The following is a 55,803-nucleotide window of genomic DNA, read 5'->3' on the forward strand; positions in this document are numbered from 1 at the left end:
GAGCTGCTCTTCGAGAAGATCGAACCGCTTGGCCGGGAACGGGATGCCGTAGGCCTCGTGTTCGCGCTCGAACCAGCCCGTTCCGAGTCCGAGCTCTGCGCGTCCGCCCGACATCGCGTCGACCTGCGCGACCTGGATCGCGAGGATCCCCGGAACGCGGTACGTCACGGAGGAGACGAGGGTGCCGAGCCGGATACGCGAGGTCTCGCGCGCGAGGCCGGCCAGGGTCGTCCACGCGTCCGTCGGCCCGGGGCGCGGGTCGCCCTCACCCATGCGCAGGTAGTGGTCCGAGCGGAAGAACCCATCGAGGCCGTGCGTCTCGGCGGAGCGCGCGAACGCGAGCTGGTCGTCGTACGAGAAGCCCTGCTGGGGTTCGGTGAACAGGCAGTATTCCACGGTGGCCTTTCGGGCGGGAGGCGGGCTGGCGGTCGACGCGAGGCGGCTCGCGGGACGGGAGCGAGGGAGACGCGCGGACGCCTCAGTCGGCGGAGCGCAGGATGATCGCCTCGGTCGGGGGCGCGGGGTCCGCCGGGCGACCGACGTAGCCGATGTGCGTCAGCAGAGCCCGGCGGAACGCCGCGGGGCGCTCGAGGTGCGCGGCGTGACCGGCTCCCTCGACCGGCACCTCGGTCACCTCGCCGCCCGCCGCGGCGTAGGCCGACAGCACGTCGCGGGTCTGCGACACCATCGGCTGAGCGGGAGCGACCTCCTCGCCGGGCCAGTCCGGGATCACGCCGAGGGCGCCGAGGTGGTTGAGGTCGTAGAACGACGCGTCCGAGACGATGGCGTCCGCCGTCCCGTAGATCCACAGGATCGGGGGCTTGTCGGCGAGATCGACGATCCCCGAGACGTTGAAGTACTTCGGCGCCATGGTGTTGAGGACGCCGCTCGTTCCCGGGGCGAATCCCGGCCAGTTCGGGCTCGCGACCGCGTCGCCGGGGTAGTTTCCGCCCGCGGTCGAGGTCGACAGCATGGACTGGACCCAGACGTCCTCGTTCTCGCTCGTGTAGCCCGCGGCGACGTAGCCCGACCGGAAGACCGATCGCGGCGAGGTGGGCGCGTCGGCGGTGGTGTCGCGATCGGTCAGCCGCTGGACGAAGTCGGGGTTGGCCCCGCCCGCCCCGGTGCCGGCGTCGTCGTCGGTGAGCCGCGAGCCGTCGCGCCGCGTGCCCCCGAAGCCGAACGGCGAGACGGGGGACTGCAGCGTGAGCGAGAGCACGGGGTGGTCGAGGGCGTACTGCAGCACGACGCCGCCGCCCATCGACCATCCGACGAGGTGGGCGGAGGGGATGCCGAGGACCTCGAGGGTCGCGTGGATGTCGTCGCTGAAGTCGCGCACGCCGCGCGCGGCGTCCACGGGCATGTGCTCGGTGCCGCCGAAGCCGCGGAGGTCGATCGCGAGGACCCGCAGATCGCTCGGCAGATCCTGCATGATCTCCTGCCAGAACAGCGACGACGACACGTTCCCGTGCACGAAGACCACCGTGTGCTCGGGCGCGGTGGCCGGGTCGTCGCCGACTCGTTCGAGCACGTTCACGCTGAGGCGATCGGTGTCGACGAGACGCGCGGTGATGCCGTCGAAGAGAGTCATGAGAGGGTCCTCCGTGTCGCTCGCGGGTGCCCCGGTACGCCCGCGATCCGACTCTAACGCGCGCCCCTTTCGGTCGCACTCAGGGTTGCCCCGAACACGATCGGTGCGCTTCGTAGACTGTCGGACATGACGGATGCCACGACCTCGCTGCCCCCGATCGCCATCCTCGGCGCCGGCTCCATGGGAGGAGCGATCCTCCACGGACTCGTCGCGGCCGGGCTCACCGGCGGCGGTGTCACCGCGACCAACCGCTCGATCGCGAAGGCCGCCGAGCTCGCCGACCTCGAGGGGGTCACGAGCGTCGCCCTGGAAGCGGCTCCCGACGGCAACACCGCCGCAGTGGCATACGCCGACATCGTCCTCATCGGCGTGAAGCCGGCCATGGTGCCCGACCTCCTCGACGAGATCGCGCCGCACCTGCGCCCGGGGGCGGTGGTGGTGAGCCTCGCGGCGGGCGTCACGCTGGACACCTTCGCGAGGCACCTCGGCGATCGGGTCGCCACGCTGCGTTCGATGCCCAACACCCCCTCGCTCGTGGGGAAGGGCGTCACGGGGCTGGCCGCCGGGCCGGCGGCGTCCGCGGACGACGTCGCCGTCGTGCGCGCGCTGTTCGAGACGGTCGGCGTGGTGCTGGAGGTTCCGGAGGCGCAGATCGACGCGCTGTCGACGATCTCCGGATCGGGGCCCGCCTACGTCTTCCTGCTCGTCGAGGAGTTCACGAAGGCCGCCGTGCGGATGGGCTTCGACGACGCCCAGGCCCGCCTGCTCGCGGAGGAGACCTTCACGGGGGCGACCGCACTGATGTCCGCCTCGGACGTGGATCCGGCCGAACTCCGCCGTCGGGTGACGAGCCCCAAGGGCACCACGGAGCGGGCCGTCGCGGTGCTGCAGGACGCGCACCTCGACGACACCTTCACGACTGCGGCCGAAGCCGCTCTCGCTCGCGCGAAGGAGCTCGCCGCGGGGAGCTGAGGCGAGCTGATCCTCAGCGGTCGAGGGCGGCGAAGCGCTCGATGTCGGAGTTCGTGCCCGAGACGATCACGAGGTCGTGGTTGGTGACGACCGTGTCGGCCTCCGCGTAGCGGAACGGTCGGCCCGGGCTCTTCACGCCCACGACCGTGACGTTGTACTTCGTGCGCACGCCCGACTGGTTGAGGCCCACGCCGCGGATGAGCTTGGGCGGGTACATCTTCGCGAGGACGAAGTCGTCGTCGAACCGGATGAAGTCGAGCATGCGCCCGCTCACCAGGTGCGCGACGCGCTCTCCGGCCTCGGCCTCGGGGTAGATGACGTGGTTCGCGCCGACGCGGGCGAGGATCTTGCCGTGCGACTGCGAGACGGCCTTCGCCCAGATCTGCGGCACCTTGAGGTCGACGAGGTTCGCGGTGATGAGGACGGATGCCTCGATGAGGGAGCCGACGGCCACGACGGCCACCTGGAAGTCCTGCGCCCCGATCTGACGCAGCGCGTCGATGTTGCGCGCGTCGGCCTGGACGGCGTGGGTCACGCGCTCCGACCACTTCTGCACGAGCTCGAGGTTGCCGTCGACGGCGAGGACCTCGCGGTCGAGTCGGTCGAGTTCTCCGGCGCACGCGGCACCGAAGCGCCCGAGGCCGATCACCAGGACGGGGGCGTCACTGCGGATGCGTTCAACCAACGATGGGCCTTTCGACGGGCAGCGCGTACAGCTGCGATCGAGACGAGGCCGCGACCGCGGCGGCGAGTGTCACAGTACCAATGCGTCCCATGAACATGGTCGCGGCGAGGACGTAGACAGCGGGGTCGGGCAGCTCCGCCGTGAGGCCGGTGGACAGCCCCACGGTCGCGAAGCCCGAGATGACGTCGAAGAGGACGTGCTCGATCGGCGCGTCGGTGATCCGGCTGATGGTCACCGTCGAGATCGCGACGATCGTCGCGCCCCACGCCACGACGGAGAGGGCGACCCGCTGCACGTCGCTGGGGATGCGCCGACCGAACGCCTGCACCGACGGCCGCCCCTTCGCCTCCGAGAACACGGCGAGGGCGAGGACGGCGAGCGTCGTGACCTTGATGCCTCCGGCGGTGGATGCCGAGCCGCCGCCGACGAACATGAGCATCGACCCGACGATCAGGGTCGCCCCGTTCAGGTCGCCGATGTCGATGACCGAGAATCCGCCGGAGCGCGTCATGGCGGACAGGAAGAACGCCTGGAACGTCGTGTCCCAGGCATCCATGCTGCCGAAGGTCAGCGGGTTGTCGTATTCCAGCAGCAGAATGACGCCGGCCCCGGCGAAGAAGAGGATGACGGTCGTGATGATCGTGAGCTTCGCGTGCAGCGACCACTGGCGGAAGCGCCAGTAGTGCCGCCACAGCGTGAAGATCACGGGGAAGCCGATCGAGCCCAGGAAGACGCCCATCATCAGGACCGTCAACAGGAAGTAGTCCTGCGCGAACGGCGTCAGGCCGTCGGCGTTCGGCACGAACCCCGTGTTCGTGAAGGCCATCGCCGCGTAGTACGGCGCTTCCCACAGGGCGACCAGCGGGTCGATGCCGCCGATCACCAGCGAGGGGTAGATGAGGACGGTGAGACCGGCCTCGATCACCAGGGTCGACAGGGCGACGGTGCGCAGGAGCTGGCCGACCTCGCCGAGACGCACGGTCTGGCCCTCGTTGACGGGGCCGCCGTGGGCGCGCAGGGGATTGCTGTCGCCCGCGGCGATCAGCTTCGCCCGCAGCCCGAGGCGCTTCGAGATCACCAGGCCCAGGATCGACGCGAGCGTCAGGACGCCGAGCGCTCCCACGTTGACGCCCACGTAGGTGATGACGTGTCCGAGCGGCGACCAGTGCGTGTACATGTTCACGGTCGACAGCCCGGTGACGCAGATGGTCGAGACGGCGGTGAAGAGGGCGTCCGCGAACGGCGTACGTTGACCCGTCGCCGAAGCCTGCGGAAGGGAGAAGAGCGCGGTGAAGAGCAGGATGAGCGTGACGAACACGAGGACCGCGAATCGAGCGGGGGATGCCGTCGTCAGATTCCGCAGCCGGTCCCATGCCTCCGCCGCCATGCGTCGCGCGCGCACGGAGAGCCGCACCTCGCTCGGCGTCGCTGCCATGCGCCGCTCCCTTCGGTGCCCGAACCCGAATCATGGTACTCGGGCGAGGGCGCGGCTAACCTAATGCCATGGCGGACATCTTCGACGTGATCGCTGACGGAACGCGTCGCGACATCCTTCAGCTGCTCCTGGACCGGGCGACGGGAGGCGAGCGCGGGACGAGCGTGTCGCAGATCGTGTCGGCGCTGGGTGTGAGTCAGCCGACCGTCTCGAAGCACCTCAAGGTGCTGCGCGAGGCGCAGCTCGTCACAGTCCGAGAGGAGGGACAGCACCGGTACTACAGCCTGGCCGTCGCTCCCCTCGACGAGGTCGACGACTGGCTGGTGCCGTTCTTCTCGGTGGATGCCGAGAACGAGCCCGCTCTCCCCGAATCGGCGATGCACTACGCCGAGGTCGTCGGCCGCGCGGCCGCGTCGGTCAAGCACTCGGTCACCACGGCGTTCCGCAAGCTTCCGGGTCGCTGAGCCCTCGCACGGGCCGGTTCCGGACATATTCGAGTCACAGTGGCCACATAGGTTTACAGCCGTCGCACCCAGACCCTAGAGTGTGCAGCACCGAAGGGTGAGTCCACCCGGAACGAAGGGTGAACGATGGCAGAGCTTCCCGACATGCGCTTCCTCACGGTCGCGGAGGTCGCGGAGCTCATGCGCGTCTCGAAGATGACGGTCTACCGTCTCGTGCACGCCGGAGAACTTCCCGCCGTGCGCTTCGGACGCAGCTATCGCGTGCCCGAATCCGCGGTCGCCGAGGCTGTGCAACGCCCGGTGTCCGACGTCGGCTAGACTGATCCGAGGCTTTTTTCCAACGCCTGCTGTTCCCGGGGGCCGAAATCGGCACCCAGACCCCGACTTAGTGAGGTTTTCCGTGGGTTCTGTCATCAAGAAGCGCCGTAAGCGCATGGCGAAGAAGAAGCACCGCAAGCTGCTTCGTAAGACTCGTCACCAGCGCCGCAACAAGAAGTAACGCGGCCACCACACCGAGCGCCTGTCCTGTTGCGACGGGCGCTTCGTGTATCCCGTCGCGCCGTTCGCCTTTCGGAGGAAGCATGCAGTCCATCACCATCGCCGACCTGCGCGCCGGACGGGACCGTCCGCTCATCGACGTGCGCGAGGAGCACGAGTTCGCCGCGGGCCACGTCCCGGGCGCCGTGAACATCCCCATGTCGACCCTGGGCGAGCACCTGGACGAGATCCCGGCCGAGCCGTTCGACGTCATCTGCCAGGCGGGTGGCCGTTCTGCTCGCGTGGTCGAAGCCCTCTCGGCGCGCGGCCACGACGCCACCAACGTCGAGGGCGGGACGGGCGAGTGGATCGCGGCGGGTTACGACGTCGAGGTCTGACCTTCTGCTTCGTCCTCATAGGATGAACACGTGACGACCCTCACGCTGATCGGTAAGCCCGACTGTCATCTCTGCGAGGTCGCCGAGCAGATCGTCGAGACGGTCGTCTCCGAGCTTCCCGCCGAGGTGGCGGATCGCGTCACCATCGACCACGCCTCCATCGCGGAAGATGCGGCGCTGTACGAAAAATGGTGGGAGAAGATCCCCGTCATCCTCGTCGACGGCGAACTGCACGCGCATTGGCGCGTGTCGGCCGATCGACTGCGCGCCACCCTGCTGGCTGCCGACACCGAAGGAGCCTCTGCGTGAGCATCCGACACATCGTCCTCTGGAAGCTGGCCGCCGACGACGCCGACACCCGCGCGTTGCACGCCGAGCAGATCGAGGAGCGCCTGCTGGCGCTGCGCGGAGTCATCGACGAGATCGAGCACCTCGAGATCGGCCGCAACGTCGCGTACCCGCAGGCCAACTGGGACGTGGCGCTCGTCAGCCAGTTCGCGGATGCCGAGGCCCTCGAGCGCTATCAGGTGCACCCCGCGCACCAGGAGGTCGTGGGCTTCGTCCGCTCGGTCGTGGCCGAGCGCGCCTGCGTCGACTACCCCGCCTGAGCCCGAGCGCGCGCTGCCTCTCGGGAGCGGGTGTCGTGAGCGGCCCGATTAGCTGATCGGGCGGATGGTCGCGGGAACGACCGCGAGGGCCACCCGCACGCGGTCCCGGAGACCGAGACGCTGCTCGGACGGGTGCTCGACGACGACTCGGACGTCGTCGGCGGTGCGAACCGTGGACCGACGCGCGCTCCCGAGGAACGTGGTCGCCTCGACCACGGCATCCGTCCCGGGTTCTTCGGCCCCGACGATCATCACGCTCTCGGGACGGACGACGACCTCGCAGTGGCCGTCCGCCGCGGGGCGGGCGAGGGGGAGCTCCTGCCCCCAGACCTCGACGATCGTGCCCTCCACGATCCCGGGAAGCGCGTTCACCGGGCCGAGCACTTCGGCGACCACCGCGTCGTCGACGCGGGAGTAGAGCTCGTCGGGAGACCCCTCGGCCACCACGCGCCCATGGTCCATGACGACGAGCCGATCCGCGACGGCTGCGGCCTCCGCCGTGTCGCGCGTGAACCACAGGGTCGTCACGCGACGGGCGCGGAGCTCCCGCACCACGCGGTCCCGCGTCTCGGCCCGCGCCACCGTCGGGAGAGCGGCGAGCGGGTCGTCGAGGACCAGGGCCCCCGGTTGCGACGCGAGAGCACGGGCGAGAGCCCATCGTTGTCGGTCGCCGTGCGCGAGTCGGTGGACGAGCCTCTCCTTCGCGCCGAGACCCACGACCTGCGTCAGACGACGCGCTTCGCGGTCGGCATCCGGTCGTCCGGCGCGTCGCGCGGCGGCGGCGACGGATGTGAGGACGCGTCCGAACCGCGCCACCGGGGTCCGATCGCGCACCTCCGGGACACGGGGGGACGCGATCCCGGAGCGGCCGTCGACCGTGACGACGCCGGTGTCCGGACGCTCGGCTCCCGTCACCGCGCGGAGGAGCGTCGATGCCCCGCAGCCGGGCGGACCGACGAAGGCGACGATGCGACCCGGATCGATCTCGAGATCGATGTCGCACAGGACCGGCGAGCCCGCGCGAGTCCGGTTCACGCCGCGGAGTGAGATCGCCCAGCCCGCGTGCGCGGGGTCGCCGATCGAGGGCGACGGGTCCACGTTGCGCACGGCGATCATGCGCTCACGATAGGGAGGGGCCATGACGCGACGACGCCCGGGGAGTGAACCCCGGGCGTCGGTCGCTCGAACCCTGAACGATGACGCCGCGGGGAGTGAACCCCGGGCGTCGGTCGCTCGGACCCTGAACGATGACGCCGCGGGGAGTGAACCCCGGGCGTCGGTCGCTCGAACCCTGAACGATGACGCCGCGGGGTGTGAACCGCGGGCGTCGGTCGCTCGAACCTTAGGGAGCGAGGCGGGTGGGGCCGCGGAAGAGGTAGGTGACCTCGCGGATCGACGATTCGCCGAGCAGGAGCATCAGCACGCGGGCGAGGCCCATGCCGAAACCGCCGTGCGGCGGGGCGCCGAAGCGGAAGAAGTCGAGGTAGAAGTCCAGGTGCTCGGGGTCGAGGCCCTTCTCTTTCGCCTGCTCGATCAGCACCTCGACGCGGTGCTCGCGCTGAGCGCCGGTCGTGATCTCGACGCCGTTGAAGAGCAGGTCGTACGACTTGGTCAGACCGGTCTCCTCGTTGCGCATGTGGTAGAACGCGCGGATCTCGGGGTGGTAGTCGGTGATGAACACGAACTGGTGGCCGTACGTCTCGGCCACGTGCGCGGCGATCTGACGCTCGCCCTCGGGGTCGAGGTCGCCGTCGGTGCGCGGGATCTCGTAACCGCGGGCGGCGACGATCTCGCGGGCCTCGGCGAGCGGGATACGCGGGAACGGCAGGGTCGGCACCTGCACCTCGACACCGAACAGTTCCTGGATCTCGGCGCCGTGCTTGTCGGCGACGGCCTGGAACGCCGTGTGCAGGAGCTCCTCCTGCATGCGCGCGACCTCCTCGTGCGAGTCGATCCAGCTGATCTCGGCGTCGATCGAGGTGAACTCGGTCGCGTGACGGCTGGTGAAGGACGGGTCGGCACGGAAGGCGGGCGCGATCTCGAAGATCTTCCCGAAGCCGGCGACCTGGGCCATCTGCTTGAAGAACTGCGGGCTCTGCGCGAGGTAGGCCGTCTTGTCTTCGAAGTAGGGCACCTCGAACAGCTCGGCGTTCGACTCGGAGGGGGATGCCATGAGCTTGGGGGAGTGGATCTCGATGTAGTCGCGCTCGACCCAGTACGTGCGCATGGCGTGCTCGAGAGTCGTCTGCACGCGGAAGATGAGGTTGTTGCGGCGCTGGCGCAGGTCGATGAACCGGTAGTCCATGCGCTTGTCGGGGCTGCTGTCCGCCGCGATCGGGGTCTCCGGGTTCGCCGCGGCCGCGACGACGAGCTCGCCGACCTTGATCTCGACGCCGCCGAGCTTCACGCGCTCGTCGTGCTTGAGCTCACCGCGAACGGTGAGGAACGTGCCCGTCGCGAGCGCGCCGATCGTCTCGGTGAGCGCGAGGGCGGCGGCATCCTGATCCGTGGCGTCCTCAGACGGGCGGGTCGCGGGGTTGACCAGCTGCACGGCGCCGGTCTCGTCGCGGAGGACGACGAACTGCACCTTCTTCTGATCGCGCACGGTTTCGACCCATCCCGACACCTCGACGGGGCCGGCGGGGAGGGATTTCAGCTGGTTGACCAGGACGCGTTCGCTCACGATCGACCAGTCTACGTGCGGGATCCGGGCCGTCGTGCGGTCATCGGCCGGCGCCGGCCGAGAGGCCCGCCTTCACGTGCCGCTGCGCGGCGAGGATGACGACGAGCGCCGGGACGCTCGCGATGAGGGAGGCGGCCATGGTCGCCGCCCACGTGTTCAGGTTGGAGCTGCTGAGGGCGTAGATCAGCACCGAGACGGGGTACATCTCGTTGCGGTTGACGAGGGTCAGCCCGAAGAGGAGGTCACCCCAGCTGAAGAGGAAGGCGAACACCCCGGCGGTCACGATCGCATTGCGTGAGAGCGGGATGACGATGCGCCAGAGCGTGCCGATCGGCCCGAGCCCGTCGACGGTGGACGCCTCGATGACCTCGGTGTCGAGGCGGAGCATGAACGCCCGCATCACGATGATCGCGAACGGGACACCGGCGGTGGAGTTGGCGAGGATCAGGCCGAGGAAGGTGTTCAGCAGCCCCCACGAGTTGAACATCGCGTAGAACGAGGTCGCGAGCACGACGCTCGGGACCATCTGCGCGAGCAGGAGGAGGATGAGCGCGAGGCTCACCGCGCGCGAGCGCAGGCGGCTGAGTGCGTACGCGGCGGGGATGGCGACGACCAGGGTCACCAGCACAGACCCCAGCGACACGAGCACCGACACCCGCAGCCCGCCGAGACCGGCGTCGTTCAGGGCGGTCTCGTAGCCGCCGAGCCCCGGCGAGGTCGGGAACCAGGCGGTGTCGGCGGAGTTCGCCGAGGGCTGGAAGGACGCCGAGACCATCCAGTAGACCGGGAAGAGGTAGACCGCCAGCACGATCACCGTGAGGAGGGTCCACACCCAGCCGCGGCGACGACGGCGGGGGCGGGGTTCCGAGACCGGGGCGGCGGAGACCGAAGCCGGGGAGACGGGGGTGGACTGCAGAGTGGTCATCGTTCGGCACGCTCCCTGCGCATCGACAGGATGGTGTAGACGATCGCGAACACGATGCTGATGCCGAGCAGCAGCATGCCGTACGCCCCGCCGAGGCCGAACTCGAACTGCTGGAACGCCTGTCGGTAGGACAGGAGCCCGAGGGTCACGGTGCTGTTGGCGGGTCCGCCGGCGGTGAGCACGAGGACGAGATCGACGATCAGCAGCGTGTAGACGACGCTCATCACGACGAGGACCGAGACGACGGGCCAGATCGTCGGCAGGACGATCGCCGTGAGCCGACGCCACGCTCCCGCCCCGTCGAGTTGGGCGGCCTCGAGCTGCTCCGCGGGGACCTGCTTGAGCGCCGCACCGAGGATCGTGGCCCAGTACGGCAGGCTCGCCCACACGGCCACGACGATGACCGCGGGAAGAGCCGTCGCCGGGTTGGCGAGCCACGCCTCGGCGGGCAGGCGCAAGGCCTTCAACACCTCGTTGATGGGGCCTTCCCCGGCGAGGAGCGACTTCCAGACCGTCGCGACGACGACGGCCGGAAGCAGCCACGGCAGCAGGATCAGCGTGGGAAGCCAGCGGCTCCCCGGGAAACGACGCGAGAAGAGCAGGGCCAGAGCGAGGCCGAGCACGAGCTCCACCACGACGGAGACGACCGTGATCACGACCGTGTTGATGAGGGCTCGGGTCGTCACGGGTTCGGCGAGGATCGCCTCGAAGTTCGCGGTGCCGACGAAGGGGGCTCGCCCGGTGATGAAGGTCCCGGTGCGGAACTCCGTCGTGCTCATGAAGACCCCGTAGCCCAAGGGGAACAGGAAGAAGAGCAGGAAGAAGACCAGGGCCGGCGCGAGGAACGCCGCCAACTCGGCGCGCGAGCGGCCCGCCAGAGACAGCCGGGGCCGGCCGGGGGACGATTTCCCCGGCCGGCCGGCCGTTCTCACATCGGTGGCGGTCACTGACCGGCGACCTGCTTCAGCGCGGCTTCCGCGCTCTCCCCGCCCACCGTCGCGGACTGGATCGCATCCACGTACTTCTGCTGGAGGGTGTTCCACTCCGTGCCCAGCTGGGCGGTGTTGTAGGCGCCGTCCACGGCATCCACGAAGGGAGCGGCCGCGGGAACCTGCTCGACGAAGGTGGCCTGAGCGCTGGTGAGAGCCGGGATGTACCCGCCCTTCTTCGCCGTGTCGACCTGGTTGTCCTCCGACGCGCGGCACTTCACGAGCGCGGCGGCGGCCGCTTCCTTCTGCTGGTCGGCGTTGGCGGCGACGCCGTAGACGTAGCCGAGGAGGTTGGCGCGAGGCGACTCGCCCGCCTTCGCGGTGGGGAAGGGGAACGTGCCGTACTCGAAGGGGATCGAGGTGTCGACGAGGTTCCACGGACCCGAGACCGTCATGGCGGCCGCGCCCGAGGTCCACTGGTCGATCGACTTCCAGCCCTGGTTGACGAACTCCGGAGACAGGGAGCCGTTCGCGACGAGCTTCTTGTAGAGGTCGACGCTGTCGACCGCGCCCTGGCTCGTCGGGTCGGCCGGGTCGCCGCCCGCCGAGAGCAGGAACGGGAGGAAGTACGTCGCCGTCGAGCCGTCGCCGCCGATGCCGGGCAGGATGATGCCCTTCTGGTTCGCCGTGGTGAGCGAACCGGCGAGCTTCACGAGGTCGTCGAAGGTCTTGGGGGCCGTCTCGGAGACGCCCGCGGCGGCGAAGGCGGCCTTGTTGTAGAAGATCGCGTAGTCCTCGACCTGCACGGGCAGGCCGTACAGCGTGCCGTCGTAGTCGCCGAGGCCCGCGACGCTCTCGGCGAGCCCGTCGGTCGAGACGTCGTACTGCCCGAGGTCGGCCAGCACGCCCTGCGAGGCGAGCTGCGGGAGCTGGGTGTCGGTGGAGAGGAGGGCCACGTCCGGGAGGGCCTTGGCGCCGGCCGCCTGCAGCAGCTTGGTCGTGTAGTCGCCGGACTGCGTCTGGACGTCGACCGTGATGCCGAGCTGCGAGGCGCAGTCCTCGAAGTACGTCTTCTGCAGGCCCTGGTAGGGCTCGAAGTCGATGCTGTTCCACACCGTGAGCGAGACGCCCTGGAAGCCGTCCGTCTGGGCGGGGGCCGATTGCCCGCCCGCGCACCCGGCCAACGTCAGGGCGCCCACGAGTCCGACCGTGGGAAGAGCGAGGCGGCGCAGCCGCGACGAGGAGAGAGCCATTCGTGGTCCGTTTCCCGACCGGCTCGCCATCGCCGATCGCTGAGTGCTGTGTGGGGGAGCGGGTCGGGAGCCCGCGACGATGCTCACTCTGCTGCCTGCACATGACGAACAGGGAACAAGAACGTCACGCGGTGTAACACCTGCCCCCGCGGGCGCTCGGGGACGGGCAGGCTGAGAGCATCCCCATCCCTGCACCAGGAGCGCTCATGGCATCCCTTCCCCTCCCCTCCGTCGACGCGGCCCGGGCTCGTCAGCGCGTGCTCGTCGACACCGACACGGGGCTCGACGACGCCCACTCGCTCATGTACCTCCTCGCCCAGCCGGACGTCGAGATCGAGGCGATCACCACGATCTACGGAAACACGCCCGTCGAGGACTCGGCGCGCAACGTCCGCACCGTCCTCCGTCTCGCCGGCCGCGAGGACATCCCCGTGCACCTCGGCGAAGCCGCCCCGATCGAGGGCGAGGCGTCGATCGCCGACTTCGTGCACGGCACCGACGGTCTCGGCGACCGCTTCGATCGCGCGGAGCTGAGCGTCGAGGACGAGAGCGCGGTGGATGCCATCGTCCGCATCGCCGCGGAGAACCCGGGCGAGGTCGACCTCCACCCCCTCGGCCCGCTCACCAACATCGCCCGGGCGCTCGAGCGCGACCCGGAGCTGTTCCTGAAGTTCCGTTCGGTCGTCATCATGGGCGGGGCGGGGCCGTACCCGGTCCCCGGCGGCGCGACGCTCACGGATGCCAACACGGCCAATGATCGGCGGGCGGCCGAGATCGTCTTCGGCGCGCGCAACAACGGCAATGTCGTGATGGTGGGCGTGAACGTCACCGCCACGGCGATCCTGGACGAGCAGGTTCTCGCGGTTCTGCGCGGAACGGGCACGCCGTGGAGCACGTTCGCGGGCGAGGTGCTCGACGCGTACAACGACTTCTACCAGTACAAGTGGGGCCGCCGGATCTCGTCCGCCCACGACGGCCTCGCCACGGTCGTGCTGCACCGCCCCGACATCGTCACGGCCTGGACCGAGGGGCCCGTCGACTACACGCCGTACGGCGGGTCGCTCGCGACGCGCATCGCGCTGACCCACGACGGCCTGCCGCTGGTGTGGGGGACTCCCGAAGGCCCGAGCGTTCGCGCGGTGACGGCGTTCGACGGCGATCTGTTCCGTCGTCTGTTCGTCCGGGCGCTCGCCGGCGGTCCGGCCGAGCGGTAGGCCCGGACCCCGGGTTCGTCGGCGTCAGCGCGCGCCGGCGCGGGCGGGGTGGTCGTCGGCGAGCCGGTCGCGGCGGTCGGTGCGCAGGCGCGAGCGGAACGTGCCGTCCTTCGGGAAGCCGCCGTACAGGCCGCGCTCGGTGAGGGCCGGCACGAGCAGCTCGGCGAAGTCCTCGACGGACGCGGGCGACAGGAACGGGTGCAGCAGGAAGCCGTCGACGCCCGCCTCCTCGACGAAGGTGCCGATCGCGTCGGCGACGCGATCGGGCGTCCCGAGGAAGCGATCGTCGGCGAACGCGGTGACCCTCGCGAACTGCCGGCGCACGTCGCCCGCGGTGAGCGTCGGCGCGTCGGACCGGGTCTCCTTCGTCTGCGTGGCGTTCGTCGCGCGCTTCACCAGCGGCTCATCGTCGGCGTACCGCGAGAAGTCGATCCCGCCCCACCCGGCGTAGGCCGCGAGCTGTGCTTCGGGGGAGTAGTGCTGCTGCAGCGAGTCGATCTTCTCCTGCACGGCGATGTCGGTCGGGGCCACCACGAGGTTCATGCCGACCACGGCGCGGATCTGAGAGGCATCCCGGCCCAGTTCTTCGGCGCGACGACGGATGCCGGCGAGCCCCTCGCGGATCGCGACGGGGTCGCTGTCGCCCACGAAGATCAACTCGGCGTGCCGCGCGGCGAACTCACGTCCGCGCGGCGACCACCCGGCCTGGATGATGACCGGGGTGCGCTGCGGGGACGGCGTGCTCAGGTGCGGCCCGGCGACGCGGAAGTGCTCGCCCTCGTGGTCGATGCGGTGCACCTTGGTGGGATCGGCGAACAGACCCGAGGCCTTGTCGCCGACGAAGGCGTCGTCTTCCCAGCTGCGTTCCCACAGCGCGTAGGCGACCTCGAGGAACTCGTCGGCCCGGTCGTAGCGCTGATCGTGCGCGAGCACGTCGAGACCGAAGTTCGCGGCGGCTCCGGGCAGGTACGACGTGACGACGTTCCACCCGATGCGTCCGTCGGTGAGGTGGTCGAGGGTCGAGAACCGGCGCGCGTGCGCGAAGGGGTGCTCGTACGTCGTCGACACCGTCGTGCCGAAGGCGAGGTTCTCGGTGACCGCGGCCAGCGCGGGGATGTGCAGCATCGGATCGAGCGCGGGCAGCTCGACGCCCGTCTCGATCGCGGTCGCCGCGGAGCCGCGGTAGGTGTCGTACATCCCGAGCACGTCGCCGAAGAAGAACAGGTCCATGCCCGCGGCCTCGACGCGGCGGGCCTGGTCGGTCCAGTACCGCAGGGAGGTCGCGGACAGGCGATCGTCGGCCGGGTGGGTCCACATGCTCGCCGCGGACGAGCCGTTGCCGACGCACGCCTGCTCGTAGAGGCCGAACAGCAGGGGGCGGGGGTCAGACATTCGCGGTGATCCGTTCTTCTCGGGCGGGGGTGCGCCAGCGGACGTCCCCGCCGACGACGGTGAGGGATGCCTCGGCGGGGCCGCCCTCGACGAGTTCCGCGAGCGCGTCCTCGGGAGTGGTGGTCGACACCGGGAAGACCGCGAGGTCGGCGCGGGCGCCGATGCGCAGGATGCCGGTCGGGTCGGCGGCATCCAGTCCCAGGGCGTGAGCCCCTCCGGCGGTGGCGGCGTGGAAGAGGCGGGCGTGCAGGTCCGCGTCGGTGTAGCCCTGCTCGCGCGCGAGCCGGTGGAGGGCGGCGACGTCGTGCCAGATGGACAGGCTCGGCGACGATGACAGGGAATCGGTGCCGACCGCGATCGCGTTCCCCTCGCGCAGGTACGCGGCGATGGGCGGAGGGTCGAGACCGATGACGGCGTTCGACCGCGGGCAGAGGGCGACGCTGACGCCGCGGTCGCGGAGGAGGCGCCGGTCGTCCGCGTCGACGTAGATGCCGTGCGCGAGGTGGGTGGTGGGCGTGAGAGCGCCGAGGGAGTCGAGGTAGGGGATGACCCCCGTGCCGACGCCGCCGCCGCCGAGCAGCGCGAACTCGCCGCGGCCGTTGGCGCGCCAGCGATCGGCGAGATCACCGGTGCCGGTGCGGACGTAGGCGTCCTCCCACGCGGACTCGGCCGCGTGGATGTGCTGACGTACGCCCCACTCGGCGGCGAGGCGCGACAGGTCGCGGATGACCTCGGTGTCGAGCGAGTAGATCGCGTGGGGCGAGAGGCCCACCGCCGGGGGAGTGGGCAGCGCGCTCAGCTGCGCGCGGACGGTGTCGGGTCCGCTGAGCCGCCAGGCGCTGTCGGTCCACCCGAGCACCTCCCAGAAGGCGATGCCGTGCAGCCCCGCCTCGTGCACGGCGCTCCCGGCCTCGACGTCGGTGACGATCTCGGCGACGGCGGTCGTTCCCGCGCGCAGGCACAGGGCCGCTCCCGCCGCCGCGGATGCGCTCCAGTCGCGGGGGAGCGGATACAGCTCCATGAACGCCCCCATCCACGACTCGAACCCGTCGTGCGCCGCGCGTCCCACCGCGGCCATGTCGGTGTACTGCAGGTGGGTGTGGGCGTTCACGAGGCCCGGGGTGAGCGCCCCGTCCCACTCCTGCACGTCGGCGTCGGGAAACCCGCGGAGCACCTCGTCGAAGCGGGCGACCGCCGCGATACGCCCGTCGCGCACGGCGACGGCTCCGTCGGCGAGAGCGGGAGCGCCCGGAGAGAGCACGACGCGCGCCCGGTGCACAGTGACGGTCATTCGTCGCCTTCTTCTTCGGCGATCCAGGAGGCGAGGAACTCCCGCTGGGCGGTCGAGACGGTGTCGACCGTGCCGCCGAAGGAGGCGAGCGCGATCGCCGCGACCTCGTCGTCCGCGGCCCGGGGCAGCTCGTGCACCGCGGCGTCGAGTGCGGGCGTGGTGAGCAGGTACTCGACGGAGGCCAGCTGCACGCCGAACGACAGGTCCATGATCTGCACGGGATTGCCCTCGGCCGCGCTGACGTTCAGGCAGTTGCCGTCGTCGAGCACGTGCACGAGGGAACCGCTCGGCATCCGGAGGGTCGACACCGCCCCGTCGCGCGCGATCTCGATCGCGCCGGCCGCGCGGGCGGCATCCAGGGCGATCTCCTGGGACACCCCGCCGCCGACGGCCACGATCGCCCCGGTGGGCAGGGCGTCGAGATGGGCGACGTCGACGGTGTGCCGGATGCCGGTGGCCGAGATCACGACGTCGGCTTCGGCGGCGGCCTGGGCCAGGGTGCGCACCGCGAAACCCGCGAACGCCGCCTGCAGCGCCGCCACGGGGTCGGTCTCGGTCACGATCACCCGCGCCCCCAGGGCCGCGGCGTGCTCGGCGATCCCGGAGCCGACGCGGCCGTAACCGACGACGACGACGGTCGCGCCGCGGAGCGAGCGGTCCGCGACGTCGGCGACGGCGAACACGACCGACTGCCCCGTGCCGTGGCGGTTGTCGAACAGCGACTTCGACCGCGCGTCGTTGGCGGCGACCACCGGGATGCGCAGGGCCCCCTCCGCGTGCATGCGCCGCAGGGGGCGGACGCCGCTCGTCGTCTGCTCGGTGGCCCCGCGCATCCGCGCGACGACGTCGGGACGCTCGAGGTGGACGAGCCGGATCGTCGAAGCACCGTCGTCGACGATGACCTCGGGGCGGTGATCGAGCAGCGCGAGGGCGTTCTCGCGGTCCTCCCCGCGGCCGGCATCCGCTCGCGCGTACACCGGCAGCCCGGCGTGGGCGAGGGCGGCCGCGACCTCGTCGTCGGTGTTGCGGCCCGCGGACGTGACCGTGACCTCAGCCCCCGCCTCGGCGAGGGCGAGGGCGACCGTCGCAGTCTTGGGCTCCAGGACGTCGGAGACCCCGATCCGCACGCCGGCGACGGTGCTGGCCGCGCGCAGGCGGTCGGAGAGAGCGATGGTCACGGGCATGTGCGCGCGGGCCCATTCGATGCGGTCCTGGCCCGCGCGCCAGAGCGAGGGGTCGGCGATGCGGCCGGTCACGGGGTCACCTCTCGGGCGAAGCGGTCGTCGTCGCCGGCGTCGTGCCGGTCGAGCAGGAGCAGCGCGATCAGCGCGTCCAAGAGGCGCCACTGCGTCGACGAGGGGGCAACCTCGGCCTCGGGGAGGGGCGACGGCATCTCCACGAGGGAGGTCGCTCCCGCTCGACCGACGAACGGGCGGGACGACGCAGAGGTGCGGATCCCCTCGGTCACGGCTCCGCGCGGGGAGGCATCGGCGACGAGGCCCTCCAGCGCCTCGAGGGGCAGGATGCCGCGCCCCTCACCGCTCAGCACGGTCAGGTGCACGGGGGCGTCGCGGGCGGAGAGCTGCTCGAGCGGCTGCACGCGGAATCCGTCGAGGCGCGCCGCGAGGGCCGCCACCGGAGCGTCCGTCGCGCGGATCACCGCCGCGCCGAGAGTGCGGAGCGACGTCGCGAGCGCCTCGGACAGCAGACCGTCTCCGACCACGGTCACGGTCGTTCCCGCGAGCGTGAGGTTCGTGCGCGCCGACACCGCGCGCAGCACCTGTTCGGCACGGAGGCGCGAGTACAGGATGCCGAAGGCCGGGGACGCGAACGGATCGACGCCGTCGAGGGTGTGGGCGAGGTCGAGGCCCGCGACGTCGCGGAGCGACGTCCGCAGCGCGAGCGGGAGGGGAGGCAGGGCACCGCCGTAGGACAGGGTATCGAGCGCACTGCGCCACTCCCGGTGGAGGCGGAGGGAAACGGGGAGCAGCGCGTCGATCCTGTCGGGCGTGAAGGACCGGAAGGACGACACGCCCTCGACGGTACGGCGCGGACGGCCTCGACCGCCACTTCGTGACGTCCCGCGGCGTGGCGCTCCCTAGGATGGCCGCGTGACCTATTCGATGCCTCCGGACTCGTTCCGGACGCTCCGGCCCGAGCCCGTGCGGCAACCCGTGCGCACGTGGGACGTCGTGCTGACGATCGTCTTCCTCGTGCTCCTGCCTCTGGCCGCGCTCGCCGCGTCGTACCTGGGTCTCTTCCTCGCCTTCGCGGCGGACGCCTGCGGGTCCACCACGTGCAACACCGACCTGATGAACGTCGGCCTGTGGTCGGCCGTCATCGCGCCCTGGGTCGTGCTCCTCGCGGCGGTCGTCGTCTCGATCGTCCTGCTCGTGAAGCGGCGGCTGGCCTTCTGGGTACCGCTGGCGGGCATGGCGCTCATGACGGCGGTGTGGTTCGTCTCCGCGGCGATCGTGAGTCTGGGTGTCTCGGCATCCTGAACCCGTGACCTGCTCGCGGGCAACCCCCAGGATTCGCGCCTGACCGGGCCGTAGCCTGGGACGGGCGCCCGGTCGGGTGGCCGATCACCGAGCGCGAAGGCACCCGATGACCGACATGACCCTCGTCGCCCCCGCGGCGGCCCCCTCCTCCGAGGACCAGTCCTGGCTGACGTCGCTCGCCGACTGGACCGTCTCGCTCATGGAGATCATCGGCCCCGTGGGCGCGGGTGTCGCCATCGCCCTGGAGAACCTGTTCCCGCCGCTGCCGAGCGAGGTCGTGCTGCCGATGGCCGGGCTGACGGCGAGCCGCGGCTCGTTCACGCTCTTCGAGGCTCTGCTGTGGACGACGATCGGATCGGTCGTCGGCGCGTTCATGCTCTACGGTCTCGGCCGCTGGCTCGGAGCCGCGCGCCTGCGCACGTTCGCCGAGAAGATGCCCCTCCTGCACCCCGAGGACGTCGATCGCACCGTCGCGTGGTTCGAACGCCACGGCGGCAAGGCGGTGTTCTTCGGGCGGATGATCCCGATCTTCCGCAGTCTCATCTCGATCCCCGCGGGGGTGTCGAAGATGCCGATGTGGCGCTTCGGTCTGTTGACGGGCGCGGGGAGCCTCATCTGGAACACGATCTTCGTGCTCTCGGGCTACCTGCTCGGGGAGAACTGGCACATCGTCGAGGAGTACGCCTCGATCCTGCAGTACGTCGTGATCGCGGCGGTCGCGATCGGGGTCGCCTGGTTCCTGTACGCGCGGATCCGGTCGCTGCTTGCCTCGCGGCACAGCGAGGTCTGAGACCCCCGCGGTCCCTTCGACGGGCTCAGGGACCTCGCGCCGGCGCGCTTCGTCGGGTTCGTGAGCCTCACGTCGGCGTCGCCTCAGTCCCTTGGACGGGCTCAGGGACCTCGCGTCGGCGTCGCCCCGGTGGCTGAGCCCGCCGAAGCCTCCGAGCCGACGCGCTCCGCGGTATCTCCACGTCGAAACAACCGGGTCCCTCGCTCAGTCAGACCACAGAACCCGCACGTAGACTGAATCGGTGCCCGCGGATCGCCTTCATCTCGTGCGCCACGGGGAGGTTCACAACCCCCGTCGCGTGCTCTACGGTCGGCTCCCCGGGTTCGGTCTGAGCGTCGACGGGCGGCGCATGGCGCGCCAGGCCGCCGAGTACGTTCACGGGCTCGATCGGCCCGTCTCGGCCCTGATCGCCTCTCCACTGCAGCGCACGCGCGAGTCGGCGGAGCCGTTCGAGGCGCTTTTCGGCATCGAGCCGGTGATCGATGAGCGCGTGATCGAGCCGACGAACGTCTTCGAGGGGCGCCGCATGAAGCGGGCTCTCGCGAACCCGATCAACTGGCGTCACCTGCGCCAGCCCGACGTCCCGAGCTGGGGCGAGCCCTACGCCCAGGTCGTCGCCCGCGTCACGGCCGCCATGGACGACGCCTGGGACCGCGTGCCCGCGGGTGACGTCGTCGTCGTCTCGCACCAGCTCCCCATCTGGGTGACCCACCTCGCCCTCTCCCTCCAGCCCACCCGCCACGATCCCCGCAAGCGCCGCTGCGCGCTGTCGAGCGTGACGAGCTTCGAACGGCGCGACGACGCCGACGGCTCCCGCCGCTGGGTCGAAGTGGCCTACGCGGAACCGGCGAGCACCGCCGGGGCCGTCGACGTAGGAGCCGTGTGATGCGCCGAATCCTGTCCGCCGCCGTGGTCGCCGTCCTTGCCGTGAGCCTGGCCGCGTGTACCACCGACCCGCTGGCCGAGCAGTACCGCGCGGGCGACAACAAGGGCTACATCGCGGCCAACGGGTTCCAGACCCAGGAGATCGCGCCCGATCAGCGCGGAGAACCAGTCGAGTTCTCCGGCACGCTCGACAACGGCTCGCCCGTCTCGAGCGACGAGTTCGCCGGCAAGGTCCTCGTCGTCAATTTCTGGTACGCGACATGCGGCCCGTGCATCATCGAGGCACCGCGTCTCGAGCAGGCGTACCAGTCGTTCCAAGGCCAGGACGTCGCCTTCCTGGGCATCAACACGTACGACCAGGGTCCGACCGCGCTGTCGTTCGCGCGCGACAACAAGGTGTCGTACTCCAGCGCGCTCGCGGTCAACGACGCCGAGCTCAAGCTCGCCTTCAACGACAAGACCCCCCTCAACGCCACGCCCACCACCCTCGTGCTCGACAAGCAGGGACGCGTGGCGGCCCGAATCATCGGCGAGCTCCCCGAGGCGTCGATCCTCGAGTCCATGGTGCGTACCGTGCTCGAGGAGAACGCGTGAATCCGGGCGCTCTCGTCTTCGACGGGGCGTTGTGGCTCGCGGTCCCGGTCGCTCTCGCCGCGGGTCTCATCTCCTTCCTGTCGCCCTGCGTGCTCCCCCTCGTGCCGGGATACCTTGGCTTCATCGGCGGTGCCGTGGCTCCCCGGGGGAGCTCGGCATCCGGGACCGGCCGAGGACGCCTCCTCGGCGGAACCCTGCTCTTCATCGCCGGATTCACCGTCGTGTTCATGGCGCTGAACGTGCTCGGCGGGGCGGCGGGGGCCTTCTTCACCCGCTACGCCGACGTCATCACGCGGGTCGTGGGTGTCGTCATCATCCTCATGGGCCTGGTGTTCATCGGGCTGTTCGGGATCGCGCAGCGCTCCGTGCGCATGCAGGCGCGCGGCAACCTCGGGCTCATCGGAGCCCCGCTGCTCGGCATCGCCCTCGGCGTCGGCTGGACCCCCTGCATCGGCCCGACGCTCACCGCGATCATCTCGGTGTCGTACAACCTCGGCGACCCCTGGCGGGCCGCGCTGCTCGGGTTGGCGTACTCGCTGGGTCTCGGCATCCCGTTCATCCTGCTCGCGCTCGGCTTCGGCTGGGCGACGCGTTCCGTGGCGTTCATCCGCAAGCACATCCGCCTGGTCAACCTCATCGGCGGAGTGCTGCTGATCGTGCTCGGCCTGCTCATGGTCGTCGGCGTGTGGGGAACCTGGATGTCGACCCTGCAGGGGGTGATGCTCAATGTCCAGCTCCCGCTCTGATCGAGGTGGCACCGTGACCGAGCCGACCGACGGCGTTCTGCGCCCGTCCGATCACGCCGACTCCGCGCCCTCCGGCGACGGAGGCGACGACATCACACAACCGCGCCTGGGCGTGGTCGGCTGGATGCGCTGGGGCTGGCGACAGCTGACGAGCATGCGCACCGCGCTCGTGCTGCTGCTGCTCCTCGCGATCGCGGCCGTGCCCGGCTCGATCGTCCCGCAGCGCAGCGCCGACCCCAACGGCGTGACCCAGTACTTCACCGACAACCCCGACCTCGCGCCGGTGCTCGACAAGCTGAGCATGTTCGACGTGTACACGTCGCCGTGGTTCTCGGCGATCTACATCCTGCTGTTCATCTCGTTGATCGGGTGCGTCCTGCCGCGCACGAAGCACCACTGGAAGGCGCTGCGCTCGCAGCCCCCGCGCACGCCCGCGCGGCTCGGTCGCCTCGACGACCACCGCGACGTGACCGTGCCGGTGCCGGAGGGCCAGGATGCCGCGGCCGTCGCCGCCGCGGCCGTCGAGAGCGCCGCCGCGCAACTGAAGAAGAGCGGTTACCGCGTCGCGCGCTACGACGGGCGGGGCACGTTCTCGGTCTCGGCCGAGCGCGGCTACCTGCGCGAGACCGGCAACCTCGTCTTCCATGCCGCGCTCGTCGGCGTGCTGCTCGCCGTCGGCATCGGCGGGGGCTTCACCTACACCGGCCAGCGCGTGCTCGTCGAGGGGCAGGCGTTCGCGAACAGCCTGCTCGACTACTCGTCGTTCAATCCCGGTCGCTTCGTCAACGGCGACACCCTCACCCCGTACTCGATGACGCTCGACCAGTTCGACGTGAACTACGTCGCCCCCGGCCAGCCCGGCGGAGGACAGGCCGGCGACTTCGTCGCGCACATGACCACGCAGGCTCCCGGCGGCCAGCCGCAGGACGGCGAGATCCGCGTCAACCACCCGCTCGACGTGCAGGGCGACCGGGTCTACCTGCTCGGCAACGGCTACGCCCCCACCGTGACGATCCGCAACGCCCAGGGCGAAGAGGTGTTCCACGACTCGGTCGCGTTCCTGCCCCAGGATGCCAACATGACCTCGCTCGGCGTCATCAAGGTCGCGGACGGGATGCCGGAACAGCTCGGCCTGATCGGCTTCTTCTACCCGACGATGAACGTGCTCGACTCGGGTGCCCTGACCTCGACCTACGGCGCCCTCGAGTACCCCGTCCTGACGCTGCGGGTGTACGCGGGCGACCTCGGCATCGACGACGGCACGCCCCGCTCGGTGTACACGCTCGACCCGAGCAACATGCAGCAACTGGCGGGTGGCGACAGCGGTACGCCCGCGATCCAGCTCATGCCCGGCGAGACGCAGGATCTGCCGAACGGGCTCGGCACCATCACCTTCGACAACACGGCTCCCGCCGGAGCCTCGGGGTACGACGGCTCCGTCAAGCGCTTCGTGTCGCTGTCGATCCACCGCGACCTCGCGGGACCGTGGGTGCTCGCGTTCGCGCTGCTCGCCCTGTTCGGCCTTCTCGCCGCTCTGTTCGTGCCGCGTCGACGCATGTGGGTCAAGGCGACGCCCCGCGGGGGCGCGGTGCACCTCGAGTACGCCGGACTCGCTCGCGGAGAGGATCCGACGCTCGCCGCGGCCGTCGACCAGATGGTCGAGAAGCACCGCGGTTCGCTTCCGGCAGCGGCTCCCGCGCCGGGAGACGATGCTCCGGGCGCCCGCGCCGAATCCGCCCCGACCGACCCGTCCCGCCCCGACACCGGAAAAGTAGACTGACACCATGCCCGGACCGAACTCGATCTTCCTCGACGAGATCTCCCTTCTCCTGGTGTGGACGGCGGTCGGCGTCTATGTGCTGGCTTTCATCGCCTACGCCATCGACCTCGCGCGCCGTTCCGACCTCGCGCTGAAGGCGAAAGACCAGGTCGTCGCGCGCGAGCTCGTCACCGCGGGCGGCGGGGGAGTCCTCGATGCGTCGGCCGGGGCCTCGGCATCCGGTCCCTCTTTCACCGACAAGCCGCGATACCTGTGGGCGCGCATGGGCACTGCGCTGACCGCGCTGGCGTTCCTGTTCCACCTCGCGGCGACGGTCCTTCGTGGTCTCGCCGCCGGGCGCGTGCCGTGGTCGAACATGTACGAGTTCGCCCTCACGGGCCTGCTGCTGATCGTCATGGTGTACCTCATCTCGCTGACGCGGTACGACCTGCGCTTCCTCGGCTCGTTCATCTCGGGCCTCGCGATCGTGCTGCTCGGCGGAGCGACCCTGGCGTATCACGTCGACGTGACGCCCCTCGCCGACCCGCTGAAGTCGGTGTGGCTCGTCATCCACGTCTTCGTCGCGATCCTCGCGACCTCTCTGTTCGCCCTCGCCTTCGGCCTGTCGGTTGTGCAGCTCCTGCAGACGCGCCGCGAGCGCAAGCTCATCGGTGCGTCGGTGGAGGCGGCCGGCCGCCGCAGCTTCCTGCGGACGCTGCCCTCGGCGGATGCCCTCGAGTCGCTCGCCTACCGCTTCGCGATCATCGGGTTCATCTTCTGGACCTTCACGCTCATCGCCGGCGCGATCTGGGCCAACGACGCGTGGGGCCGCTTCTGGGGCTTCGACACCAAGGAAGTGTGGACCTTCGTGATCTGGGTCCTCTACGCCGGGTACATCCACGCCCGCGCTACGCGCGGCTGGCGCGGTACCCGTTCGGCCTGGCTTTCGATCATCGGCTTCTCGGCCGTGCTGTTCAACTTCACGATCGTCAACGTCTTCTTCAAGGGCCTGCACGCGTACAGCGGTCTGACCCAGTAGGTGCGTCGCGGGGCGCCGCGCGTTGCGGCGCCGGCGTCGCGCGCTGCCGCGTCCGCGCGCTGCCGCGCCCGCGCTGCCGCGCCCGCGGCCGAGCGGCCCCGCCCGCGCCCGCGGTGCCGCGCCCGCGCCCGCGCTGCCGCGCCCGCGCCCGCGCTGCCGTGCCCGCTCCTTGCCGCGCCCGTTGAGTGTCCGAAACACCCGGAACATTTTCTGAACGTTCCGGGTGTTTTGGACACTCGACATCCTTCACGGGCGCCAACCACGCGAACGCAGCGCGTCGACCGTCGGCGCGACGATGAAGCGTTCGGGATCGCGCAGGTGGTGGTCGACGACGCGGACGAGAAGCCATCCCTGCCCCGCGATGGCCGGCCACCGATCGGCGTCACGGCGGAACTGACGGACGTCGGCGTGCTGGCGCCCGTCGTATTCCACCGCGACGCGGTAATCCGGGTAGGCCATGTCGAGACGCGCCACGAAGCTGCCTCGAGCGTCGCGCAACGTCCAGTTGAGTTCCGGCTCGGGCACGCCCGCGCGCACGAGGATGCGCCGCACCTTCGACTCACGCGGTGATTCGGCGCCCTGACGAACGGATGCCAGAGCTGGAGCGAGATCCCTTGCTCCGCGGCGACGGAGCCGAGCGCATGCTTCGGCGAGATCATCACGATCCGCGAGCCCCGCCGTCAGCAGATGGTCTCCCATCGCCACGAGGTCGTCCTCGGACGTCGTCGCGCCGAGTTGCGCCCATGTCTCTGCGGCGGTGGTCACCGGCAGGCCGTGACGGAGTGTCAGCGAGTCGGCCGAGATCGTCACGCGGTGACCGATGACGCCGGACGTGCGCGGCTCCCGCGCGGGCGCCATCGCCGACACATGCAGCCGGTCGGGGTGCGGGGCGGGCAGCGGCATCTCCCAGAGCACCCCGGCGGTGTGGTGGCTGAAGAACTGCGCCGAGGTCAGTCTCGGAGCGTAGGCCTCGCACATCTCCCGCACCGAGATGTTCAGCCGGCGAAGAGTACGGACGCCGTGAAAGGGTGCCGTGAGGTCGCGGGCGGACAGACGGTCGCGAGGCACGTCGAGCCGGCGGGCGTCCCGGACGGTGAAGGCGGACCCGAGATCAGCGGGGAGAGGGCGGCGGCGCATCCGTCCAGCTCACCGCGTTGAGTGGCTCACCGAGCGCGCGTTTGGGTCATCCGTGGATGAGTCCTCCACATCGCGCGCTGGGGAGGAAGAGCGCCCCCGCCGATCGTGCGATGCTCCGGGGCGCCACGCAGCTCAGTGTCCAAAACACCCGGACCGTTCCGAAAAACGTCCGGGTGTTTTGGACACTCAACGAGGGAGACGGGGGCGGGCGGGCGGGCGCGCGCGGCGCGCGGGCCCGCGCGGCCGCGCGGCCCCGCGCCCCCGCCTACGCCGCGACCAGCCCGGCGGCGGCGCGTGCCGACGTCGTGCGGCGCCGGACCACGACGAGCGTCGTCACGATCAGCGCGAGCACGGCCCAGACCGCGAGCCCGGCGATACCGGCCCCCACACCGCCGGCCGAGGTCAGGGCGCCGAGCATGGCGCTGTACGCCGGCGAGGTCGGCAGCAGCGACGCCAGGGCCGCCAGCACGGGCGGCACCGTCGAGACGATGCTCGCCGCGAGCGCCAAGCTGCCGATGACGGCGGCGATCCAGCGTCCGGCTCCGCCGAACAGCGCGACCAGTGCCTGGTGCACCGCGGCGAACGCGACACCGGCCGCGACGGCGACGAGAGCGAACAAGGCCCAGTCGCCCCAGTTGTACTGGGATGCCACCTGCACCACGCTCGCGACCAGCAGACCCTGCACAGCTCCGACGAGTGCCGCCGGGGCGAAGCCGCGGAGGGCGACGAGCGCCGAGGGGCGACGGCTCGTCAGCGCTCTCGCCGAGACCGCTTGGAACGCCACGAACGACGCCAACCCGCCGAACCACAGCACGGCCATCGCGAGCAGCGGCACGGCCGCGCCCCCGAACAGCGAGTCGCTCGTGCCGGTGGCCGACACGGGGTCGGCGACCACGTCGGCGAGGGTCGTCGCCTGGGCGTCCGAGTACTTCGGCAGCTGCGCCACCGCGCTGTCGAGCCCGGAGGCCAACGACGAGGTTCCGGATGCCACCTGGCCCACGCCGTCCGCGAGCTGACCGGCGCCGTCCTCGGCGCTGGACGCTCCGGTCGCGAGCTGCGCGGCGCCCGAGCTCAGCGCCGAAGCCCCCGTGCCGAACTGCCGCGCGCCGTCGGCGAGCTGGTTTGCGCCGCCGGCGAGGCCGTCGATGCCACCGGCGATCGTATTGAGACCGGATTCCGCGTCGCGCGCGCCACCCGCGATGCCCGACGCGCCGTTCGCGAGCGCTTGATTCGCGTCCGCGATCTTGCGGATGCCGGTGGGCAGTTGCGCGGCCTGCCCCGCCAGATCGCCGATGTCGGTGACGGTCTTCGTGGCCTTAGGCAGAGCATCCTTCGCCGCCTGAGCGGCCTCCCGTAGCGCCTGGCACTGCTCGGGTGTGCCGGTGCACTCTTCCGCGGCTTTCTGGAGATCGGCCGTCGCCTTTTCGAGAGCGGCGTTGACCTGAGGGGCGGCGTCGGCGAGCTTCTGCGCGTCGTCGATGTACTTTTGCGGGATCTGGTCGGCGAGGCCGTTGATCTGCGTGGCGAGTTGTTGATTGCCCGCGGCAATGCCATCGGCTCCGGATGCCAGCTTCCCGACGCCGCTCGCCGCCTCACGTGTTCCGCCCGCGAGGGCGGTCGCGCCGCTGGCGATCTGCGACGCCCCGTCCGCGAGCGGCCCCGCCCCGGCGGCGAGCTGCCCGGCGCCGTTCGACAGCTGCCCCGCACCATCGGAGAGCTGCCCCAACCCATCACGCAGGCCGTTCGCGCCGGTGGCGGCCTGGCCCGCGCCGTCGGCGAGCTGGTGCGCTCCGCTCGCGGCGCTGCCCAGTTGGTCGCTCAGCGTCGTGAAGCCGAGGAAGACGTTCTTGAGGTACTGCGACGAGAGCTCGGTCCCGAACACCGATGTGGCGGTGGATGCCAGGGTGGCGGTGATCGCGCCGTCCACCACGCGCGCGTTCGGAGCCGTGGCCACATCGATCGTGGCCTTCTCCGGGGTCTCGCCCGGTCGTGTCGAGAGGGAGGCGGCCGTGAAGTTCTCGGGGATCGTGACGACGGCGGTATAGGTGCCGTCCTTCAGCCCCGCGGCCGCATCGGAGTCGTTGGAGATGACCCAGTCGATGTTGCTCGCCTGGTCGTCGGCACCCTTGACGAGGCCGCCGGTGAGCTGACGGCCGAGTGGCACGAGCTGGCCGTTGAGTTCGACGGCCTTGTCGTCGTTGACGATCGCGGCCGTGATGTTCTGCAGCCGGTCGGTGGGGTTGTACAGCGCACCGACCAGGATGCCGCCGATCACAGCGGGCAGCAGCAGCACCCCGATGAGGGTGCGCCAGGTCACGGGACGGCGGGAGCGGGAGCGCTCGACGGGGAGAGTCATGCGAACACCTCGGAGAGATCGGCGAAGGTTTCGGGTTCGGTGCGGTGTCGGCGCGGCGTCGGAAGGGCGAGGGATGCCACGTCGGGACGCAGCGCCTCGCTCAGCAGCGCGAGGGCCCGCCGTTCGTCGCGGGCCGAGACGATCAGGGTGAACGGCGACGACGCATCGCCGGAGCGTTCGCGCGCCTCGGTCGCGGCGCGCCGCAGCACGTGGGCGACCTCTTCGCGGGCGTCGTCGTCGAGACGGTCGACGTCGGAGACGACCACGATCCGCGTGCCGCGGGCGACGGCGTCGGCCACGGTGCGTGCGGCGTCGGCGGAGTCGTCGAGGAGGGCCACGCCGACGCGGGCTCGGACGGCTCCCGCACGCTCGGGCACGAGCAGGCCGTCGACGCGCAGCCGCCCGTCGATCCCGGCCAACCGGCCGGACACGGCGAGCAGGAACGTGCGGGTCGTGCGGCTCTCACCGGTGACCAACAGGGTTCCGCCGTAGCCGAGGCGCAGCGAGATGTCGCGGAACACCGGCTCCTCGGCATCCGAGGATCCGGCCGCGCTCAGCTCGTCGGCGGCGACGGCGATCGCGGGCTCGCTCGGCCACTCGGCGAGGCGCACCTCGCGCTCGACCGCCTCGCCCTCGACGTCGAGCTTCGGCAGGAGACGGTCGAGCCAGCGGGGCATCCACCAGGCCTTGTCGCCCAGCAGGGCGAGCACGGCCGGGACGAGCGTCATGCGCACGAGGAACGCGTCGACGGCGACACCCACGGCGAGGCCCAGGGCGATCGGCTTGAGGCTCGAGTCCCCCTCGGGGACGAACGCCACGAACACCGCGAACATGATGACGGCGGCCGCGACCACCACGCGGGCGGAGCCCACGAAGCCGCTGCGCACGGCGCCGAGCGCGACCTCGCGCGGGGTGCGACCCTCGCGCTTCGCGTGGACGTAGTCCTCTCTCATGCGCGAGACGAGGAACACCTGGTAGTCCATCGCGAGGCCGAAGAGCACGCCCATCACCACGATGGGCATGAAGCTGATGATCGGGCCGACCTTGGCCACGTGGAGCGCGTCGGCGAACCAGCCCCACTCGAAGACCGCGGCCACGACCCCGAAGGAGGCGGCGACCGAGAGGAGGTAGCCGCCGGCCGCGGTCAGCGGCACCCAGATCGAGCGGAACACGATCATCAGCAGCACGAGGGACAGGCCGACCACGAAGATCCCGAAGGGGAGGAGGGCGGCGCCGAGCTGATCGGAGATGTCGATCGTCACGGCGGTGTACCCGGTGACGAGGAGACGCACGCCGAACTCGTCGTACAGGCGCTGCTCCTGCGACCGCAGCTCGCGCACGAGGTCGGCGGTGCGCGGGTCGTCGGGCGCCGTCTCGGGGATGATCTGCACGATGCCGGTGTCGGCGGTCTGGTTCGGGGTCGCGAGCGCGACTTCGGCGACACCCGGGATCTTCGCGATCTCGTCGCCGATGTCCTTCATCAAGTTCAGCGGATCGTTCGAGGTGACGATCGTGCCGGTCATGATGAGCGGGCCGTTGGCGCCCGGACCGAAGTACTCGTCGGTCAACTCGTAGGCGACGCGGGCGGGGTTGCCCGGGGGCAGCTGGCCGGCGTTGGGCAGGGTGAGGGCGAGACTCGTGGCCGGGATCGCGGTGACCCCGAGCAGCCCGATGATCGCGACGGTCGTGACGACGGGATGCCGGGTCACCAGGCCCACCCAGCGACGCGCCGGGCCGTTGCGCTGGGCGCGGATCGACGCGGTCTCCGCCTTCTTCTCACGCTCGGCGGCGTCCGCCGCAGCGGCGGCGGCGACCGACGCCTCGTCGGCGGGGCCGGCGGCCGCGCGGGCGCGGCGCGAGACCTTCTGCGGCTTCTTGAAGCCCCACCCGACCACGCGGTGCCCGGCGAAGCCGAGGAAGGCGGGGGTGAGTGTGAGCCCGACGCACACGGCGATGGCGACGGCGACGGAGGCGGCGATGCCCATCGTGGTGAGGAAGGGGATGTTTGCGAAGCCCAGGCCGATGAGGGCGATGAGGACCGTGATCCCGGCGAACACGACGGCGGAGCCGGCGGTGCCGACGGCGCGGGCGGTGGACTCCTCGGGGTCCATCCCCGCGCGCGTCTGATCTTGATGTCGCGACACGATGAACAGGGCATAGTCGATGCCGACCGCCAGTCCCAGCATCACCGCCAGCAGCGGGGTGGTCGAGGACACGGTGGCGAAGCCGGTGGCGATGAAGATCAGGGCCACCGAGAGGGCGACGCCGAGCAGGGCGGTGGCCAGCGGCATCCCGGCCACGAGGAAGGAGCGGAACGTCACCATCAGGACGAGGGCGGCGATCACGACGCCGAGGGCCTCCGTGATCGATGCTCCGGGCACCTCGCTGGCGAAGAGCTGACCGCCCAGGATGGCCTGCGAGCCGGACGGGAGCGCGGAGCCGAGCGCGGTCGTCTCCTCGTGGAGCGCGTCCTCGGTCGCCGAGGGGACGGCGGTGGCCTCGCCGGTGAACTGGATGCGGACGATCGCGGCGCGGTCGTCGTCCGCGATGCTGCCGGAGATGTTCGCGTCGTAGGGGTCGGTGACGGCTTCGACGAAGTCGAGCTTGCCGATCTCGGCGGTCGTCTTCTGGATGGCATCCTGATACGCCTGATCGCGCACGCTCGCCCCGTCGGCCGCGACGACGATGATCTCGGCGCTGGCCCCGCTGACCTGGGGGAAGGTGCGGTCCAGCATCTCGAGGCCGGCCTGGGACTCGGTGCCGGGGATGCTGAAGGTGTTGTCGGTGCCCTTGGCGAGCAGGGCCACACCGCCACCCGCGAGCACGAGGACGAGCAGCCACGCGGACAGGACACGCCAGGGGTGGCGGAACGACCAGCGACCCAGGGTGTAGAGGAAGGTTGACACGGTGGCGGCTCCCACGATCGGCGGACAGTCGATACAGCGCCGTATCGGATACAACAATGTATCGTAATCGGGAGAAGCGGACTCCAACCTGAGTCTCGCGTGTGAAGCAGGAGGACGCGGATGACCGATACGGCCCCGGCGCCGTCACGGCGACGAGAGAACACCCGCACGCGTCTCATGGATGCCGCGGCCGAGATGTTCGCGGAGGTCGGCATCGACGCCGCCTCGGTCGAGGCCATCTGCGAGCGCGCGGGATTCACGCGGGGCGCGTTCTACTCGAACTTCGCCTCGAAGGAGGAGCTCTTCCTCGCGCTGTGCGCACGGTCGGCCGAGACGACGATCGCGGCGGTCCGAGATCGCGTGACCTCGATCGAGGACCGGGGGCTCGACGGAGCCGGTGACGTCATGCAGCTCGTGCAGGAGGTGCTCGAGGCGACGGGGGAGGACCGCCTCGACGTGCTCCTCGGTGCAGAGACGCGGCTGCAGGCGCTGCGCAATCCCGAGTTCGCCGAGGCCTACCTGACCCTCAACCAGGGGCTGGGAGAGAGCGTCACGCAGCTCGTGCGCGACATCGCCGAGGCGCGGGGGCTGGCCCTGCGCGTGCCCGCCGACGTCGCGACGGAGCTGCTGCTGGCGGTGTGGATCTCGACGTCGGAGACCGCTCTGCTCACGAATCAGGCCGCGACGGTGTCGCGCGGACAACTGGCCGAGCGGCTGTCTCAGGTGGTCGGTCTCATCCTCGAGTGAGCGCGAGCGCGGCGTGGCAGCGCCGCAGGCGGTCGAGCCACCAGTCGCGACGGTCATCACCCGCCGCCACCCGGTCGAGATCGGCGTTCGACGGGCGGGGGCGCTCGACGGGCAGGACTCCGTCCCGCGCGCGGAGAGGGGATGCCAGGACGTCGGCCGTGAAGAGCGACGCGGTGCCGAGCCCGCAGTCGTAGTCGAGCGTGGGCAGCGCCGCAGCCAGCGCGACGCCCATCGAGAGACCGATCGAGGTGTCCAGCGCGCTCGAGACCACCGCGGGCAGACCGGCCTGCGCGACGATGTCGAGCGCCGCGCGCACGCCGCCGAGCGGTGCAGCCTTGATCACGAGCAGGTCGGCCGCCCCCATCCGCGCGACCCGCAGCGGATCGTCGGCCTTGCGCACACTCTCGTCGGCGGCGATCGGGATGTCGAGGTAGGCGATGCGCTCCCGCAGCTGGGCGAGCTCGTCGACCTCCGCGCACGGCTGCTCGACGTATTCCAGGTCGAAGACGGCGAGGGCGTGCACGGCCCGCTCCGCCTCGTCGACGTTCCACGCGCCGTTCGCGTCGATGCGCACGCGCCCCTCGGGGCCCATCGCCTCGCGGACCGCGCGCACCCGCGCGACGTCGTCGTCGAGCACCTGTCCCGCCTCGGCGACCTTGACCTTGACCGTCCGGCATCCGTCGTACCGGGCCAGGATCATGGGGACCTCGGATGCCGCCACGGCCGGCATCGTGGCATTGACCGGGACCGTGTCGCGGTGCGGCGTCGGCGCGGGGTTCCAGCCGAAGTCGAGGGCGCCCGCGAGCCAGGTCGCCGCCTCGGCGTCGGAGTACTCCACGAAGGGCGAGAACTCGGTCCACCCCTCGGGCCCCTCGAACACGACCGCCTCGCGGGTCTCGATGCCGCGGAAGCGCGCAGCCAGGGGGAGGGCGACCACCCGGGCCGTGGCGAGGATGTCGTCGAGCGGGGGGAGGGGTGCGGTGCTCATCGCTCCATCCTGGCCCCCGTGTCGGCGGCCGGGAATAGGCTGGCGCCATGCTCTTCGACACTCCGGTCCGCCTCGGCGTCCAGATCCAGCCGCAGCACGTCCAGTACTCCGACATCCGCGACGCCGTCTTCCGTCTGGAAGAGATGGGCGTCGACATCCTGTTCAACTGGGATCACTTCTTCCCCCTCTACGGCGACCCCGACGGCGAGCACTTCGAGTCGTGGATCATGCTGGCGGCGTGGGCCGAGCAGACCGAGCGCGTCGAATTCGGTGCGCTGGTCAACTGCAACAGCTACCGCAACGCCGACCTGCAGGCCGACATGGCCCGCACGATCGACCACATCAGCAAGAAGGGCGGCGACACGGGTCGCTTCATCTTCGGCACCGGGTCGGGCTGGTTCGAGCGCGACTACGACGAGTACGGCTACGAGTTCGGTACCGCCGGTTCGCGTCTGAACGCCCTCGCGACCGACCTCGACCGCGTCGTCGCGCGCTGGGGCAAGCTCAACCCCGCGCCCACCCGCCACATCCCCGTCATGATCGGCGGCAAGGGCGAGCAGAAGACCCTGCGCATCGTCGCGAAGCACGCCGACATCTGGCACAGCTTCGTCACGCCCGACGAACTGCCGCACAAGCTCGGCGTGATCGAGAGGTGGGCCGAGACCGAGGGACGCGACCTGTCGGGACTGATCGTCTCGAACGAGCTCAAGGACCGCGACGAGTCCGACGCCGACGCCCTCTTCGACGCGGGCACGCGCCTGTTCACCCTCGGCTTCTCGGGTCCCGAGTGGGACTACTCGCTCATCGAGCGCTGGCTGACCTGGCGCGACGCCAAGAACGCCTGACGCGGGCGGCGCGCTCATCCACCGAAGGACGGGCGCGCCGCACCGCTCATCGCACCCGGTCGTAGGCTGGAACGGTGACCGTCTCCGAGCTGTTCGACCCCGCCGAGTGGACCCTCGCGCCCGGTGCCGAGCGATACACCGATATCACCGCGCACGTCAGCACCGACGGACGGATCGCGCGGATCGCGTTCGACCGCCCCGAGGTGCGCAACGCCTTCCGACCGCACACCGTCGACGAGCTCTACACGGCCCTCGACATCGCGCGTCAGGACCACCGCATCGGCGTCGTGCTGCTGACCGGCAACGGACCGAGCCCGAAGGACGGCGGCTGGGCGTTCTGCTCCGGCGGTGACCAGCGCATCCGCGGCCGCGACGGGTACAAGTACTCGCACGAGGAGCACGTCGTGCACGACCCGGGCCGCGCCGGTCGCCTGCACATCCTCGAGGTGCAGCGCCTCATCCGCTTCATGCCGAAGGTCGTCATCGCCGTCGTCCCCGGCTGGGCCGCGGGCGGGGGACACTCGCTCAACGTCGTGTGCGACCTCTCGATCGCGAGTGCCGAGCACGGGCGTTTCAAGCAGACGGATGCCGATGTCGGCTCGTTCGACGCCGGTTACGGCTCCGCCTACTTCGCGCGTCAGATCGGCCAGAAGTTCGCGCGCGAGATCTTCTTCCTCGCGGAGGAGTACTCCGCCCAGCGCGCGTACGAGCTCGGCGCCGTCAACCGGGTCGTGCCGCACGCCGACCTCGAGCGCGAGGCCATCGCGATGGCCCGCACGATCCTGACGAAGTCGCCGACCGCGATCCGCATGCTGAAGTTCGCCTTCAACGCCGTCGACGACGGACTCGTGGGACAGCAGCTGTTCGCGGGGGAGGCCACGCGCCTCGCGTACGGCACCGACGAGGCGACCGAGGGGCGCGACTCCTTCCTCGAGAAGCGCGACCCCGACTGGTCCGACGTGCCGTGGCACTATTGAGCGTCGGAGTCCGGGCGTGAAGCTCGAGCCCCCGGCATCCGGCGATCCGCGCGATGTCCTGCGGGCGTTGCGGGCGGCGGTGCTCGGCGCCGGTCCCGCGGTCGCGCTCGGGGGAACGGACCTGCCCGTCGAGGTGCCCGCGGGGACCGCGGCCGTCGTGACGACGTCCGGCTCGAGCGGCGTGCCCAAGTCGGTCGTGATCTCCCGCAACGCCCTCATCAGCAGCGCGTACGCCACCGCCTCCCGCATCGGCGAGGGCGCCTGGCTGCTCGCGGTGCCCGCGACCTACGTCGCCGGTGTCCAGGTGATCGTGCGGGCCCTTCTCGCCGATCGTGAGCCGGCCGTCGTCGCCGGCCCTTTCCGTCCCGAGCCCTTCGCGGCGGCCGCTCTCGGCATGGCCTCGCACGCCGACGGGGCCCGCGTTCCGAGCTACACGTCGCTCGTCCCCGCGCAGTTGCAGAGGCTTCTGGATGCCGCGGAGCACGACGATGCGGTCGCCCAGGCGCTGCGCTCGTTCGAGGCGATCCTCATCGGGGGGCAGGCCCTCGCCCCCGCGGTGCACGAGCGGGCCGTGGCCGCCGGGGCCCGGATCGTCCGCACGTACGGCTCGACCGAGACGAGCGGCGGCTGCGTCTACGACGGGGTACCGCTCGACGGCGTCGAGCTCGCGATCGTCGACGGGGAGGTACGGCTGTCCGGGCCCACCCTCGCCGACGGTTACCTCGGCGAGCCCGAGCGCACGGCATCCGTCTTTCCGATCGACGACGAGGGACGGCGCTGGTACCGCACCGGGGACGGTGGCGCCATCGTCGACGGGGTGCTGCGCGTGACCGGCCGCCTCGACAACGTCATCGTCTCGGGCGGGGTCAATGTCTCGCTGGATCGGGTCGAGGCGGCGGTGCGCGGCATCCGGGGTCTCGAGTCGGCCGTGGTCGTCGCGATTCCGGATGCCACCTGGGGGCAGGGTTCTGCCGTGGTCCTCCCGGGCCTCGCTCCCGACGCCGCGGCCGAGACGCTCGCGCGCGTGCGCGACGCCGTGGCCGAACAGGTGGGGCCGGCGGCACGCCCGGCGCGCGTGATCGCGGTCGACGAGCTCCCGATGCTGTCGTCCGGCAAGCCCGATCGCACGGCGCTGGCACGGCGGTACGGCGGGGCGGGCTTAGGATGACCCTCCGTGGCAGCACAGTCTCGTAAGCGTTCGCGTCCGGCCCCGAAGCGTCGCCCGCACGGCAACCCCCAGAAGCACAAGAGCGGGGCGCCGCAGGCCGTCGCCCCCGCCACGGCGCGCGATTGGATCGCCGCCGCACGACTGCGGACGCTGCCTCTCGCGATCACGCCGGTGCTGATCGGCACGGGTGCCGCGAGCCTCGTCGACGACCAGCTTCATTGGGCGCTCGCGCTCGCGTGCCTCGCGGTGGCGTTCGCGCTGCAGATCGGCGTCAACTACGCCAACGACTACAGCGACGGCATCCGCGGGACGGATGACGTGCGCGTGGGCCCGGGTCGGCTGACCGGTGGCAAGAAGGCGAAGCCGCGCACCGTGCTCCTCGTCGCGCTGGCGTTCTTCGCGCTCGCCGCACTGGTGGGGCTGGCGATCGTCGTGCGGACCGGCCAGTGGTGGCTGCTCGCGGTAGGGGCCGTCTGCATCGTCGCGGCCTGGTTCTACACCGGCGGCAAGCGCCCCTACGGCTACAACGCGATGGGTGAGCTGTTCGTCTTCGTGTTCTTCGGTCTCGTCGCGACCCTCGGGACCACCTGGGTGCAGGTGCAGTCGATCCCGCAGGAGGCCTGGTTCGGCGCGGTGGCCGCGGGGCTGCTGGCGTGCGCGGTGCTGCTGGCCAACAACCTCCGCGACATCGACCAGGACCGCCTCGCCGGAAAGCGCACGCTCTCGGTGCTCATCGGCCGTCGGGCGACGCAGGTGCTGTTCACGCTGTTCGTGATCGCGCCGTTCGTGATCTCGGCGTTCCTGGCGCTGTTCTACCCCGTCGCGTGGCTCACGCTGATCGCGCTGTTGGGGGCGCTGTCGTCCGTGCTGATCGTCTGGACCTATCGCACGCCGCGCGAGCTCATCACCGCGCTGCAGGTCACGAGCTTCACCTCGGTCGCCTACGGTGCGCTGCTGTTCTGGGCGTTCCTGGCCTGAGGCTCAGCGCTCGGTCGTCTCGGGCTTCGCGGGTTCCGCAGCCGCGTCGGTCGGGGGTGCCGAGGCGTCGAGCACCGCGTCCTCCGCGTCGGCGTCCGCTTCGGCGCCCGAGCGGCGACCGGTCGCGGTCCGGGCCGCGCGACGCTCGGCGAGACCACCGGTGACCTGGTCGAGCGGGCGGCGCAGGAAGAGCAGCGACAGGCTGAGCCCGATCAGCGCGGCGAAGACGGCGGCGAGCCAGGGCAGTTCCTGGAACACCGGGAACAGCAGCAGGATGCCGAGCGGAATGACGAAGGCGAGCAATCGCAGCACCGTGTAGACGAGGGCCGAGCGAGCACGCATTTCCCCATTCTACGGCGCGGTCGTGGCCCGCCGGCGCCCGGCCCGTGTCCAGCCGACGCACGTAGGATTGGTCCATGGCACGGCTGCTTCTGATACTGGCGCTCGTGGCGACCGCCTTCTGGGTCTACACGATCGTCGACTGCGCCGTGCAGCCCTCGACGCGACACCGCGGTGTCAGCAAGGGCGCGTGGATGGTCATCGTCATCCTGCTGCCGGTGCTCGGCGGCATCCTGTGGTTCATCGTCGGTCGTGGACGGGCGGGCGGTCCGGTGCTGCGACGCGCTCCGGACGACGACCCCGAGTTCCTCGGGCGGCTCTCGCCCGCGGCGCGCGCCGACCAGGACGAACGCATCCGCCGTCTCGAAGAGGAGCTGGCCCAGCTCGATTCCGAGGCCGACGACCCGCGCGACCCGCGCCCGAAGACCGGGGACGACCCCGGCGACGACGATGCCCGCGGACAGCGCGGCGCCGTCAGCTGAACCGTGAGCACGACCGCTGAGCGCGCCGCGGCGCCGTCCACCGACGCTGCTGCCGCCCTCCTCGCCGGCCTGGTCGCGCGGGGCGTCCGCCACCTCGTCATCAGTCCCGGTTCGCGCTCGCAGGCCCTCGCCCTCGTCGCGGCCGACCTCGAACGCGCGGGCCTCGTGCACCTGCACGTGCGGATCGACGAGCGCGTGGCCGGATTCACCGCCCTCGGCATCGGTCGCGAGACCGGCATGCCCGCGGTGGTCGTCTGCACCTCGGGCACCGCGGTGGCGAACCTGCTGCCCGCGGCCCTCGAAGCGCACCACGCGGGTGTGCCGCTGCTGCTGCTGACCGCCGACCGTCCCCCCGAGCTGCGCGGCGTCGGCGCGAATCAGACCACGCGCCAGCCCGGACTCTTCCGCGCGGCCGCCCGGTTCGAGGCCGACCTGCCCGTCCCCGACGCGGTCGATCACGACGGAACCGCGGAGCAGACGGCCGAGTTCGACACGGTGGCCGCGACCGCCCTCGCCGCCGCGCTCGGCGAAGGCGCGCGCGCGGCCGGCCCCGTGCACCTGAACGTGCCCCTCCGCGAGCCCCTCGCGGGCGCCGTACCGGGGTGGCTGCTCGAGCGGGCGACCGCGCGACCGGTGGCGGCGGCCTCCGACATCGAGAGCGACCCCGAGGCCGAGGCATCCGGGGCCCTCTATCAGGGTGGGGGCGGAATCGGCGTGGCGGATGTCGCCCCCGAGACCGAAGCCGCCTTCCCCCTCGAGCTCGGGGCTCGCACAATCGTGGTCGCGGGCGCCGATGCCGGGCCCGCGGCCGAAGAGCTCGCGCACCGGGGCGGGTTCCCGCTCGTGGCCGAGATCGTGAGCGGCGCCCGGTTCGGTCGGAACGTCGTGCACGGGTACCGCGCGCTGCTGCGCGACCCCGACCTGGGCGGTCGCATCGAGCGGGTCGTGGTCCTCGGGCACCCCACCCTCAGCCGCGAGGTCGCGCTCCTCCTCGGCCGCGACGACGTCGAGGTGATCGCTGTGCGCGGCCCGGGCGAACCCGTGAACCTCAACGGGACGACCCAGGGAGTGGATGCCGTCCGCGTCACGTCCGGCGAGACCGACCGCGCATGGCTCGGGGAGTGGATGCGCGCGTCGCGCGCCGCCGCGGTGGACCTGTCGCCGCCCGCTCCCGACGCCGACGGGCTGGCCTCCGCCGTGCCGCACGAGCGCCTGGGCGCGATCAACGCCGAGGTCGAGGTGATCCGCGCGCCCCTCGATCGCGCCGCGCTGGTCGATGCGCTGTGGCGGGCGACCTGGCCGCACGACCGCCTGATGTTCGGCTCGTCGCGGCTCGTGCGCGTGGCCGACGAGCTCCTCTCGGGCAAGAAGGTCTCGGTCCATGCCAATCGCGGGCTGGCCGGGATCGACGGGACGATCGCCACCGCCACGGGGATCGCCCTCGCGAGTCAGGTCGAGGAACGCCCCGGCGTCACCCGCGTGCTGCTGGGCGACCTCGCGTTCCTCCACGACCTCGGGGCGCTGCTCCTGCCTCCGGGCGAGGACGAGCCGCGCCTCCAGGTCGTCGTCGGCAACGACGGTGGCGGAACCATCTTCGACGGTCTCGAGGTCGCGTCCGTGGCCGGTGACGACGCGATGGATCGCGTGCAGTACACCCCGCATACGACGCGCCTGGAGCCGTTGGCGCTCGCATTCGGCTGGGAGTACCACCGCGTCACCACGCGCGTCGCGCTCGACCAGGTGCTCACGGCGCCGGGCGGCGGGCGGCAGCTGATCGAGGTGCCCCTGCCCCGCTGATCCCGCGCAGAGCCGCGGCCGCGCTGACCGGCTGTCACGCAGCGCCGCTGCCCCGCTGACCAGCAGCCGCGCTGACCTGCCCGCCCGCGAACCCCGCGTGCCGTCGAGCCCGCCCGTCAAGGCGTGGCGCGATGTCGGTGGTTCACGCCACGATGGCGCGATGAGCACGAGCAGCAGATGGTCCGTTCCCCCCTCCGTCGCGCTGAGCGTCGAGCCCGGATTCCGCCTCGCCGACCTCGATACGCGCGCGACCCCGGGCTACGACGGGAAGAAGGCCGACGGCCAGGCCGACCTCGAAGCGGGGATCGCGCCGCTCTCGGGCCTGCAGGAGCGTCTCTTCGCCCAGAGCGTCGCCGGGACCGCGACCGGCTCCGTGCTGCTCGTGCTCCAGGCGATGGACACCGCAGGCAAGGGCGGCATCGTGCGGCACGTCGTCGGGGCGGTCGACCCGCAGGGCGTCGAGCTCGCCTCCTTCAAGAAGCCGACCGCCGAAGAACTCTCGCACGACTTCCTCTGGCGGATCCGCAAACGCCTCCCGGATGCCGGACGGATCGGCGTCTTCGACCGTTCGCACTACGAGGACGTGCTGATCGGCCGCGTGCGCCGGCTCGCCCCCGCGGACGAGATCGAACGCCGGTACGGCGCGATCGTCGGATTCGAGGCCGAAGCGGCGGATCTCGGCATCCGGGTCGTCAAGGTCATGCTGCACATCTCGAAGGACGAGCAGCGGGCCCGCCTCGCGGAGCGACTCGAGCGTCCGGACAAGCACTGGAAGTACAACCCGTCCGACGTCGACGAGCGCGAGCTGTGGGACGACTACATGGATGCCTACCAGGCGGCCATCGAGCGAACGTCGACGCCGCTCGCGCCCTGGCACGTCATCCCGGCCGACCGCAAGTGGTACGCGCGCCTCGCCGTGCAGCGCCTGCTCATCGACGCGCTGACCGACATCGACCCCCGATGGCCGACCGCCGACTACGACGTCGAGGAGGAGAAGCGCCGCCTCGCCGCGTCGTGAGGGCGCGCGCGAGGGCCGTCCCGATGCGCCGAGGGCCTCACGCCAGGGCGTCGACGATCGGGCGGAACTTCACGCGCGTCTCGAGCAGCTCCGACTCGGGGACGCTGTCGGCCACGATCCCCGCTCCCGCGTACGCGGTGATCGGCGCGGTCGGCGACGAGGGCTCGGCGCGATCGATCTGCGCGCACCGCAGCGCGATGGCCCACTCGCCGTCGCCCGAGGCGCCGATCCAGCCGACGGCACCCGCGTAGCGCCCGCGGTCGAACGGCTCGAGACGGCGGATGACCTCGATCGCGACGTCGGTCGGCGTGCCGGCCACGGCCGCGGTCGGGTGCAGCACGCCCACGAGATCGAGTGACGAGGCCGCCTCGCTGAGCACGCCCTCGACGTCGGTCGCGAGGTGCCACACGTTGGGCAGCTTGAGGGTGAAGGGCTGCTCGGCCGCGGCGAGGGCCGACGTGTGCGGGCGCAGCGCCGTCAGCACGCTCTGCACCGCGAACCGGTGCTCCTCCTGGTCTTTCGTGCTCTCGGACAGGGCGAGGGATGCCGCGGCGTCGGCGTCGGCGTCGGCTCCGCGGGCCACGGTCCCGGCGAGCACCCGCGCGGTCACCGTCCCGCGCGACACCGTCACGAGCGTCTCCGGGCTTGCGCCGATGAGTCCGTCCACGGCGAAGATCCAGCAGTCCGGGTAGCCCTCGTGCAGCGACCGCACGAGTCGCCGGAGGTCGGATCCGGCGGGGATCGTGCCGGTGATGTCGCGCGCGAGGACGACCTTGCCGACCTCGCCCGCGTCGATCGCTTCGACGCCGCGGCGGACGGCATCCTGGTACCCCTCGGCGGTCTGCCGGCCGGGCCCGAGGGTCGCCGACCAGTGCGGTCCGAAAGGGGAGCGCGGGGGCAGCTCGGGCTCCGGCTCGTCGGGGGTGTCGTCGAACGCGAGACGGGTGACCCACGCGCGCCCGCTGTGGCGGCCGACGATCGTGCCCGGAACGCGCAGGATGCTCTCGCGCTCCGAACGGGGGTCGAAGACGAAGGACCCGAAGGCCACCAGGCCTGTGCCGGGGAGCTGCACGGGGTCGTCGACCTCGGCGGCCGCGGCGATGGCGCGCCAGCGGTCGGCGACGCTCGCGTCGCCCGGCCGGGCGCCGCGGTAGCGGAGCGTCAGGAGGTCGCCGAACGCGGCGAGCGACTCTCCCCGACGGCTCCAGAGGAGCGGGTCGTAAGGGGTGGTGTACGCGAGCACATCGTCCATCGGGGGCAGCTCGCGCGTCACCACGCGCAGGCGCGGCACGACGTCATCCGCGGGTTCGATCACGCCTTCGAGCGTAGACCCGGTCTCGGCGGGGGTTCTCGGCATCCCCTCGCCGTCGACATAACGGAGGACGCGCGGGTTTCTCCGCCGAGCAGCCCGCGCCGCGCGGCCCGTTTTAGACTCCGGAACATGGATGTTCGACCCGCTCCCGGCACGCGCCTGATGTTCCGCTGGCGGAAGTGGGACGGCTCGCCGCACTGGGTGCAGGACAGCGTGTACCTCGGCTCCGACCACTGGGGCGACTGGTTCGGTCAGCAGGTGGGGTGGCGCAGTGCCCGCCCGGGTGCGGAGTTCGTCTGCCGTCAGCCCAACGTGACGCTCGTTCCCGCGAGCGGCGACTGGGCGTTCACCCACAACGCGGCCCCGCACCCCGTGGCGGTTTACATCGACCTCGCGTGGGACATCCGGTGGAGCGACGAGGGCGTTCCCCTCGGCATCGACATGGACCTCGACGTGGTGCGCCGCACCGACGGACGCGGCACGTGGATCGACGACCGCGACGAGTGGGACGAGCATCGCGTGCGCTACGGCTACCCGGCCGACATCGTCGCGCACCTCGAGGCCACCGCCGTCGATCTCGAACACCGCGTGCGCGAGGGCATCGCCCCGTTCTCGGACGCCGTGACCGGCCCCTGGCTCGCACGTCTCGCCGAGCTGGCAACCCCCGAGGACCCGGCGCCCTCGCCCGCCTAGACTCGACGGGTGAGCAGCGATCCCAACCGCGCCGACCTCGGTAAAGACCCGCAGCGTGTCAGCGGGATGTTCGACCAGGTGGCCCCCGCCTACGACCGCACCAACACGGTGCTGAGCCTCGGCAACGACCGCTTCTGGCGTGCGGCGACCCTGCGCGCCGTGGCTCCGAAACGGGGCGAGCGCATCCTCGATCTCGCGGCGGGGACGGGAACCTCTTCGATGGCCTTCGTGCCCAGCGGTGCGCACGTCGTCGCGGCCGACTTCTCGAGGGGGATGATCGCCGAGGGACGCCGTCGCCATGGAAACGTTCCGAACCTCGAGTTCGTACAGGCGGATGCCACGGACCTGCCGTTCGAGGACGGCGAGTTCGACGCGGTGACGATGTCGTTCGGGCTGCGCAACGTCAACGACCCGCGACGGGCGCTGCGCGAACTGCGCCGTGTGACCCGCCCCGGCGGCCGGATCGTGGTGTGCGAGTTCTCGCACCCGCCGTCCCGCGCGTTCAACGGTCTCTACCGCTTCTACAACGACCGGATCCTGCCCCTCGCCGCCCGCGCCGTCAGCTCCAACGCCGAGGCGTACGACTACCTCAACGAGTCCATCCGCGACTGGCCGGACCAGCCGACCCTCGCGAGCTGGATGCGGGATGCGGGATGGGATGCCGTGGCCTACCGCAACCTGTCGTTCGGCATCGTCGCTCTGCACCGTGGCATCCGTCCCGCGGAATGAGCAGGCCGCGACCGACCCCGCCGCTTTCGACCCCTCCCCGCGGAGGCCTGTCAACCGTCGAGATAGCCGAGGGACGGCGCGACCGCGCCAGGATAGGCTGAAACCGTGACCCCGAGACTGCCCGCGGCCAGCACCCGCCTGTCGGGCAAGCTGGGCCTGAGTGACCGCATCTTCGCCGGCCTCCGTTCGCGCACCCTGTTGTCGACCGTCGAGGCGGGCCTCGGGCGCGTCGAGAGCACCCTCGAAGAAGAGGTCCGCAGCGCCGATCGGCTCGCCGACGTCACCGCCCGCTACCTCTACGAGGCCGGCGGCAAGCGCGTGCGTCCGATGCTCGCGATCCTCACCGCGCAGCTCGGCCGCGGGACCACGCCCGAGGTCATCGAGGTCGCGACCGCCCTCGAGCTCACGCACCTCGGTTCGCTCTACCACGACGACGTCATGGACGGAGCCGACAAGCGCCGCGGTGTGCCCAGCGCCCAGACGGTGTGGGGCAACAACATCGCGATCCTCACGGGCGACCTGCTGTTCTCGCGCGCGAGCCAGCTCATGGCTCGGCGGGGCGAGCGGGCCATCCAGCTGCAGGCCGACACCTTCGAGCGTCTCGTCCTGGGGCAGATGCACGAGACGGTCGGCCCTCAGGAGGGCGACGAGCCGGTGGAGTTCTACCTCCGTGTCCTCGCCGACAAGACCGGCTCCCTCATCGCCGCGGCCGCGCAGTGCGGCGTCATCTACTCGGGCGCGCCCGAGGAGTTCGAGCAGCCCATGGTCGTCTTCGGTGAGAAGGCGGGTGTCGCCTTCCAGCTGCTCGACGACGTGATCGACCTCTCGCCGGATGCCTCCGAGACCGGCAAGGTGCCCGGCACCGACCTGCGCGCGGGCGTGCCCACCATGCCGTACCTGCTGCTCGGGCACCGCTCGGACGCCGCCTCCGCCGATCTGCGCGGGCGCATCGACGAGGGCCAGGAGCGCATCGCCGCGGGGGCCGACCCGGCGATCCTCGACGCCCCGCTCGCCGAGCTGCGCGATCACGACACCACGCACGAGACGCTCCGCCTCGCGCACCAGTGGTCGCAAGAGGCGATCGACGCCCTCGCGCCGCTGCCCGACGGCGCGGTGCGCGAGGCGCTGACGCGCTTCGCCCGCGCGGTCGCCGATCGCTCGGCCTGACTCTTTTCCACCACCCCCCGATCCCGATCGAGAGGACCCCATGACGAAGCTGCGCCTCGCCATCGTCGGAGCCGGCCCCGCCGGCATCTACGCCGCCGACATCCTGCTGAAAGCCGAGCGTCAGTTCGACGTCTCGATCGACCTCTTCGAGCAGCTCCCCGCCCCCTACGGCCTCGTCCGTTACGGCGTCGCACCCGATCACCCGCGCATCAAGGGCGTCATCACAGCGCTGCGCGAGGTGCTCGACCGCGGCGACATCCGCATCTTCGGCAATGTCCGCTTCGGCGAGGACATCACGCTCGACGACCTCAAGCAGCACTACAACGCGGTGATCTTCTCGACCGGTGCGATCCGTGACGCCGACCTCGATATCCCCGGCATCGACGCGCACGGCTCGTACGGCGCGGCCGACTTCGTCAGCTGGTTCGACGGTCACCCCGACGTGCCGCGCGAGTGGCCGCTCGAGGCCCAGTCGGTCGCCGTCATCGGCAACGGAAACGTCGCCCTCGACATCACGCGCATGCTCGCCAAGCACGCCGACGACCTGCTGCCGACGGAAGTGCCCGACAACGTCTACCAGGGACTCAAGGCCTCTCCGGTCACGGACGTGCACGTCTTCGGTCGTCGTGGTCCCGCGCAGGTCAAGTTCACGCCGCTCGAGCTCCGCGAACTCGGCGAGCTGCGCGACGTCGACATGGTCGTCTACGACGAGGACTTCGACTACGACGAGGCTTCGCTCGCGGCGATCCAGACGAACAAGCAGGTCAAGGTCATCGACCGCGTCCTGCAGGAGTGGCGCACCCGCCCGGGCGTGAACAACGCCGGGGGAGAGGCATCCCGTCGTCTGCACCTGCACTTCTGGGCCAAGCCCCTCGAGGTCGTGAAGGATACCGAGGGCCGCGTGTCCGCGTTCCGGTACGAGCGCACGAAGCCCGACGCCGAGGGCGGGGTCGTCGGCACCGGCGAGATCCGCGAGGTGCCGATCCAGGCGATCTACCGCGCGGTCGGGTACTTCGGCTCGCCGCTGAAGGACATCCCCTTCGACGAGCGCCACGGCGTGATCCCGAACCACGAGGGCCAGGTGCTCTCGGCCGACTCGAACGAGCGCATCCCCGGCGTCTACGCCACCGGGTGGATCAAGCGCGGACCCGTGGGCCTCATCGGACACACGAAGTCGGATGCCATGGAGACCGTGCGCCACGTCATCAACGACCAGAGCGAGTGGTGGCGTCCCGCCCACCCCGAGGAAGAGGCGATTCCCGCCCTGCTCGCCGAGCGCGGCGTGCGGTGGACCGACCTCGACGGCTGGCACCGCCTCGACGAGCACGAGGTCGCCCTCGGCGCGCCGCACGAGCGCGCGCGCATCAAGGTGGTTCCGCGCGACGAGATGATCCGGATCTCGCGCGGCGAGTGATCCTCGGGCCCGAAAAGGGGCCCGGCGAAAAGACTCCGTTCCGCGCGACGAGATGATCCGGATCTCGCGCGGCGAGTGACATGTCCTCGAACCGCCCCGTCTCCGGACGGGGCGGTTCGTCGTTCGCGCGACTACCACCCGCCCCTCCCCGGGGCAACCCTGATGCTGTGAAATTCCTCTGATCGGCAGGATGGAACGCACGACGCCGGGCACCGACGCCCGCGCACCGAGGCGAGGGGGCCGGATGCGAAAGCTGGGACGGATCGTGGCCGGAGCCTCGGCTCTCGTGCTCGCGGGGACGCTCGGCGCCTGTTCCGCGGATGACGGGGTGCCGACCCTCACCTGGTACATCAACCCCGACGACGGCGGTCAGGCCGAGATCGCGGCATCCTGTACCGAAGCCGCCGACGGGGCGTACCGCATCGAGACCTCGCTGCTGCCGCGCGACGCCGCCTCGCAGCGCGAACAGCTCGCGCGCCGTCTCGCCGCGAGCGACCGGTCGCTCGACATCATGAGCCTCGACCCGCCGTTCATCCCCGAGCTCGCCGAGCCGGGCTTCCTCGCTCCCGTGCCCGACGACCTGCAGAACACCGACGGCATCGTCGAGGGGGCGGTGCAGTCGGCGAGCTGGAACGGCGAGCTGGTGACGGTGCCGTTCTGGGCGAACACGCAGCTGCTCTGGTACCGCAAGTCGGTCGCCGAGGCCGCCGGTCTCGACATGACGCAGCCGGTCACGTGGGACCAGATCATGCAGGCCGCCGAGGACCAGAACAAGCAGCTCGGCGTGCAGGGAGCGCTCGCCGAGTCGCTCACGGTGTGGATCAACGCGCTCGTCGCCTCGGGCGGCGGGAAGATCCTCGAGGACCCCGAGGCGAAGCCCGACGAGATGCAGCTCGGGCTCGAGTCCGACGCGGGCAAGAAGGCCGCCGAGATCATCGGGCGCATCGGCTCGTCGGGACTGGGCGGCGCGGGGCTTCCGACCGCGGATGAGAACGCGAGCATGAACCTCTTCCAGGGGGACAACGGCTCGTTCATGGTCAACTGGCCCTTCGTCTACCCGGCCATGCAGGGCGCCGCTCCCGACGTCGTGGAAGACCTCGGCTGGGCGGTGTATCCCCGAGTGGATGCCGGGACCCCGGCCGCTCCTCCCGTGGGAGGCATCAACCTCGGCGTCGGCGCGTACAGCGAGCACGTCGACCTCGCGTGGCAGGCGGTGCAGTGCATCGTGACACCCGAGAACCAAGCGCAGTACTTCGTGACCAACGGCAACCCGCCGTCGAACCTCGCGGCGTACGACGACGCGGAGGTGACCGAGAAGTTCCCGATGGCCGACACCATCGCCGAGTCGCTGCAGCTCGGAGCCCCGCGACCCCAGACGCCGTACTACAACGAGATCTCGATCGGACTGCAGCGCACCTGGCATCCGCCGAACGCCGTGAACCCCGACACGACGCCACAGTCCTCGACCGACTTCATCCTCGCGGTGCTCAGAGGGGAGCGACTGCTGTGACCGACACGACCGTCACGCGCGCCACGCGGCGCGAGGAGCCGGAGGCTCCGAAGAAGAAGCGGCGGTCCGACCGCGCCCGCGCCGAGGCTCGCTTGGGCTGGATGCTCGCCGGCCCGGCCTTCGGCATCATGCTGCTGGTCACGCTGTACCCGATCGTGCAGGCGCTGTGGGACTCGCTGTTCAGCCTGCGCCTCACCGCTCCCGATGACCGCGAGTTCATCTGGTTCCGCAACTACCAGGTGATCCTCGGCGACCCGGCTTTCTGGCAGTCGATGGGGGTGACGCTGTTCATCACGGTCGTCACCGTGCTGCTCGAGCTGATCATCGGCTTCGGCTTCGCGCTCGTCATGCACCGGGCCATCAAGAAGCTGCGCGGCTTCGCGCGCACGGCGATCCTCGTTCCCTACGGCATCATCACCGTCGTCTCGGCGTTCGCGTTCTTCTACGCCTTCGACATCAACTCCGGCGGATACGTCAACAGCTGGCTCTCGTGGATCCCCGGGTTCGACGAGAACCTCAACTGGTTCGCCTATCAGGGCACCTCGCTGACCGTGATCATCCTGAGCGAGGTGTGGAAGACGACACCCTTCATCTCGCTGCTGCTGCTGTCGGGACTGGCGCAGGTGCCGGGAGACCTCGAGGAGGCGGCCAAGGTCGACGGGGCCACCGGCTGGGAGGTGCTGCGCCGCGTCATCCTGCCGAACATGAAGGCCGCGATCATGGTCGCCGTGCTCTTCCGCACGCTCGAGGCGTTCCGCATCTTCGACAACATCTTCATCATGACCGCGGGGGCCAACGACACCGAAGCCCTGTCGCTCCTGGCGTACAACACCTCGATCGGGCGCCTCGAGATCGGTCTGGGATCCGCGATCTCGGTGCTGCTGTTCCTCAGCGTGCTGATCATCGCGGGGATCTTCATCAAGGGATTCAAAGTCGATCTGTCCGCCGGGAAGAACTCGTGAGGGGCGCGCTCGTGACCGTGACGACCGGCATCCGCTCCGAAGGGACGTGCTCCTGATGCGCGCAATGACCTGGCCCCAGCGGATCATGTGGCTCGTGATCATCGCGGCCGTTCTCGTCTGGTCGCTCTTCCCGGTCTTCTCGATCGCGATGACGTCGTTCAAGACGCAGGCGGGTCTGTTCTCGGGCACGCTCCTCCCGCAGGAGTGGACGCTCGACAACTACGCCACGATCCTCGCCCCGGGTGGCAGCGCGCAGGACCTCTTCCTTCCCGCGTTGCGCAACTCGATCGGCATCTCGCTCATCGCGACGTTCGTCGCGGTGGTGCTCGCGACCCTGTGCGCGTACGCGATCGCGCGGCTCGACTTCCCCGGCAAGCGCATCATCCTCACCACCGCGCTCGCCGTATCGGTGTTCCCGATCGTGTCGATCGTCACCCCGCTGTTCAACCTGTGGCGTGTGATCGGCCTCTACGACACCTGGCTCGGCCTGATCATCCCGTACCTCTCGCTCACGCTGCCGATCTCGATCTGGACGCTCGCGGCCTTCTTCCGCCAGATCCCGTGGGAGCTCGAGCAGGCGGCCCAGGTTGACGGCGCGACACCGTTCGAGGCGTTCCGCAAGACCGTGGTGCCGCTCGCGGCCCCGGGCGTCTTCACCACCGCGATCATCGCGTTCTTCATCGCGTGGAACGACTTCGTCTACGGCATCTCGCTGACATCGACGGATGCCGCGCGGCCGGTGCCCGCGGCCCTGTCGTTCTTCACCGGGGCCTCGCAGTTCGAGGAGCCCACCGGCGCCATCTCGGCGGCGGCCATCGTCGTCACCATCCCCATCGTCATCGTCGTCGTGATCTTCCAGCGCCGGATCGTGTCCGGCCTCACGCAGGGCGCCGTCAAAGGCTAAGGAGCGAGTCCATGGCATCCATCACCCTCAACCGGATCGTCAAGACCTACGACGACGGCTTCACCGCGGTCAAGGGCGTCGATCTCGACATCGCCGACGGCGAGTTCGTGATCCTCGTCGGGCCGTCCGGCTGCGGCAAGTCGACGCTGCTGCGCATGATCGTCGGCCTCGAGGACATCTCCGACGGGGAGCTGCGAATCGCTGACGAGGTCGTCAACGACAAGGCCCCCAAGGACCGCAACCTCGCGATGGTCTTCCAGAACTACGCGCTGTACCCGCACCTGACGGTGTACGAGAACATCGCGTTCCCGATGCGGCTGAAGTCGAGCGACCTGAGCGACAAAGAGATCGACGAGCGCGTGCGCCGGGCGTCGAAGCTGCTCGAGCTCGACGAGCACCTGGAGCGCAAGCCCGCCAACCTCTCGGGCGGTCAGCGTCAGCGCGTCGCCATGGGGCGCGCGATCGTGCGCAACGCCAGCGCGTTCCTCTTCGACGAGCCGCTGTCGAACCTCGATGCGAAGCTGCGCGGACAGATGCGCACCGAGATCGCGCGCCTGCAGCGTTCGCTCGGCATCACCACCGTGTACGTCACGCACGACCAGACCGAGGCCATGACCCTCGGCGACCGCGTCGCGGTGCTCCGCCGCGGTGAACTGCAGCAGGTCGCGAGCCCCCGCGGGCTCTACGACCAGCCGGTCAACCTCTTCGTCGCCGGGTTCATCGGCTCGCCGCCCATGAACTTCCTCAGCGGAACGGTCGACGGCGACACGCTGCGCCTGCCGATCGCCGACGTGCCGCTCGACGACCGGCTGCGCAAGGCCGTCGAGGGCCGCGACCTCGTGATCGTCGGGGTACGCCCCGACGCGTTCGAGGACGCCGACTCCACCGAGCGCGACCTCTCCGGCGGCATCACCGCCGAGCTCGACATCGAGATGACGGAGTGGCTCGGCGAGGTGCTCTACGCCTACGTGCCCTACGAGACGGATGCCACGGTCAAGGACAAGCTGTCGGAGCTCGACCGCGACCTCGACGGCGAATCCCTCCGTACCGAGCTCGTCGTGGCCCTGGATGCCATGAGCTCGATCCGCGCGGGGGATGCCGCGCGCCTCTGGTTCTCGCCCGACTCGCTGCACCTGTTCGACCCGGAGACGGGCGTGAACCTCACGCGCGACGAGGCGAAGGCCGAGAAGCTCGAGGAGGATGCCCGGGCCGCGCGCAAGCGCGCGCTGGAGCGGGCGAAGGAGCGGGCTGCGCGCGAGGACGCGTCGGCCCCGCGCTGAGCGTCGTCGGCGTCGCGCGGAGCGGCGGGCCGAAACTCCTGAGATTCCGGGGCCTACGGGCTCTCCACGACCTCCCGGGGCCGGGAGACGGCGTTATCTCAGGAGTTTCGCCCGCGTCAGACGGTCGAGCCCAGCTGGCCCATCCAGGCGTAGAAGCCGAGGAACGCGGCGGCCCCTCCGACGGTGAGGACGCTCCCGAGCACCCCGGGTGCGATGCGGGGACGCGCGGCGACGACGGTGGACACCAGCAGGGCGACGCCGATCACGGTCTGAAGGATCCAGTACACCGGGCTCGTCGTCGCGCCGACGACCGTCAGCCCGTACACGCCCTCGCCGATGAGCACCGCCGCGACCGGAGCGGCCGCGAACGGCTTCCACGAACCGGGACCCCACCGCAGAAGCGAGGCGGACAGGCCGACGACGGGGCCGGCGAAGAGCCCGATGATCGTGAACGTGTCCTGGAACGGCTCGGCGTAGAAGAAACCACGCCAGGCCGAGACGATCCGGTACCCCTCGATGAGGAGCACGAAAGACACGACACCGAGAGCCGCGGCCAGCGGAGGCCGCGCCCGCGTCAGCCAGACGAGACCGAACGCGAGGATCGTCCAGCCGCCGGCCGAGTTGGCGAACGACGCGAGCGCGTCGGGAAGCACGGTCTGGCCGAAGCTCGTCAAACCCCCGAGGGCGAGCGAGCCGACGGCGACGGAGAGGGCGGGGACGAGCCAGTTTCGGGGGTGCACGTTCCCACGGTAGGAATCGGCGTCTGCGCGCGCGTCCACCGGGGGTGGGCGCGGTGTCATCCTCGAGACGGATATCGCCGCCGTAGGCTGGGGCGATGGGGGAGTGGCATCCGGACATCCTCGGCGAGGGCTTCGAACAGCAGACCCTGCCGCTCGGCAGCGATGACGAGGGGGAGGTCGTCGCGACGCTCGTCCGGGCGATGCCTCACCCCGGGGCGCGTCTTTTCGGGGCGTGGCGCGACCTCGACGTGCTGTACGTGCACGGCTGGTCTGACTACTTCTTCCAGGCGGATCTCGCCCGCTTCTTCACGGACCGCGGCGCGCGCTTCTACGCGCTGGACCTGCGCAAGTACGGGCGCAGCATCCGGCCCGGGCAGACGCGCGGGTACGTCCTCGCGCTCGACGTGTACGACGCGGACATCGAGGCCGCGCTGGATGTCATGGGCACCGAGGCGCGCGGACGCCGTCTCGTCCTGCTGGGCCACAGCACGGGCGGCCTGACTCTGACGCTCTGGGCTGCGCGGCATCGGGGGAGGGCGCACGCCCTCGTGCTCAACAGTCCCTGGCTCGAGCTCCAGCTCGGCCCGTTGGGGCGTCAGGCGCTCGCGCCGATCGTGAACGCCCGCGCACGCCTGGACCCCCGCGGGGGACAGTTGGCGCTGGACCTGGGGTTCTACGGGCGGGCCCAGCGTGAGGTCGGAACGCTGCCCGACAGCCCCGAAGGATGGCGTCCGCCCCGCGCGTTCCCCACCCATCCGGGGTGGCTCGCCGCGGTCATCGCGGGCCATGCGCGCGTGGCATCCGGGGTCGACGTGGGGTGTCCGGCCCTGGTGCTCCTGTCGTTGCGCTCGACCACCTCGTTGACGTGGAACGACGCGATGCGTGAGACCGACTCGGTCCTGGTCGTCGACGACATCGCCCGCGCCGCCACCCGCATCGCGCGAACGGTCACGATCGCGCGCATCGACGGCGCTCTGCACGACGTGTTCCTCTCGGCGCCCGATGCACAGGATGCCGCGTACGCGGCGCTCGGGAACTGGGTGCGAGGGCTAGCGTAGAACGCGATCGAAGGAGCCCCATGATCCCCACCGTCTCCGCCACCGAGCGCTACCGCGCCGCCCGCGACGAGCTCCTCGCGGCGCGCACCGACCCCGATCGGGCGGCCGCGTTCACCTGGCCCCGGTTCGACGGACCGTTCAACTGGGCGATCGACTGGTTCGACCCCATGGCGCGCGGAAACGACGCTCCCGCGCTGATCGTCGTCGACGACGACGGCACCCACCACCAGCGCACGTTCGACGAGCTCGCGCGCCGCTCGGATCAGGTCGCCGCATGGTTGGCATCCCGAGGCGTCCGCCGCGGCGACGCGGTACTGCTCATGCTCGGCAACCAGGTCGAGCTGTGGGAGGCGATGCTCGGCATCATGAAGCTCGGCGGCGTGATCGCCCCGACCACGACCGCTCTCGGTGCGCGCGACCTCGCCGACCGGATCGAGAGGGCCGAGATCCGGCACGTCATCGTGGGAGCTGCGGATGCCGACAAGTTCGACGATCTGCCCGAGGGCCTCGGCCGCATCGTCGTGGGCGGTGAGCACCCGGGATGGGCCGCGTACGAGGAGGCGTTCCTCGCCGAGGCGGGGCCCGCGCGGCATCCGGGGACCGTCGCGGACGACCGCCTGCTCCTCTACTTCACGTCGGGGACGACGTCGAAGCCGAAGCTCGTCGAGCACACGCACGCGTCGTACCCCGTCGGGCACTTCACGACCATGTACTGGCTGGGTCTGCAGCCCGGCGACGTGCACCTCGCGATCAGCTCGCCGGGGTGGGCGAAGCACGCGTGGAGCCTCTTCTTCGCGCCGTGGATCGCCGGGGCGACGGTGCTCGCGCTGAACTACTCCCGGTTCTCGGCCGAGCGCCTGCTCGACGAGCTCGAGCGCGACCGGGTGACGACGTTCTGCGCCCCGCCGACGGTGTGGCGGATGCTGATCCAGGCCGATCTCACCGGGCGTCGCGGGGCCCTGCGCGAGGTCGTTTCGGCGGGGGAGCCCCTCAACCCCGAGGTCATCGCGACCGTGCAGCGCGCGTGGGGCCTCGACATCCGCGACGGCTACGGCCAGACCGAGATGACCGCCGTCGTCGCGAACACGCCGGGCGCCGAGCTCGTTCCCGGGTCGATGGGACGCCCGCTGCCCGGCTGCCCGGTCGTGCTGATCGACCCGGTGACCGGGGAGCCGGCCGACGAGGGCGAGATCTGCCTCGACCTGTCGGAGCGGCCGCTCAACCTCATGACCGGGTACGTCGGTGACGCGGAGCGCAACGACGAGTCGACCGCGAACGGTCTGTTCCACACGGGCGATGTCGCGCGCCGCGACGCCCTCGGCACCATCACCTACATCGGCCGCACCGATGACGTGTTCAAGTCCTCCGACTACAAGATCAGCCCGTTCGAGCTCGAGAGCGTGCTCATCGAGCATCCCGCCGTCGTCGAGGCGGCGGTGGTCCCCGCGCCCGACGATCTGCGCCTGTCCGTGCCCAAGGCGTACGTCGTCCTGGCATCCGGATTCGAGCCCGGCGAGGACGTCGCGATCGACATCCTCCGCTACGCGCGGGAGAAGCTCGCTCCGTTCCAGCGGCTGCGCCGCGTCGAGTTCCTCGAGCTCCCCAAGACGATCTCGGGCAAGATCCGTCGCGTCGAGCTGCGCCAGCGCGAGGAGGCCGTGGTGCGCGGCGAGGTCACTCCGGTGGAGTGGCGCGACGACGCCTTGCGGGGATGAAGCGCCGCGTCGGGATCGTCGCGGCGTCCGTCCTCGGGGGCGCCATCGTGGTCGTCGCGGCGTTGCTGCTCACCCGCGGAGGGACGGATGCCACGCCCGCCGCGTCAGCGACCTCGACGTCGCCGGAGCGCACCGCGACTCCGACGCGCACGCCCTCGCCGAGCCCTACACGGACGGCGACCCCGACGCCGACGCCGACGACGCCGGGGCTGCTCCGCATCCCGCGCGACGCGGCGGGGGACGCTCGCGTGCTCATCACCGGTGATTCGCTCGCGGCTGGATTCTTCGCCTCCACCGAAGCGCAGGGTTTCTCCGCCCTCGTCACCGGGGCCTTGGGCCGAGTCACGCCGACGACGGTCTCCCGCGCGCACGAGACGCTCTCCACGGTGGCCGGTGTGACCGACGTTCCCGCCGACCTCGGCCTCGCGGTGATCGAGTTGGGGACCAACGATGTCGGCATCCCGACCCCGCTCGCGGATTTCGAGGCGCAGTACGCCGAACTCGTCGGACGCATCCGCACCTCGTCACCGCGGGCCGCCATCGTGTGCACCGGCACCTGGACGGTCGACGGAGCCGAGTACGACGGGATCATCGCGGGGGTCTGCACCGCGAACGCGGGACGATACGTGTCTCTCGCCGACCTTTTCGCCACGCCGGAATTCCACGGGCCGGCGGGCCGTGACACCTTCGTCGGCGCGGGCGATGACTTCCACCCCAACGACGCGGGACACCGCGCGATCGCCGACGCCGTCCTGGCGGTGCTCGCGCACTGACGGTTGCGCTCCGCCGCCGGGATGCCGAGAATCGCGGGGTGAGCGAGATCCTGGATGCCGGCCCTTTCTTCCACGGCACGAAAGCCGCCCTGCGGGTCGGCGACCTGCTGACCCCCGGGTTCCCGTCGAATTACCGGCCCGAGATACTGATGAACCACGTGTACTTCACCTCGCGGCTCGACGGGGCGGGTCTGGCCGCCGAGATCATCCCCGGCGACGGGCCTCCGCGCGTCTACGAGGTCGAGCCGACCGGGGAGTTCGAGGACGACCCCAACGTGACCGACAAGAAGTTCCCGGGCAACCCGACGCGCTCGTTCCGCAGCGCCGCGCCTCTGCGCATCGTCGCCGAACGCGACGACTGGACGCGGCTCACCCCCGAGGCTCTCGAGACCTGGCGTCGGCGTCTCACCGAGATGCGCGATGAGAACGCCGAGATCATCAACTGACCGGGCGGCTCACACCGGTTCGGTCGTGCGGATGAGACCGCAGTTCACGCACGACCACGCGACGAGGAAGCGCTCGTCGTCGAGGATCTCGAACGACAGCGGGTCGCCGCACGTGGGGCAGCGACGGGGGTCGGGAGTGCGCTGACGCATGGCACTCACGCTACGCGCGGTGGGGAAGGGCGGGGTCGATAGGCTCGGGGAATGACGGACGCCCCTCGCCCCGCCGACTCGCGGACGCTCCACATCGTGGCGTTGATGCTGGCGGTTCTGTCTGTCGTCGCGTTCTTCGCCCTGCCCGGGGGAGTGATCGACTACCTCATCATGACCGCGTGCGCGGCGGCCGCCGTGTTCTTCGGAATCCGCGGGGTGCTCCGCCCCGGAGCGCTGCGGTGGGTTGTCCTCGCCGGGGGGATCGTGGCGATGTTGATCCTCGTGACGTCGATCGGTCTGCTCGTCATCCGCGTGACGCGGGTGCTGACGTCCGACGCCCCGTTCTAGCGGGCATAGGTGACGTGGATGACTCCGCTCTCGGCGACCTCCGTCGTCACGGTGTAGCGCTCGTCGAGACCGCGCAGTCCGTCCCAGAGGCGGCCGCCCCGTCCGAGGATCACCGGGCGGACGGCGACGTGCAGACGGTCGACGAGGTCGGCCTCGAGCGCGGCGCGGACGGTCGAGAGCCCACCGCCCACACGCACGTCGGCATCGCCCGCGAGCTCGCGCGCTCGGGCGAC

58 protein-coding genes (2 of these 58 only partly in view) are annotated in these 55,803 nt (G+C 70.8%); 36 read left to right on the forward strand and 22 right to left on the reverse strand.

What is annotated here, in order from left to right:
- On the reverse strand, positions 1-396 hold the start of the coding sequence (locus tag MTES_RS11355) for an LLM class F420-dependent oxidoreductase (protein WP_013585400.1). The gene continues 534 nt to the left of window position 1, outside the view; 396 of the gene's 930 nt are visible here — the first part of the coding sequence; its start codon is at positions 394-396; its stop codon lies beyond the left edge, outside the window.
- An 82-nt stretch (positions 397-478) separates the two neighbouring features.
- Entirely contained in the window at positions 479-1,591 is a 1,113-nt protein-coding gene (locus MTES_RS11360; protein ID WP_013585401.1) for an alpha/beta fold hydrolase, read from the reverse strand.
- A gap of 126 nt (positions 1,592-1,717) precedes the next feature.
- On the opposite strand from MTES_RS11360, the gene proC reads away from it, so the two are divergent.
- Entirely contained in the window at positions 1,718-2,563 is an 846-nt protein-coding gene (gene proC / locus MTES_RS11365; RefSeq protein WP_013585402.1) for a pyrroline-5-carboxylate reductase, read from the forward strand.
- 13 nt (positions 2,564-2,576) lie between these two features.
- Here the strand turns inward: proC and MTES_RS11370 are convergent, their stop codons facing one another.
- Both MTES_RS11370 and MTES_RS11375 read right to left on the reverse strand, forming a co-directional pair.
- Positions 2,577-3,248 carry a potassium channel family protein gene (locus tag MTES_RS11370; RefSeq protein WP_013585403.1) on the reverse strand — a complete coding sequence of 224 codons (672 nt, stop codon included), beginning with the start codon at positions 3,246-3,248 and terminating at the stop codon, positions 2,577-2,579.
- Positions 3,241-4,635 carry a TrkH family potassium uptake protein gene (locus MTES_RS11375; RefSeq protein ID WP_050901863.1) on the reverse strand — a complete coding sequence of 465 codons (1,395 nt, stop codon included), beginning with the start codon at positions 4,633-4,635 and terminating at the stop codon, positions 3,241-3,243. Before MTES_RS11375 ends, MTES_RS11370 begins: the two co-directional genes overlap by 8 nt.
- A 116-nt stretch (positions 4,636-4,751) precedes the next feature.
- On the opposite strand from MTES_RS11375, the gene MTES_RS11380 reads away from it, so the two are divergent.
- The 6 genes from MTES_RS11380 (at position 4,752) to MTES_RS11400 (ending at position 6,630) form a co-directional block, all read left to right on the forward strand.
- Positions 4,752-5,147 (forward strand): ArsR/SmtB family transcription factor, encoded by a 396-nt coding sequence (locus MTES_RS11380; RefSeq protein ID WP_013585405.1) that lies wholly within the window; start codon positions 4,752-4,754, stop codon positions 5,145-5,147.
- Between the two features lie 126 nt (positions 5,148-5,273).
- Entirely contained in the window at positions 5,274-5,465 is a 192-nt protein-coding gene (locus MTES_RS11385; protein ID WP_013585406.1) for a helix-turn-helix domain-containing protein, read from the forward strand.
- An 82-nt stretch (positions 5,466-5,547) separates the two neighbouring features.
- Positions 5,548-5,646 (forward strand): 30S ribosomal protein bS22, encoded by a 99-nt coding sequence (locus tag MTES_RS18920; protein WP_003792170.1) that lies wholly within the window; start codon positions 5,548-5,550, stop codon positions 5,644-5,646.
- A gap of 82 nt (positions 5,647-5,728) precedes the next feature.
- On the forward strand, positions 5,729-6,022 hold the full coding sequence (locus MTES_RS11390) for a rhodanese-like domain-containing protein (protein WP_013585407.1): 294 nt from the start codon (positions 5,729-5,731) through the stop codon (positions 6,020-6,022).
- A gap of 30 nt (positions 6,023-6,052) precedes the next feature.
- A complete protein-coding gene (locus tag MTES_RS11395; RefSeq protein ID WP_013585408.1) occupies positions 6,053-6,331 on the forward strand; it encodes a glutaredoxin family protein in 279 nt (92 codons plus the stop codon).
- Positions 6,328-6,630 (forward strand): Dabb family protein, encoded by a 303-nt coding sequence (locus MTES_RS11400; RefSeq protein ID WP_013585409.1) that lies wholly within the window; start codon positions 6,328-6,330, stop codon positions 6,628-6,630. Before MTES_RS11395 ends, MTES_RS11400 begins: the two co-directional genes overlap by 4 nt.
- A 48-nt stretch (positions 6,631-6,678) precedes the next feature.
- On the opposite strand, the gene MTES_RS11405 is transcribed toward MTES_RS11400, so the two are convergent.
- The 5 genes from MTES_RS11405 to MTES_RS18540 form a co-directional block, all read right to left on the reverse strand.
- A complete protein-coding gene (locus MTES_RS11405; protein WP_050901789.1) occupies positions 6,679-7,746 on the reverse strand; it encodes an ABC transporter ATP-binding protein in 1,068 nt (355 codons plus the stop codon).
- A 226-nt stretch (positions 7,747-7,972) separates the two neighbouring features.
- Positions 7,973-9,313, reverse strand: a complete 1,341-nt coding sequence (gene aspS / locus MTES_RS11410) for an aspartate--tRNA(Asn) ligase (protein WP_013585411.1) — start codon at positions 9,311-9,313, stop codon at positions 7,973-7,975.
- A 40-nt stretch (positions 9,314-9,353) separates the two neighbouring features.
- Positions 9,354-10,238 (reverse strand): carbohydrate ABC transporter permease, encoded by an 885-nt coding sequence (locus tag MTES_RS11415; protein ID WP_013585412.1) that lies wholly within the window; start codon positions 10,236-10,238, stop codon positions 9,354-9,356.
- A complete protein-coding gene (locus MTES_RS11420) occupies positions 10,235-11,185 on the reverse strand; it encodes a carbohydrate ABC transporter permease (RefSeq protein WP_013585413.1) in 951 nt (316 codons plus the stop codon). Before MTES_RS11420 ends, MTES_RS11415 begins: the two co-directional genes overlap by 4 nt.
- A complete protein-coding gene (locus MTES_RS18540) occupies positions 11,182-12,420 on the reverse strand; it encodes a sugar ABC transporter substrate-binding protein (RefSeq protein ID WP_013585414.1) in 1,239 nt (412 codons plus the stop codon). Before MTES_RS18540 ends, MTES_RS11420 begins: the two co-directional genes overlap by 4 nt.
- A gap of 206 nt (positions 12,421-12,626) precedes the next feature.
- On the opposite strand from MTES_RS18540, the gene MTES_RS11425 reads away from it, so the two are divergent.
- On the forward strand, positions 12,627-13,634 hold the full coding sequence (locus MTES_RS11425) for a nucleoside hydrolase (protein ID WP_013585415.1): 1,008 nt from the start codon (positions 12,627-12,629) through the stop codon (positions 13,632-13,634).
- Positions 13,635-13,658: 24 nt separating this feature from the next.
- Here the strand turns inward: MTES_RS11425 and MTES_RS11430 are convergent, their stop codons facing one another.
- The 4 genes from MTES_RS11430 to MTES_RS11445 are packed head-to-tail and all read right to left on the reverse strand — an operon-like array spanning position 13,659 to position 18,349.
- The gene (locus MTES_RS11430) at positions 13,659-15,026 is read right to left on the reverse strand and encodes an NtaA/DmoA family FMN-dependent monooxygenase (RefSeq protein ID WP_013585416.1); all 1,368 of its coding nucleotides are present in this window, start codon (positions 15,024-15,026) and stop codon (positions 13,659-13,661) included.
- Positions 15,019-16,317 (reverse strand): amidohydrolase family protein, encoded by a 1,299-nt coding sequence (locus MTES_RS11435; RefSeq protein WP_013585417.1) that lies wholly within the window; start codon positions 16,315-16,317, stop codon positions 15,019-15,021. Before MTES_RS11435 ends, MTES_RS11430 begins: the two co-directional genes overlap by 8 nt.
- Positions 16,314-17,573: an adenosylhomocysteinase gene (locus MTES_RS11440; protein WP_013585418.1), complete on the reverse strand. Its 1,260-nt coding sequence runs from the start codon at positions 17,571-17,573 to the stop codon at positions 16,314-16,316. Before MTES_RS11440 ends, MTES_RS11435 begins: the two co-directional genes overlap by 4 nt.
- Entirely contained in the window at positions 17,570-18,349 is a 780-nt protein-coding gene (locus MTES_RS11445) for an S-adenosylhomocysteine hydrolase (protein WP_013585419.1), read from the reverse strand. Before MTES_RS11445 ends, MTES_RS11440 begins: the two co-directional genes overlap by 4 nt.
- Positions 18,350-18,428: 79 nt before the next feature.
- Here MTES_RS11445 and MTES_RS11450 point away from each other — a divergent pair, with 79 nt between their 5' ends.
- The 7 genes from MTES_RS11450 (at position 18,429) to ccsB (ending at position 24,631) form a co-directional block, all read left to right on the forward strand.
- A complete protein-coding gene (locus tag MTES_RS11450; RefSeq protein WP_013585420.1) occupies positions 18,429-18,818 on the forward strand; it encodes a DUF6264 family protein in 390 nt (129 codons plus the stop codon).
- Between the two features lie 106 nt (positions 18,819-18,924).
- Positions 18,925-19,608, forward strand: coding sequence for a DedA family protein (locus tag MTES_RS11455; RefSeq protein ID WP_013585421.1), 684 nt, complete (start codon positions 18,925-18,927; stop codon positions 19,606-19,608).
- Positions 19,609-19,849: 241 nt separating this feature from the next.
- Positions 19,850-20,494: a histidine phosphatase family protein gene (locus tag MTES_RS11460; protein WP_013585422.1), complete on the forward strand. Its 645-nt coding sequence runs from the start codon at positions 19,850-19,852 to the stop codon at positions 20,492-20,494.
- On the forward strand, positions 20,494-21,087 hold the full coding sequence (locus MTES_RS11465; RefSeq protein WP_013585423.1) for a TlpA family protein disulfide reductase: 594 nt from the start codon (positions 20,494-20,496) through the stop codon (positions 21,085-21,087). Before MTES_RS11460 ends, MTES_RS11465 begins: the two co-directional genes overlap by 1 nt.
- Complete coding sequence (locus tag MTES_RS11470; protein WP_013585424.1) at positions 21,084-21,833, forward strand: cytochrome c biogenesis CcdA family protein; 750 nt, start codon at positions 21,084-21,086, stop codon at positions 21,831-21,833. The genes MTES_RS11465 and MTES_RS11470 overlap by 4 nt, the downstream gene beginning before the upstream one ends.
- Positions 21,814-23,613: a cytochrome c biogenesis protein ResB gene (gene resB / locus MTES_RS11475; protein ID WP_050901790.1), complete on the forward strand. Its 1,800-nt coding sequence runs from the start codon at positions 21,814-21,816 to the stop codon at positions 23,611-23,613. The genes MTES_RS11470 and resB overlap by 20 nt, the downstream gene beginning before the upstream one ends.
- Positions 23,614-23,617: 4 nt before the next feature.
- Positions 23,618-24,631 carry a c-type cytochrome biogenesis protein CcsB gene (ccsB, locus tag MTES_RS11480; RefSeq protein WP_013585426.1) on the forward strand — a complete coding sequence of 338 codons (1,014 nt, stop codon included), beginning with the start codon at positions 23,618-23,620 and terminating at the stop codon, positions 24,629-24,631.
- Positions 24,632-24,877: 246 nt separating this feature from the next.
- Here ccsB and MTES_RS11485 read toward each other — a convergent pair whose 3' ends face one another.
- The 3 genes from MTES_RS11485 to MTES_RS11495 all read right to left on the reverse strand — a co-directional run bounded on the left by MTES_RS11485 (position 24,878) and on the right by MTES_RS11495 (position 31,030).
- On the reverse strand, positions 24,878-25,768 hold the full coding sequence (locus tag MTES_RS11485; protein ID WP_013585427.1) for a hypothetical protein: 891 nt from the start codon (positions 25,766-25,768) through the stop codon (positions 24,878-24,880).
- Positions 25,769-26,033: 265 nt separating this feature from the next.
- Complete coding sequence (locus tag MTES_RS11490; RefSeq protein WP_013585428.1) at positions 26,034-28,124, reverse strand: YhgE/Pip domain-containing protein; 2,091 nt, start codon at positions 28,122-28,124, stop codon at positions 26,034-26,036.
- Complete coding sequence (locus MTES_RS11495) at positions 28,121-31,030, reverse strand: MMPL family transporter (protein WP_050901864.1); 2,910 nt, start codon at positions 31,028-31,030, stop codon at positions 28,121-28,123. Before MTES_RS11495 ends, MTES_RS11490 begins: the two co-directional genes overlap by 4 nt.
- Before the next feature lie 120 nt (positions 31,031-31,150).
- On the opposite strand from MTES_RS11495, the gene MTES_RS19355 reads away from it, so the two are divergent.
- On the forward strand, positions 31,151-31,777 hold the full coding sequence (locus MTES_RS19355) for a TetR/AcrR family transcriptional regulator (RefSeq protein WP_013585430.1): 627 nt from the start codon (positions 31,151-31,153) through the stop codon (positions 31,775-31,777).
- On the opposite strand, the gene MTES_RS11505 is transcribed toward MTES_RS19355, so the two are convergent.
- Positions 31,764-32,765 carry an o-succinylbenzoate synthase gene (locus MTES_RS11505; RefSeq protein WP_013585431.1) on the reverse strand — a complete coding sequence of 334 codons (1,002 nt, stop codon included), beginning with the start codon at positions 32,763-32,765 and terminating at the stop codon, positions 31,764-31,766. The genes MTES_RS19355 and MTES_RS11505 overlap by 14 nt on opposite strands.
- A gap of 47 nt (positions 32,766-32,812) precedes the next feature.
- Between MTES_RS11505 and MTES_RS11510 the strand changes: the two genes are divergently transcribed.
- From MTES_RS11510 to MTES_RS11525, 4 genes are all read left to right on the forward strand, one after another.
- Positions 32,813-33,610, forward strand: coding sequence for an LLM class F420-dependent oxidoreductase (locus MTES_RS11510; RefSeq protein WP_013585432.1), 798 nt, complete (start codon positions 32,813-32,815; stop codon positions 33,608-33,610).
- 74 nt (positions 33,611-33,684) lie between these two features.
- Positions 33,685-34,587 (forward strand): 1,4-dihydroxy-2-naphthoyl-CoA synthase, encoded by a 903-nt coding sequence (locus MTES_RS11515; RefSeq protein WP_013585433.1) that lies wholly within the window; start codon positions 33,685-33,687, stop codon positions 34,585-34,587.
- A gap of 16 nt (positions 34,588-34,603) precedes the next feature.
- Complete coding sequence (locus MTES_RS11520) at positions 34,604-35,755, forward strand: AMP-binding protein (protein WP_013585434.1); 1,152 nt, start codon at positions 34,604-34,606, stop codon at positions 35,753-35,755.
- Positions 35,756-35,761: 6 nt separating this feature from the next.
- The gene (locus MTES_RS11525) at positions 35,762-36,733 is read left to right on the forward strand and encodes a 1,4-dihydroxy-2-naphthoate polyprenyltransferase (RefSeq protein ID WP_013585435.1); all 972 of its coding nucleotides are present in this window, start codon (positions 35,762-35,764) and stop codon (positions 36,731-36,733) included.
- A gap of 3 nt (positions 36,734-36,736) precedes the next feature.
- On the opposite strand, the gene MTES_RS11530 is transcribed toward MTES_RS11525, so the two are convergent.
- Positions 36,737-37,075 (reverse strand): DUF4229 domain-containing protein, encoded by a 339-nt coding sequence (locus MTES_RS11530; protein ID WP_013585436.1) that lies wholly within the window; start codon positions 37,073-37,075, stop codon positions 36,737-36,739.
- A gap of 74 nt (positions 37,076-37,149) precedes the next feature.
- Here MTES_RS11530 and MTES_RS11535 point away from each other — a divergent pair, with 74 nt between their 5' ends.
- The 3 genes from MTES_RS11535 to MTES_RS11545 all read left to right on the forward strand — a co-directional run bounded on the left by MTES_RS11535 (position 37,150) and on the right by MTES_RS11545 (position 40,369).
- Positions 37,150-37,554: a PLD nuclease N-terminal domain-containing protein gene (locus MTES_RS11535; protein WP_013585437.1), complete on the forward strand. Its 405-nt coding sequence runs from the start codon at positions 37,150-37,152 to the stop codon at positions 37,552-37,554.
- A gap of 3 nt (positions 37,555-37,557) precedes the next feature.
- The gene (menD, locus tag MTES_RS11540; RefSeq protein ID WP_013585438.1) at positions 37,558-39,351 is read left to right on the forward strand and encodes a 2-succinyl-5-enolpyruvyl-6-hydroxy-3-cyclohexene-1-carboxylic-acid synthase; all 1,794 of its coding nucleotides are present in this window, start codon (positions 37,558-37,560) and stop codon (positions 39,349-39,351) included.
- Between the two features lie 160 nt (positions 39,352-39,511).
- A complete protein-coding gene (locus tag MTES_RS11545) occupies positions 39,512-40,369 on the forward strand; it encodes a polyphosphate kinase 2 family protein (RefSeq protein WP_013585439.1) in 858 nt (285 codons plus the stop codon).
- Positions 40,370-40,406: 37 nt separating this feature from the next.
- On the opposite strand, the gene MTES_RS11550 is transcribed toward MTES_RS11545, so the two are convergent.
- On the reverse strand, positions 40,407-41,621 hold the full coding sequence (locus MTES_RS11550; RefSeq protein WP_050901865.1) for an isochorismate synthase: 1,215 nt from the start codon (positions 41,619-41,621) through the stop codon (positions 40,407-40,409).
- A 189-nt stretch (positions 41,622-41,810) separates the two neighbouring features.
- Between MTES_RS11550 and MTES_RS11555 the strand changes: the two genes are divergently transcribed.
- The 8 genes from MTES_RS11555 to MTES_RS11590 all read left to right on the forward strand — a co-directional run bounded on the left by MTES_RS11555 (position 41,811) and on the right by MTES_RS11590 (position 50,340).
- The gene (locus MTES_RS11555) at positions 41,811-42,374 is read left to right on the forward strand and encodes a DUF402 domain-containing protein (RefSeq protein WP_013585441.1); all 564 of its coding nucleotides are present in this window, start codon (positions 41,811-41,813) and stop codon (positions 42,372-42,374) included.
- Between the two features lie 66 nt (positions 42,375-42,440).
- On the forward strand, positions 42,441-43,103 hold the full coding sequence (locus MTES_RS11560; RefSeq protein WP_080575509.1) for a class I SAM-dependent methyltransferase: 663 nt from the start codon (positions 42,441-42,443) through the stop codon (positions 43,101-43,103).
- 105 nt (positions 43,104-43,208) lie between these two features.
- A complete protein-coding gene (locus MTES_RS11565) occupies positions 43,209-44,270 on the forward strand; it encodes a polyprenyl synthetase family protein (RefSeq protein ID WP_013585443.1) in 1,062 nt (353 codons plus the stop codon).
- Between the two features lie 40 nt (positions 44,271-44,310).
- Positions 44,311-45,684, forward strand: coding sequence for an FAD-dependent oxidoreductase (locus tag MTES_RS11570; RefSeq protein WP_013585444.1), 1,374 nt, complete (start codon positions 44,311-44,313; stop codon positions 45,682-45,684).
- A gap of 244 nt (positions 45,685-45,928) precedes the next feature.
- Positions 45,929-47,194, forward strand: a complete 1,266-nt coding sequence (locus tag MTES_RS11575; protein ID WP_013585445.1) for a sugar ABC transporter substrate-binding protein — start codon at positions 45,929-45,931, stop codon at positions 47,192-47,194.
- Complete coding sequence (locus MTES_RS11580; protein WP_013585446.1) at positions 47,191-48,156, forward strand: carbohydrate ABC transporter permease; 966 nt, start codon at positions 47,191-47,193, stop codon at positions 48,154-48,156. The genes MTES_RS11575 and MTES_RS11580 overlap by 4 nt, the downstream gene beginning before the upstream one ends.
- A gap of 55 nt (positions 48,157-48,211) precedes the next feature.
- A complete protein-coding gene (locus tag MTES_RS11585; protein WP_013585447.1) occupies positions 48,212-49,060 on the forward strand; it encodes a carbohydrate ABC transporter permease in 849 nt (282 codons plus the stop codon).
- Positions 49,061-49,071: 11 nt separating this feature from the next.
- Positions 49,072-50,340, forward strand: coding sequence for an ABC transporter ATP-binding protein (locus MTES_RS11590; RefSeq protein ID WP_013585448.1), 1,269 nt, complete (start codon positions 49,072-49,074; stop codon positions 50,338-50,340).
- A gap of 116 nt (positions 50,341-50,456) precedes the next feature.
- Here MTES_RS11590 and MTES_RS11595 read toward each other — a convergent pair whose 3' ends face one another.
- Positions 50,457-51,080: a DUF6518 family protein gene (locus MTES_RS11595; RefSeq protein WP_013585449.1), complete on the reverse strand. Its 624-nt coding sequence runs from the start codon at positions 51,078-51,080 to the stop codon at positions 50,457-50,459.
- A gap of 95 nt (positions 51,081-51,175) precedes the next feature.
- Between MTES_RS11595 and MTES_RS11600 the strand changes: the two genes are divergently transcribed.
- From MTES_RS11600 to arr, 4 genes are read left to right on the forward strand one after another with little or no spacing between them, the layout of a single operon-like run.
- Positions 51,176-52,138 carry an alpha/beta hydrolase gene (locus tag MTES_RS11600; RefSeq protein ID WP_013585450.1) on the forward strand — a complete coding sequence of 321 codons (963 nt, stop codon included), beginning with the start codon at positions 51,176-51,178 and terminating at the stop codon, positions 52,136-52,138.
- 20 nt (positions 52,139-52,158) lie between these two features.
- Complete coding sequence (locus tag MTES_RS11605; RefSeq protein WP_013585451.1) at positions 52,159-53,853, forward strand: AMP-binding protein; 1,695 nt, start codon at positions 52,159-52,161, stop codon at positions 53,851-53,853.
- Complete coding sequence (locus MTES_RS11610; protein WP_013585452.1) at positions 53,850-54,626, forward strand: SGNH/GDSL hydrolase family protein; 777 nt, start codon at positions 53,850-53,852, stop codon at positions 54,624-54,626. Before MTES_RS11605 ends, MTES_RS11610 begins: the two co-directional genes overlap by 4 nt.
- 38 nt (positions 54,627-54,664) lie before the next feature.
- On the forward strand, positions 54,665-55,072 hold the full coding sequence (arr, locus tag MTES_RS11615; RefSeq protein ID WP_013585453.1) for an NAD(+)--rifampin ADP-ribosyltransferase: 408 nt from the start codon (positions 54,665-54,667) through the stop codon (positions 55,070-55,072).
- A gap of 9 nt (positions 55,073-55,081) precedes the next feature.
- Here the strand turns inward: arr and MTES_RS19670 are convergent, their stop codons facing one another.
- Entirely contained in the window at positions 55,082-55,222 is a 141-nt protein-coding gene (locus tag MTES_RS19670; RefSeq protein ID WP_167539374.1) for a hypothetical protein, read from the reverse strand.
- 51 nt (positions 55,223-55,273) lie between these two features.
- Between MTES_RS19670 and MTES_RS11620 the strand changes: the two genes are divergently transcribed.
- On the forward strand, positions 55,274-55,570 hold the full coding sequence (locus MTES_RS11620) for a hypothetical protein (RefSeq protein ID WP_013585454.1): 297 nt from the start codon (positions 55,274-55,276) through the stop codon (positions 55,568-55,570).
- Here the strand turns inward: MTES_RS11620 and MTES_RS11625 are convergent.
- Positions 55,567-55,803, reverse strand: the 3' portion of a protein-coding gene (locus tag MTES_RS11625) for a dihydrofolate reductase family protein (protein WP_013585455.1). 405 nt of this gene lie beyond the right edge of the window; the window shows 237 of its 642 coding nt (coding positions 406-642); the start codon falls outside the window, past its right edge; its stop codon occupies positions 55,567-55,569. The two genes, MTES_RS11620 and MTES_RS11625, sit on opposite strands and share 4 nt — an antisense overlap.

Source organism: Microbacterium testaceum StLB037 (assembly GCF_000202635.1).
In the GTDB taxonomy this organism is placed as follows: domain Bacteria; phylum Actinomycetota; class Actinomycetes; order Actinomycetales; family Microbacteriaceae; genus Microbacterium; species Microbacterium testaceum_F.

Coding starts and splice junctions, on each gene's coding strand:
- MTES_RS11360 (WP_013585401.1), bottom strand. CDS start 1,591: ATGACTCTCTTCGACGGCATCACCGCGCGTCTCGTCGACACCGATCGC.
- proC (WP_013585402.1), top strand. CDS start 1,718: ATGACGGATGCCACGACCTCGCTGCCCCCGATCGCCATCCTCGGCGCC.
- MTES_RS11375 (WP_050901863.1), bottom strand. CDS start 4,635: ATGGCGGCGGAGGCATGGGACCGGCTGCGGAATCTGACGACGGCATCC.
- MTES_RS11380 (WP_013585405.1), top strand. CDS start 4,752: ATGGCGGACATCTTCGACGTGATCGCTGACGGAACGCGTCGCGACATC.
- MTES_RS11385 (WP_013585406.1), top strand. CDS start 5,274: ATGGCAGAGCTTCCCGACATGCGCTTCCTCACGGTCGCGGAGGTCGCG.
- MTES_RS11390 (WP_013585407.1), top strand. CDS start 5,729: ATGCAGTCCATCACCATCGCCGACCTGCGCGCCGGACGGGACCGTCCG.
- MTES_RS11405 (WP_050901789.1), bottom strand. CDS start 7,746: ATGATCGCCGTGCGCAACGTGGACCCGTCGCCCTCGATCGGCGACCCC.
- MTES_RS11415 (WP_013585412.1), bottom strand. CDS start 10,238: ATGACCACTCTGCAGTCCACCCCCGTCTCCCCGGCTTCGGTCTCCGCC.
- MTES_RS18540 (WP_013585414.1), bottom strand. CDS start 12,420: ATGGCTCTCTCCTCGTCGCGGCTGCGCCGCCTCGCTCTTCCCACGGTC.
- MTES_RS11425 (WP_013585415.1), top strand. CDS start 12,627: ATGGCATCCCTTCCCCTCCCCTCCGTCGACGCGGCCCGGGCTCGTCAG.
- MTES_RS11430 (WP_013585416.1), bottom strand. CDS start 15,026: ATGTCTGACCCCCGCCCCCTGCTGTTCGGCCTCTACGAGCAGGCGTGC.
- MTES_RS11435 (WP_013585417.1), bottom strand. CDS start 16,317: ATGACCGTCACTGTGCACCGGGCGCGCGTCGTGCTCTCTCCGGGCGCT.
- MTES_RS11455 (WP_013585421.1), top strand. CDS start 18,925: ATGACCGACATGACCCTCGTCGCCCCCGCGGCGGCCCCCTCCTCCGAG.
- MTES_RS11465 (WP_013585423.1), top strand. CDS start 20,494: ATGCGCCGAATCCTGTCCGCCGCCGTGGTCGCCGTCCTTGCCGTGAGC.
- resB (WP_050901790.1), top strand. CDS start 21,814: ATGTCCAGCTCCCGCTCTGATCGAGGTGGCACCGTGACCGAGCCGACC.
- ccsB (WP_013585426.1), top strand. CDS start 23,618: ATGCCCGGACCGAACTCGATCTTCCTCGACGAGATCTCCCTTCTCCTG.
- MTES_RS11485 (WP_013585427.1), bottom strand. CDS start 25,768: ATGCGCCGCCGCCCTCTCCCCGCTGATCTCGGGTCCGCCTTCACCGTC.
- MTES_RS11490 (WP_013585428.1), bottom strand. CDS start 28,124: ATGACTCTCCCCGTCGAGCGCTCCCGCTCCCGCCGTCCCGTGACCTGG.
- MTES_RS19355 (WP_013585430.1), top strand. CDS start 31,151: ATGACCGATACGGCCCCGGCGCCGTCACGGCGACGAGAGAACACCCGC.
- MTES_RS11505 (WP_013585431.1), bottom strand. CDS start 32,765: ATGAGCACCGCACCCCTCCCCCCGCTCGACGACATCCTCGCCACGGCC.
- MTES_RS11510 (WP_013585432.1), top strand. CDS start 32,813: ATGCTCTTCGACACTCCGGTCCGCCTCGGCGTCCAGATCCAGCCGCAG.
- MTES_RS11530 (WP_013585436.1), bottom strand. CDS start 37,075: ATGCGTGCTCGCTCGGCCCTCGTCTACACGGTGCTGCGATTGCTCGCC.
- MTES_RS11535 (WP_013585437.1), top strand. CDS start 37,150: ATGGCACGGCTGCTTCTGATACTGGCGCTCGTGGCGACCGCCTTCTGG.
- MTES_RS11545 (WP_013585439.1), top strand. CDS start 39,512: ATGAGCACGAGCAGCAGATGGTCCGTTCCCCCCTCCGTCGCGCTGAGC.
- MTES_RS11550 (WP_050901865.1), bottom strand. CDS start 41,621: ATGGACGATGTGCTCGCGTACACCACCCCTTACGACCCGCTCCTCTGG.
- MTES_RS11555 (WP_013585441.1), top strand. CDS start 41,811: ATGGATGTTCGACCCGCTCCCGGCACGCGCCTGATGTTCCGCTGGCGG.
- MTES_RS11560 (WP_080575509.1), top strand. CDS start 42,441: ATGTTCGACCAGGTGGCCCCCGCCTACGACCGCACCAACACGGTGCTG.
- MTES_RS11570 (WP_013585444.1), top strand. CDS start 44,311: ATGACGAAGCTGCGCCTCGCCATCGTCGGAGCCGGCCCCGCCGGCATC.
- MTES_RS11575 (WP_013585445.1), top strand. CDS start 45,929: ATGCGAAAGCTGGGACGGATCGTGGCCGGAGCCTCGGCTCTCGTGCTC.
- MTES_RS11585 (WP_013585447.1), top strand. CDS start 48,212: ATGCGCGCAATGACCTGGCCCCAGCGGATCATGTGGCTCGTGATCATC.
- MTES_RS11590 (WP_013585448.1), top strand. CDS start 49,072: ATGGCATCCATCACCCTCAACCGGATCGTCAAGACCTACGACGACGGC.
- MTES_RS11600 (WP_013585450.1), top strand. CDS start 51,176: ATGGGGGAGTGGCATCCGGACATCCTCGGCGAGGGCTTCGAACAGCAG.
- MTES_RS11605 (WP_013585451.1), top strand. CDS start 52,159: ATGATCCCCACCGTCTCCGCCACCGAGCGCTACCGCGCCGCCCGCGAC.
- MTES_RS11610 (WP_013585452.1), top strand. CDS start 53,850: ATGAAGCGCCGCGTCGGGATCGTCGCGGCGTCCGTCCTCGGGGGCGCC.
- MTES_RS19670 (WP_167539374.1), bottom strand. CDS start 55,222: ATGCGTCAGCGCACTCCCGACCCCCGTCGCTGCCCCACGTGCGGCGAC.
- MTES_RS11620 (WP_013585454.1), top strand. CDS start 55,274: ATGACGGACGCCCCTCGCCCCGCCGACTCGCGGACGCTCCACATCGTG.